The 57,671-nt window shown below is 46.0% G+C and carries 51 protein-coding genes (1 of these 51 cut by a window edge); 8 read left to right on the forward strand and 43 right to left on the reverse strand.

The annotated features are described in order from the left end of the window. Window positions 1-38: 38 nt before the first annotated feature. From hisG to thrS, 20 genes are all read right to left on the reverse strand, one after another. The gene (hisG, locus tag EHO57_RS12265; RefSeq protein WP_135643517.1) at window positions 39-668 is read right to left on the reverse strand and encodes an ATP phosphoribosyltransferase; all 630 of its coding nucleotides are present in this window, start codon (window positions 666-668) and stop codon (window positions 39-41) included. Then, a complete protein-coding gene (locus EHO57_RS12270; RefSeq protein WP_135643519.1) occupies window positions 668-1,405 on the reverse strand; it encodes a tetratricopeptide repeat protein in 738 nt (245 codons plus the stop codon). The genes hisG and EHO57_RS12270 overlap by 1 nt, the downstream gene beginning before the upstream one ends. Before the next feature lie 20 nt (window positions 1,406-1,425). Then, entirely contained in the window at window positions 1,426-3,108 is a 1,683-nt protein-coding gene (locus EHO57_RS12275; protein WP_135643521.1) for a 30S ribosomal protein S1, read from the reverse strand. Between the two features lie 32 nt (window positions 3,109-3,140). Beyond that, window positions 3,141-3,854, reverse strand: a complete 714-nt coding sequence (cmk, locus tag EHO57_RS12280; protein WP_135643523.1) for a (d)CMP kinase — start codon at window positions 3,852-3,854, stop codon at window positions 3,141-3,143. Beyond that, window positions 3,851-5,167 carry a 3-phosphoshikimate 1-carboxyvinyltransferase gene (aroA, locus tag EHO57_RS12285; protein WP_135643525.1) on the reverse strand — a complete coding sequence of 439 codons (1,317 nt, stop codon included), beginning with the start codon at window positions 5,165-5,167 and terminating at the stop codon, window positions 3,851-3,853. The genes cmk and aroA overlap by 4 nt, the downstream gene beginning before the upstream one ends. Further along, on the reverse strand, window positions 5,148-6,065 hold the full coding sequence (locus EHO57_RS12290) for a prephenate dehydrogenase (RefSeq protein ID WP_135643527.1): 918 nt from the start codon (window positions 6,063-6,065) through the stop codon (window positions 5,148-5,150). Before EHO57_RS12290 ends, aroA begins: the two co-directional genes overlap by 20 nt. Continuing rightward, on the reverse strand, window positions 6,062-7,153 hold the full coding sequence (gene pheA / locus EHO57_RS12295; RefSeq protein ID WP_135643529.1) for a prephenate dehydratase: 1,092 nt from the start codon (window positions 7,151-7,153) through the stop codon (window positions 6,062-6,064). Before pheA ends, EHO57_RS12290 begins: the two co-directional genes overlap by 4 nt. Further along, window positions 7,140-7,679 (reverse strand): SMC-Scp complex subunit ScpB, encoded by a 540-nt coding sequence (gene scpB / locus EHO57_RS12300; RefSeq protein WP_425460790.1) that lies wholly within the window; start codon window positions 7,677-7,679, stop codon window positions 7,140-7,142. Before scpB ends, pheA begins: the two co-directional genes overlap by 14 nt. Window positions 7,680-7,684: 5 nt before the next feature. Beyond that, a complete protein-coding gene (locus EHO57_RS12305; RefSeq protein WP_135643533.1) occupies window positions 7,685-8,461 on the reverse strand; it encodes a segregation and condensation protein A in 777 nt (258 codons plus the stop codon). Window positions 8,462-8,471: 10 nt separating this feature from the next. Continuing rightward, a complete protein-coding gene (locus EHO57_RS12310; protein WP_135586755.1) occupies window positions 8,472-8,834 on the reverse strand; it encodes a response regulator in 363 nt (120 codons plus the stop codon). Between the two features lie 2 nt (window positions 8,835-8,836). Further along, window positions 8,837-9,892, reverse strand: coding sequence for a protein-glutamate methylesterase/protein-glutamine glutaminase (locus EHO57_RS12315; RefSeq protein WP_425460791.1), 1,056 nt, complete (start codon window positions 9,890-9,892; stop codon window positions 8,837-8,839). 45 nt (window positions 9,893-9,937) lie between these two features. Beyond that, window positions 9,938-13,087: a chemotaxis protein CheW gene (locus EHO57_RS12320; protein WP_135643538.1), complete on the reverse strand. Its 3,150-nt coding sequence runs from the start codon at window positions 13,085-13,087 to the stop codon at window positions 9,938-9,940. Next, complete coding sequence (locus EHO57_RS12325; RefSeq protein ID WP_425460792.1) at window positions 13,088-13,573, reverse strand: chemotaxis protein CheW; 486 nt, start codon at window positions 13,571-13,573, stop codon at window positions 13,088-13,090. Between the two features lie 112 nt (window positions 13,574-13,685). Beyond that, window positions 13,686-14,270, reverse strand: a complete 585-nt coding sequence (locus EHO57_RS12330) for a 5-formyltetrahydrofolate cyclo-ligase (protein ID WP_135643542.1) — start codon at window positions 14,268-14,270, stop codon at window positions 13,686-13,688. Next, window positions 14,271-14,570: a cell division protein ZapA gene (locus tag EHO57_RS12335; RefSeq protein ID WP_135643544.1), complete on the reverse strand. Its 300-nt coding sequence runs from the start codon at window positions 14,568-14,570 to the stop codon at window positions 14,271-14,273. Window positions 14,571-14,575: 5 nt separating this feature from the next. Further along, window positions 14,576-15,259, reverse strand: coding sequence for a hypothetical protein (locus EHO57_RS12340; RefSeq protein WP_135643546.1), 684 nt, complete (start codon window positions 15,257-15,259; stop codon window positions 14,576-14,578). A gap of 232 nt (window positions 15,260-15,491) precedes the next feature. Next, complete coding sequence (gene rplT, locus EHO57_RS12345; protein ID WP_135643548.1) at window positions 15,492-15,845, reverse strand: 50S ribosomal protein L20; 354 nt, start codon at window positions 15,843-15,845, stop codon at window positions 15,492-15,494. Beyond that, complete coding sequence (gene rpmI, locus EHO57_RS12350) at window positions 15,845-16,048, reverse strand: 50S ribosomal protein L35 (RefSeq protein ID WP_135586772.1); 204 nt, start codon at window positions 16,046-16,048, stop codon at window positions 15,845-15,847. Before rpmI ends, rplT begins: the two co-directional genes overlap by 1 nt. Window positions 16,049-16,085: 37 nt before the next feature. Beyond that, window positions 16,086-16,631: a translation initiation factor IF-3 gene (infC, locus tag EHO57_RS12355; RefSeq protein WP_135643550.1), complete on the reverse strand. Its 546-nt coding sequence runs from the start codon at window positions 16,629-16,631 to the stop codon at window positions 16,086-16,088. A 197-nt stretch (window positions 16,632-16,828) separates the two neighbouring features. Then, the gene (gene thrS / locus EHO57_RS12360; RefSeq protein ID WP_135643737.1) at window positions 16,829-18,802 is read right to left on the reverse strand and encodes a threonine--tRNA ligase; all 1,974 of its coding nucleotides are present in this window, start codon (window positions 18,800-18,802) and stop codon (window positions 16,829-16,831) included. A gap of 72 nt (window positions 18,803-18,874) precedes the next feature. Here thrS and carA point away from each other — a divergent pair, with 72 nt between their 5' ends. Further along, on the forward strand, window positions 18,875-19,966 hold the full coding sequence (gene carA, locus EHO57_RS12365; RefSeq protein WP_135643552.1) for a glutamine-hydrolyzing carbamoyl-phosphate synthase small subunit: 1,092 nt from the start codon (window positions 18,875-18,877) through the stop codon (window positions 19,964-19,966). A gap of 136 nt (window positions 19,967-20,102) precedes the next feature. On the opposite strand, the gene EHO57_RS12370 is transcribed toward carA, so the two are convergent. The 15 genes from EHO57_RS12370 to lepB all read right to left on the reverse strand — a co-directional run bounded on the left by EHO57_RS12370 (window position 20,103) and on the right by lepB (window position 36,058). Next, window positions 20,103-20,597 (reverse strand): SRPBCC family protein, encoded by a 495-nt coding sequence (locus EHO57_RS12370; RefSeq protein ID WP_135643554.1) that lies wholly within the window; start codon window positions 20,595-20,597, stop codon window positions 20,103-20,105. Further along, window positions 20,584-20,913, reverse strand: coding sequence for an ArsR/SmtB family transcription factor (locus EHO57_RS12375; RefSeq protein ID WP_135643556.1), 330 nt, complete (start codon window positions 20,911-20,913; stop codon window positions 20,584-20,586). Before EHO57_RS12375 ends, EHO57_RS12370 begins: the two co-directional genes overlap by 14 nt. A gap of 108 nt (window positions 20,914-21,021) precedes the next feature. Beyond that, entirely contained in the window at window positions 21,022-22,236 is a 1,215-nt protein-coding gene (locus EHO57_RS12380) for a serine hydrolase domain-containing protein (RefSeq protein WP_135643558.1), read from the reverse strand. A gap of 122 nt (window positions 22,237-22,358) precedes the next feature. Further along, window positions 22,359-24,719 (reverse strand): GAF domain-containing protein, encoded by a 2,361-nt coding sequence (locus tag EHO57_RS12385; protein ID WP_135643560.1) that lies wholly within the window; start codon window positions 24,717-24,719, stop codon window positions 22,359-22,361. Between the two features lie 2 nt (window positions 24,720-24,721). Further along, a complete protein-coding gene (locus EHO57_RS12390; RefSeq protein WP_135643562.1) occupies window positions 24,722-27,445 on the reverse strand; it encodes a midas domain-containing protein in 2,724 nt (907 codons plus the stop codon). Between the two features lie 193 nt (window positions 27,446-27,638). After that, on the reverse strand, window positions 27,639-28,022 hold the full coding sequence (atpC, locus tag EHO57_RS12395) for an ATP synthase F1 subunit epsilon (protein ID WP_135586788.1): 384 nt from the start codon (window positions 28,020-28,022) through the stop codon (window positions 27,639-27,641). A 3-nt stretch (window positions 28,023-28,025) separates the two neighbouring features. Next, entirely contained in the window at window positions 28,026-29,429 is a 1,404-nt protein-coding gene (gene atpD / locus EHO57_RS12400; protein ID WP_135643564.1) for a F0F1 ATP synthase subunit beta, read from the reverse strand. 22 nt (window positions 29,430-29,451) lie between these two features. Next, window positions 29,452-30,315 (reverse strand): ATP synthase F1 subunit gamma, encoded by an 864-nt coding sequence (gene atpG / locus EHO57_RS12405; protein ID WP_135643566.1) that lies wholly within the window; start codon window positions 30,313-30,315, stop codon window positions 29,452-29,454. A 12-nt stretch (window positions 30,316-30,327) separates the two neighbouring features. Further along, window positions 30,328-31,842: a F0F1 ATP synthase subunit alpha gene (gene atpA / locus EHO57_RS12410; protein WP_135643568.1), complete on the reverse strand. Its 1,515-nt coding sequence runs from the start codon at window positions 31,840-31,842 to the stop codon at window positions 30,328-30,330. Continuing rightward, complete coding sequence (gene atpH / locus EHO57_RS12415) at window positions 31,832-32,392, reverse strand: ATP synthase F1 subunit delta (RefSeq protein ID WP_135643570.1); 561 nt, start codon at window positions 32,390-32,392, stop codon at window positions 31,832-31,834. The genes atpA and atpH overlap by 11 nt, the downstream gene beginning before the upstream one ends. A 1-nt stretch (window position 32,393) precedes the next feature. Next, entirely contained in the window at window positions 32,394-32,921 is a 528-nt protein-coding gene (locus tag EHO57_RS12420) for a F0F1 ATP synthase subunit B (RefSeq protein ID WP_135643573.1), read from the reverse strand. Window positions 32,922-32,923: 2 nt separating this feature from the next. Further along, window positions 32,924-33,214 (reverse strand): ATP synthase F0 subunit C, encoded by a 291-nt coding sequence (gene atpE / locus EHO57_RS12425; protein ID WP_135586802.1) that lies wholly within the window; start codon window positions 33,212-33,214, stop codon window positions 32,924-32,926. A 44-nt stretch (window positions 33,215-33,258) separates the two neighbouring features. Continuing rightward, the gene (gene atpB, locus EHO57_RS12430) at window positions 33,259-34,308 is read right to left on the reverse strand and encodes a F0F1 ATP synthase subunit A (RefSeq protein ID WP_135643575.1); all 1,050 of its coding nucleotides are present in this window, start codon (window positions 34,306-34,308) and stop codon (window positions 33,259-33,261) included. A 480-nt stretch (window positions 34,309-34,788) separates the two neighbouring features. Next, window positions 34,789-35,022, reverse strand: coding sequence for an AtpZ/AtpI family protein (locus tag EHO57_RS12440; RefSeq protein WP_135643579.1), 234 nt, complete (start codon window positions 35,020-35,022; stop codon window positions 34,789-34,791). Between the two features lies 1 nt (window position 35,023). Further along, a complete protein-coding gene (gene lepB, locus EHO57_RS12445) occupies window positions 35,024-36,058 on the reverse strand; it encodes a signal peptidase I (protein WP_135643581.1) in 1,035 nt (344 codons plus the stop codon). A 137-nt stretch (window positions 36,059-36,195) separates the two neighbouring features. Between lepB and EHO57_RS12450 the strand changes: the two genes are divergently transcribed. The 4 genes from EHO57_RS12450 to EHO57_RS12465 are packed head-to-tail and all read left to right on the forward strand — an operon-like array spanning window position 36,196 to window position 39,278. Continuing rightward, window positions 36,196-36,999, forward strand: coding sequence for an aldolase/citrate lyase family protein (locus EHO57_RS12450; RefSeq protein ID WP_135643583.1), 804 nt, complete (start codon window positions 36,196-36,198; stop codon window positions 36,997-36,999). A gap of 3 nt (window positions 37,000-37,002) precedes the next feature. After that, window positions 37,003-37,554 carry a TetR/AcrR family transcriptional regulator gene (locus EHO57_RS12455; protein WP_135643585.1) on the forward strand — a complete coding sequence of 184 codons (552 nt, stop codon included), beginning with the start codon at window positions 37,003-37,005 and terminating at the stop codon, window positions 37,552-37,554. A 13-nt stretch (window positions 37,555-37,567) separates the two neighbouring features. Then, a complete protein-coding gene (gene corA, locus EHO57_RS12460) occupies window positions 37,568-38,569 on the forward strand; it encodes a magnesium/cobalt transporter CorA (protein ID WP_135643587.1) in 1,002 nt (333 codons plus the stop codon). A gap of 10 nt (window positions 38,570-38,579) precedes the next feature. Next, window positions 38,580-39,278: an SDR family NAD(P)-dependent oxidoreductase gene (locus EHO57_RS12465; RefSeq protein WP_135643589.1), complete on the forward strand. Its 699-nt coding sequence runs from the start codon at window positions 38,580-38,582 to the stop codon at window positions 39,276-39,278. 143 nt (window positions 39,279-39,421) lie between these two features. Here EHO57_RS12465 and EHO57_RS12470 read toward each other — a convergent pair whose 3' ends face one another. After that, on the reverse strand, window positions 39,422-40,165 hold the full coding sequence (locus EHO57_RS12470; protein ID WP_135643592.1) for a LytR/AlgR family response regulator transcription factor: 744 nt from the start codon (window positions 40,163-40,165) through the stop codon (window positions 39,422-39,424). Continuing rightward, window positions 40,162-41,127 (reverse strand): sensor histidine kinase, encoded by a 966-nt coding sequence (locus EHO57_RS12475; protein WP_135643739.1) that lies wholly within the window; start codon window positions 41,125-41,127, stop codon window positions 40,162-40,164. Before EHO57_RS12475 ends, EHO57_RS12470 begins: the two co-directional genes overlap by 4 nt. 376 nt (window positions 41,128-41,503) lie before the next feature. On the opposite strand from EHO57_RS12475, the gene EHO57_RS12480 reads away from it, so the two are divergent. After that, complete coding sequence (locus tag EHO57_RS12480; RefSeq protein WP_210410015.1) at window positions 41,504-42,904, forward strand: hypothetical protein; 1,401 nt, start codon at window positions 41,504-41,506, stop codon at window positions 42,902-42,904. A gap of 5 nt (window positions 42,905-42,909) precedes the next feature. After that, on the forward strand, window positions 42,910-43,653 hold the full coding sequence (locus tag EHO57_RS12485) for a FecR family protein (RefSeq protein WP_210410016.1): 744 nt from the start codon (window positions 42,910-42,912) through the stop codon (window positions 43,651-43,653). On the opposite strand, the gene EHO57_RS12490 is transcribed toward EHO57_RS12485, so the two are convergent. From EHO57_RS12490 to EHO57_RS12515, 6 genes are all read right to left on the reverse strand, one after another. Beyond that, the gene (locus EHO57_RS12490) at window positions 43,650-46,745 is read right to left on the reverse strand and encodes an Ig-like domain-containing domain (RefSeq protein WP_135643598.1); all 3,096 of its coding nucleotides are present in this window, start codon (window positions 46,743-46,745) and stop codon (window positions 43,650-43,652) included. The two genes, EHO57_RS12485 and EHO57_RS12490, sit on opposite strands and share 4 nt — an antisense overlap. A 249-nt stretch (window positions 46,746-46,994) precedes the next feature. Then, on the reverse strand, window positions 46,995-50,126 hold the full coding sequence (locus EHO57_RS12495; protein ID WP_135643600.1) for an Ig-like domain-containing domain: 3,132 nt from the start codon (window positions 50,124-50,126) through the stop codon (window positions 46,995-46,997). A 46-nt stretch (window positions 50,127-50,172) separates the two neighbouring features. Continuing rightward, window positions 50,173-53,934, reverse strand: a complete 3,762-nt coding sequence (locus EHO57_RS12500) for a hypothetical protein (protein WP_210410013.1) — start codon at window positions 53,932-53,934, stop codon at window positions 50,173-50,175. Between the two features lie 538 nt (window positions 53,935-54,472). Further along, window positions 54,473-55,543: a TMEM43 family protein gene (locus tag EHO57_RS12505; RefSeq protein ID WP_135643602.1), complete on the reverse strand. Its 1,071-nt coding sequence runs from the start codon at window positions 55,541-55,543 to the stop codon at window positions 54,473-54,475. A 242-nt stretch (window positions 55,544-55,785) separates the two neighbouring features. Next, window positions 55,786-56,535, reverse strand: a complete 750-nt coding sequence (locus EHO57_RS12510; RefSeq protein WP_135643604.1) for a beta/alpha barrel domain-containing protein — start codon at window positions 56,533-56,535, stop codon at window positions 55,786-55,788. A 3-nt stretch (window positions 56,536-56,538) separates the two neighbouring features. Further along, the gene (locus tag EHO57_RS12515) at window positions 56,539-56,877 is read right to left on the reverse strand and encodes an STAS domain-containing protein (protein ID WP_135586835.1); all 339 of its coding nucleotides are present in this window, start codon (window positions 56,875-56,877) and stop codon (window positions 56,539-56,541) included. A 74-nt stretch (window positions 56,878-56,951) separates the two neighbouring features. On the opposite strand from EHO57_RS12515, the gene murD reads away from it, so the two are divergent. Further along, window positions 56,952-57,671: the 5' portion of a UDP-N-acetylmuramoyl-L-alanine--D-glutamate ligase gene (gene murD, locus EHO57_RS12520; RefSeq protein WP_135643606.1), read on the forward strand. The gene runs 630 nt beyond the window's last position; 720 of the gene's 1,350 nt are visible here — the first part of the coding sequence; it begins with the start codon at window positions 56,952-56,954; its stop codon lies beyond the right edge, outside the window.

The raw sequence follows: 57,671 nt of genomic DNA on the forward strand, positions 1-57,671 counted from the left end.
AGGTCGATTTACGACTATGTTTTTTTTATAAGCGGAATTCACAACTGTTTTTCAAGTGCAGAAAAGGAATCCAGAAATTCCCCGATTTCTGCTCTCTTGGTATATAAGGAAGAACGGTTAAAGATCAATCTGGCCGTGGATTCCATGATAATCTCGATCTCTTCCAGATTATTTGCCTTTAAAGTGGCCCCTGTTGAGACCAAATCCACGATGCAATCCGACAGGCCGACCAAGGGAGCGAGTTCTATACTTCCGTACAGCTTGATTACCTCGCAATTGATCCCCTTTTTCAGGAAGAATTCCTTGGCTATATTCGGATATTTTGTCGCTACGCGGACCTTTCTTTCTCCGGAACTCAGGCTCCAACCCTTGGGCGCAGCCACAGAAAGTCTGCATTTACCGATCCCCAGATCCAAAGGAAGAAGAAGGTCATAGCCTCCTTCCAATAATACGTCCCATCCCACGATGCCTGCATCCGCAGAATTCTGCTCCACGTAAGTCGCCACATCCTGAGAACGGACCAGTAGGATACGGACCTTGCCTTTAGCGTCTTTGAATATTAATTCTTTGGAATCCGGATCCGGACGACCGCTAAGCCAGCCTCTTTCCAGCATCAGTTCGATGCTTTCTTCGGCAAGCCGTCCTTTCGGAAGGGCCAGGGTTAGCATTAGTTACCCTGGCTATTTTTTAGGAGAAGATACGTAGAAAGTTCTTTGACCGACTTGAATTCTTCGGAAGGAGAAGAGATCTCTTGTTCCAGGACTTTCTTCAAGAGTTCTAAGGCCTCTGCCTTTTTTCCATTCTTGAGTTTCAGGCGTCCCGCTTGGTATAAACTCCAAGCATAGAATCCGGACACATTTCTGCGATTGCCTAAGAGAGAAGAAGCAGTGAAATAATCCGTTTCCGCTTCCGCAAATTGGTTAGCGCTCTCTCTATAATTTCCGGCCAAATAAAAGTAGTATGCCTTAGCTTCCGGAAGCTCATCAATTTTCTTACCGGCGTATTCTAATTTATCCGCAGCTTTTTGGAATTCTCCGTTACGAGCATACAGATCCCCAAGAGTCTTAGCAAGACGGAGATCCAAAGAAGGAGAACTATAAGTAGAAGCTACCGCTTCATATTTCTTGATCTTGTCGGTCAGTTCCATCATAGGGTTCTGAGCCAGTTCCTTTTCCAAGCGCTCGATTGCGATGGTTCCCTTACGGAACTGCTCTGCCCTATATTCGTTCCATCCTACGACGGAAACAACGGTTACGAATAAAACTGCGAGTCCGAAAAGGACTTCTTTCTTATGCTCTCCAATCTTGGAGAATAAGATCGCGAACGCTCTTTCGGCTCCGGTCAGATCTGCATATGGATCCAGATCCTTAATAGATGCTCCGGTTTTTGGTTCGAACCGCTTCATGGAAACTCCGAGTTTCTCCTTTATTTCAAGGAAGAATTGATAAAGCTGCCTAGACTTTCGCGAGAAGGAGTATCGGAAGTTTTCAGATACTTAGCCATCTCTTCTCTTTCTAAGGCTTTGTCGAAATCTTTAATGGATAAAGAGATCTTCTTGTTCTTGGAGTCGATCTTGACTACTGCGCACTTAACGATGTCGCCAGGTTTATAGGACTCCGCAAGATTCGTATCCTTTCCTCCGGGAATTTCGGAGATATGAACAAGACCTTCGAATCCAGGCTCGATCTCTACGAACATTCCGAAGTCAACGATGCTCTTGATCTTTCCTTGAACGACTGAACCTACAGGATAACGATTTCTAAGAGCCTCGTACGGATGCTCTTGCAATTGCTTGAGTCCGCAGGAAATTCTCTGAGCGTCAAAATTGATATCGAGGATAACATATTTTACCTCTTCTCCTTTTTTCAGAAGAGAAGTAGGGTTCTTTTGTTTTTCATCCCAGGTGATATCGCTGATATGGACCAGGCCTTCGATGCCGTTCTCCACTTCTACGAATGCGCCGTATTTGGTGATACCGGTGATCTTTCCGGTCAATACGTTACCTACTCTTACTTCCGGTCCGAGAGTGTCCCAAGGATTCGGTTGTAATTGCTTGAGTCCGAGAGAAAGCCTTCTGCTCTCGAAATCGATATCTAGGATCAATGCTTCTACTTCTTGTCCTTTTTTCAGGAGCTCTTTCGGATGAGGAGGTTTCTTTGCCCAAGTCAGTTCGGAAGTATGGATCAAACCTTCTAAGCCTTCTTTCAATTCTACGAAGGCTCCAAAGTTGGTGAGAGAAGTAACAGTTCCACGAATGACCATGTCTTTCTCTAAGGAACGTTTCGCCCAAACCCAAGGATCTTCATAAAGCTGTTTGAGTCCGAGAGCGAGTTTGTTATTCTCCTTGTCCATTTCCAGAACTTCGAGTTCCAGTTCCTGTCCAACGGTGAAGTATTGTTTGAATGGTGCGAATTTCTTATAAGAGATATCTCTTTGTCTCAGAAGTCCTACGACTCCTTCTAGATCGCAGAACACTCCGAAGCTGGCGATCTTAGAAACGACTGCTTTAACTCGGTCCCCTACTTTTACTTTCAGAGCGAGAGCATCCCATTTCTCGTTATTGACCTCGTCCAAAAGTTTCTTTCTGGAAACCACTCCGGAACGAGTGCGCTCGTTGATCTCGATCACTTTGAAATCGAGTTCTACGCCTTTGTAATTTTCTCCATCGGAGAATTTATAGCTGAGTTGAGATGCAGGAAGGAAGAGTTCGGAACCTTCGACGTTCACGATATAACCTTTTCCTTTGATCTCATTTACCAAACGTCCACTGACTTGGTAATTATTTTTGAAAGCGTCCTTAACTACTTCCCAACCTTTTCTTTGGTCGGCTTCTTTCTTAGAAAGAATGCATCCGGAATCAGTGGACTCTTTTCTTTTTACGAGTGCGGTTACTACACTTCCGATCTCCGGTTTTTCATCGAAATCGGAACGAGGGATCCTTCCCTCTTGTTTCAGTCCTTCGATCGCCACATAAACGTTATCGTTATCGACAGATACGACTTTACCTTCTACAATCTGATCCTTACGGATTTCGGCTTCATCGTTTTTCTTTTCTTCCCACTGTTTGAAAACTTCTGCAAAAGTGGACTTGTCTTGTTGGCTACTCATACGGACGGAATACTCGGTTAATTAGTTTGGGATTAGTGCGAATCGTTATAAATGCCAGGCTCTAGGCACCCAAGGATCTTACTAATTACACTATTTTTTGGCAGGTTATCCGTGTCAATGAGGATTGCGTCCGCCGATTTTCGCAACGGAGCGATTTCTCTTTCCATATCGGATTTATCCCGAATTATGATTTCATTCTCGATCTCATCTAAATTAGAACGAATTCCCTGTTCCAGCAATTGATTGTATCTTCTCTCGGCTCTCACCTTAGAAGAAGCGGTTAAGAAGAATTTGTAACGGGCGTCCGGAAATACATGCGTACCTATGTCTCTACCGTCCATGACTAGACGATGAGTAAGCGCCAGATTCCGTAATTGAGAATTTACGAAGTCACGGAACAATGCCTTATCGGCGATGTATTTGATCTCTCGAGTGATCTCTGGAGTGCGGATCTCCTGCGAAACATCCTGGCCGTTTAGAAAAATATGATTTTCCCCTGTTTTGGAAAACTCACATAAGATGATCACTCCCTGTGTAAGTGACGCAAAATCTTTGAGGGGAAGCCACTCGGAGAACGATATGGAACTGTTAGTTGCAGAGTAGATCCTATATATATGCAACGTAAGTGCTCTGTAGAAGGCGCCGGAATCTAAGTATTCGAATCCTAATTTCTTGGAAAGTTCCCGAGCAACAGTACTCTTTCCCGTTCCAGCAGGACCGTCGAGTGCGATCACATTTTCAGTCATGATATGAAACCCCCCAGCAAAGATTCGAAACCTGGAAAGGAAGTCTCTATCCAGGAAGTTTCGTCCGGAGTGAGATCCAAGCCGCTTACGGCTCTAAGAACAAGAAAGCTCATCGCGATCCTATGATCCATTTTAGTAAAGATCCTAGCTCCTTTTCCGGAAAGCCAAGCTTGTAACTCTGAAGAACTTGCAGAGGAATTTTGTTCCGGGATCTCGTAACCATCTTTGTATTCGTGTACAAGAATCCCGAGATTACGAAGATTCTCCACCATGGCGGTGATCCGATCCGATTCCTTGGCTCTTAATTCTTCTGCATGACGGATCGCAAATCCGCCTTTTGCAAATAGGCCGGCAATCGTCAGGATCGGGATCTCATCTATAAGAGAAGGGATCCATTCCTCAGGTATATCAGAAAAATGTAAATTAGAAGAAACTGCTTCCAGATCTCCCACGGGCTCCCCGCATTCAATCCTTTGGTTGTGGATGAGGATCTTTCCCCCCATCGCCTGAAGAGCCTTTAGGATGCCGATGCGAGAAGGGTTCAGTCCTACGTTCTTTACTAGAACGGAACCTTCTTTTAATAGAACACCGAGTACTAAGAAGAAAGCTGCCGAAGAAATATCTCCAGGCACCTTAAAGTCCCCCGCTTCGAATATATACGGGGGTTCCATCTTAAAATGAGTGGGAGAAGAATACTCCAGCGTATTCCCAAGAAAGCGGAACATATTCTCTGTATGATCCCTGGATAAGATCTCTTCTTCGTAATCCAAAGAAGTCTCGGAAGCCATGGCAGCGAGCATGAGACAGGATTTTACCTGAGCCGAAGCGATCGGACTTTTATATACGAAGGAGGAAAGTTTCCTCCCTTGGATCTCAAGGGGCGCTTTGTCTTCTTTTCCTTGGATAGAAGCTCCCATAGCACTTAAAGGTTTTATAATACGGGACATTGGTCTTTTTTGCAAGGAAGGATCTCCGGTCAGTCTCGCATGGATCCCTGGGATCCCGGAAATAAGCCCGGCAGACAATCGAATTCCAGTACCCGCATTCCCAAAATCCAATTCTTCCTTAGGAGAATGAAGAGAGCTCTTTCCCGGACTCGTAAAAAGATACGAACCGGGAGAGAGTTTTTCGATCTTCAGGCCCAGATGAGAGAATGCCTTCATGGTATTCAATGGATCTTCCGCTTCCAAGAATCCGGAAACCCGGGAAGTTCCCTTGGACAGAACGGAAAACAATACGGAACGATGAGAAAGGGATTTATCTCCGGGAACGAAAATTTCCCGGCCGGACGAACTAAGGACTCTTGGGATCATTTTGCTTCTTTAAAATCGAATCCCTATCTAATCGGGATTTTTCCATGAAGGACTCCCATTGCCCGGGGTCCAGCGGCTTTTCAGGATCTAACTCGGAAAGAAGGGAATCCAATCTGGATTTATAATCCAAGAGAGCCTTATAGATCTCCCCTTGGTTCGAGGAAAAGATAGCGGACCACATCTTAGGATTGGAACCAGCAATCCGAGTCATGTCCCTAAATCCCCCTCCTGTCAGAGGAAGAGGAGAACGATCCGTGAACTCTCTCACGCATTTATTTTCCCAGACCCAATTGGTCATAAGAGAAGAGATCAAATGAGGAGCGTGCGATACGTAGGAGAGAATATGATCATGATCTTCTGCGGGAATTTCAGTTGTGAACATTCCCAGCGATTTCCAAAAAGATTCGATCCTTTCGAAGGCATCTGCGGTGGCTCCTTTCGGTTTCGTCAAAATGCAAAGACGATTTTCATACAGATCCGCATTCCCAAACTCCAAACCGGACTCTTCGGAACCACACATAGGATGAGAAGAAATATAACGATGCTCTCCTTGTAGAACAGACTCGACTGCCCGAACAATCTCGAGCTTAGTGGAACCCATATCCGTCAAGAGCCCGGAAAAAGAAGAAGGTAAACTGCGGATCACATCCACTGTCGTATTGACCGGGACCCCGAATACGATCAGATCATAAGCGTCCCAGTTCGGCGATTTGGAAAATTCCTCCGCGGTGAACAGAAAATCCGCAGACTTGAGTTTTATCCCCTTCTCCTTACTGGAAGAAGATCCTACAACCCCAGTGATCTCAGCCTCGGAAGATCTCTTACGAAGGGCCAAAGAAAGAGAGGCCCCCATCATTCCCAAACCGTATATTAGAATTTTCTTAAATTCTGGTTTCACGGGTTAGCAGGAGAGATCGGATAAGATCCCAAGATCCTGAGATAGATTGTATTTTCTTTGAGAGTGTTTAGGACCTCTTCTATGATCGGGTCCTTTTTATGTCCGTGAAAATCGATAAAGAAATTATACTCCCAAGAAGTCCTGCGAGTCGGCCTGGATTCCACCTTGGTCAGATTGATCCCTTTATCGAAGAAAGGTTTCAATACCTTGTATAAGGATCCAGGTTTATCCGGAATAGAGAAGACTACGGAGGTCTTATCGTTTCCTGTAGGAGGACATTGATTCTTTCCGATGATCAAGAAGCGAGTCGTATTGTCCGACATGTCCTCGATGGATTCTCGGACTATATCCAAACCATAGATCTCTGCAGCGATAGAAGAAGCAACTGCCGCACATTCTCCCTTCTTCTCCGCAACGATACTAGCCGCTCTAGAAGTAGAAGGAGTTTCTGAAATTTGCACATGAGGAAGATTGGCCGCAATCCAATTCCTGCATTGGGAATTAGCGATCTTGATGCCATACAATGTCTTGATCTTAGAAAGATCGTGCTCGAATCCTAAAAGATTCAAAGTGATCTTGAGATAGATCTCCGAGTAAATATTCAGATCGGAGACCAGGAACTGATCCAATGTGGAGTTCACCAAACCCTCGGAAGAATTTTCCACAGGAACCACTCCGTAATCGGCCTTGTCCGTTTCCACGGCACGGAACACTTCCGGAATGGAAGGAAACTCGGTTGCCTCAACGGAAGTCCCGAACCTTGCACGGACCGCTTGGTGAGAGAAAGATCCTTCTGGTCCGAGATAACCTATGGCCAATCCTTTTTCGACAGAAAAAGAACCGGACATGATCTCTTTATAAATAGCGACTAAGACCTTATCGGGAAGAGGTCCTCCGTTCAGGTTGAGGATCTTTTCGTAAACGTCCTTTTCTCTATCGGGACGATAGATGGGCTCGTTATTCTCCCGTTTGATCTCGCCGATCTCGGACGCAATCTCCGCCCTGGCCTGGATGGCCTTGACGATCTCCTTATCCAAGGCATCTATCTTGTCCCTGAATTCCTTTAGCTTGTCGTTATTCTTGGCCATTCTCTATTAAGTCGTCCAGGTTTTCGAATTTCAACTCCTTCACTTCTACAGGAGCAGGTAAATCGGTCAGTTTATTTAAACCGAAATGGATTAAAAAATCTTTGGTAGTCCCATACAATGCCGGTCTTCCGGGAACTTCTTTATTCCCCACAGGCTTTACTAATTTCTTAGAAATGAGAGAAGTCACCATCGCTCTGGAGGAGACTCCTCGGATATCGTCTATCTCGGATAAGGTGATAGGCTGCTTGTATGCTATGATTGCGAGAGTATCTAGGCTAGAGCGAGAAAGTTGCTCTCTCTTCTTCTCCTTGAATAGCTTAAGAAGGATCTCCGAATACTTTTCGTTGGTGGAAAATTGATACGCACCTGCGATCTCTCTAAGAACGAAGCCACCATCTTTTTCTTGGTAGTCTAAGATCAGCTCGTCCAGGATCTCTCTGGCTTCCTGTTTTTCACACTCTATGGATTTAGCGATGCTAGCGAGTTTGAGCGGCTCCCCGGAAAGGAAAAGCAGCGCCTCGATCAGACCCTTTAAACCGGCTTTGTCGCGTTCCACGGTTCTCCCACCAAGAATATACGGATTTCGCCAAACGTTTTATGCTGCCGGATCGACACGATTCTCTGTTTACAGAGCTCCAGCATGGCAAGAAAGACGGCTACAATCTCTGCTTTCTCGGGCTTGACCGTAGAAAACAATTCTTCGAAAGAGATATCCGAACGTTCGGCGAGGAGTTCGGAGATGGAGACCATCTTTTCCTCGACAGAATATCGGTGGGGCGCGGTAAGTAAAGCGGGAATCTCCCCTTCCTCTCCGCCTTTTTCCAGGATCTCGTTAAAGGCGGAGATCAAATCCAAAAGACTGAGGTCCAGCCAAGATTCGGATTCGTCTATGACCTGGTTGGTCTCTCTCTGGAAAACCCCGGCTTGGGTTTTATCGATATCGGATAATTTCTGAGCGGTTAATTGGAATTTCTTATGTTCTAAAAGTTTTTCGACCAATTCAGGGGGAAGAGGAGGATCGTAATCCTCTTCTTCAAAGCCGGGATCAGGAAGCAAGGCCTTGGATTTTAGATATACAAGGTTGGCGGCCATAAGAGCGTATTCCGCTCCTACATCTATATGGATACTTTCAGAAATCTTAATGAAGTTTAGAAAGTCGTTCGTAATTCGAGAAAGGGTAACTTCGAATATATCGACCTTATAACTTTCTATCAAAGACCAGAGAAGGCTCAAAGGCCCTTCCGTTATTCCACCTTCCGAGTTGTTCCACTGAACAACGAAGGAATTCCCGCCGTTCTCCCTCTCCATGATCTTTCTATTAGGAATTCAGAGCTTTATCGGCCGCTTGTTGCAATCTTTCCGGAGAGAAAGGTTTTACTACGAAATCCTTTACTCCCATCTTGATCGCTTTCGCAAGAAGTTCTTCCTGACCGAGTGCGGTCACCATAATAATGCGAGCCTTGGGATCCAATTTAAAGATCTCCTGAGCGGCTTCAATCCCGTCTTTTTCTCTCATGGTGATATCCATGGTGACTAGATCCGGTTTGATTGCCTTGTACTGGTCCACGGCAATATTTCCGTTTTCAGCTTCGCCGACGATCTCATGCCCTCCGGCGACGAGTGCGTCCTTCACCATAGTTCGCATGAATTTTGCATCGTCTACTACGAGAATTCTGGCCATAATTAGTTTCCCCTTTCTTTAAGAATGGAAAGTATCCTTGATGTTATTGCGCTTACAGGTTCCACGAATTGAACTCCACCCATTTCAATGGCTTGGCGATTCATTCCGAAGATTACCGAGCTTTCCTCGTCTTGAGCAACAGTAGAAGCTCCTGCTTCTCTCATTCTAAGAGTGGCAGCTGCTCCGTCCTTACCCATACCGGTCATTATTACACCGACCAAGGCGCTCCCGTATTCCCGGATTGCGCTGTCGAATAAAACTTCGACTGAGGGCCTGTGTCCATTTACAGGTGCTTCCCTGCCTAAGGCAATCCATTTCCGTCCTGCCCTAGATTCGATCTTCAAATGTGCGTCTCCCGGAGCAACATAACCGAAACCCGCACGAACTTCTTCGCCGTCCTCAGCTTCCTTAACGGTAATCTTTGAATGATCGTTTAGCCGAGAAGCAAAAGCTTTTGTAAAACCCACCGGCATGTGCTGTACGACGAAAATCGGAAGAGGAAAATTCTCCGGAAAATCAGAAAAAACAGTCTGTAATGCTTTTGGTCCGCCTGTAGAAGTCCCGATACATACCGCCTCTACGACTTTTTTTTCATCTTTGAAAATCTTATGACGAACCGCTTCCACAAATTTTCTCGCATCGAGAACGGGAGACGTATGACGTACACTTTCAAAGTAAGAAAGGATCCGATTTCTTAAAACGGTTCCAATCTCTTCCGGATTGAATTGATTCGAAGTGGAAGGCTTGGGAACGAAATCTATGGCTCCGTATTCCAATGCCTTGAAAGTCGCTTCCGCTCCATGCTGGGTCAAAACCGACAGCATCATTACCGGAATGCCCATTTTTCGTTTCTGAAGTTCCTGAAGTGCAGAGAGTCCGTCCAGAACAGGCATCTCCACGTCTAGCACTACGAGATCCGGACGGAGCTTGGTTGCAAGTTCTATGCAATCCACACCCGTCTTGCCTGTTGCTATGACCTGGATCCTTTCATCCTTCTGGATCTGATCCGAAATAATATTTCTAACTAAGAGAGAATCGTCAATGATTACGATCCTGATTGCCTGGTCCGTATGAGTACCTACCACGATTTACAAGCCTAACGATTAAAACTTCGGAAGCAAGCTCATGAGCTCGTCAAAATCCGGGAGGAATAAAAGGACTCCCAAGAGATTGTTTCCCTCATGATTGAATTCGGTAAGCATACTTAAGAATTTCGTTCTTTCCGGTTTCACCACATCCAAAACTTCGAGGAAGGTCCCTTCCACAAGCTCAGGAACGTCAGGCATCACAGCGACTTTGGCCTTGTTCGAGATAGAGTTCAATACGGAAGCACAGACGATATTGGAAACCTCCGAGAGAACGCTTTTCGTATCGTCGTCCAGAACGTCTCCATTGGTCACCGTATCTAGCAATTCTCTGGCAAGGTTCTTTGCGTTCTCTCGGGAGAACATCATAAGCATATTCCCGTTCAGATCCCCGTTCATACGGACCTTCATTCCATAGAATTTATCGTCGGAGAATCGGATCTCTGCTGCGAGGCCTTCCTTGTCGTTCATGATGATCTCAGGAATGAAAAGGTCCACGTTCCGATTCAGGATCTGAGAAAGCACCATTCCGGCATTCATCATTCCTGTATTCACCACGGATTCGATCTTCTTGATCTGCTCTTTCGTGAGATTGCCGGTGAAGTCCTTGGAATGCTGAACGGACATCATTCTCTGTTTCTTTTGCTCCAAGAAACCCTCGATGATATGGTCCGCTCTCTTCTTCTCTTCTGCAGTGATATCGTCGGAGATAAGTTCTCGGATATGGGATCTGTATTCTTCCTCCATTCCTTTCTTAGCGGCAGGTCTCTCTAAGACCGCAGTGTTCGAAGAGGATTCGGAAGAAGTTTCCGCTCCGGAGATAAGTTTGTCCTCGGAAGGTCGGATCTCCACAGTTGGTTGAACGATCGAAGGAGCGGCACTCTCTCTTTCCAATTCTTCCTTAGCGACCACGATCTTCTTGGCCGCCTCGGATTTCTTGCGCTCGCTTTTCTTGCGGCGTTCTCTTTCCTGAGTGGTGATCTCGTGCAATTTATGATTGTATACGTTCGTAGGATTCGAGGTCTTCTGGATGTACCGATCCTCTTCGGTCTCTATGGTACGGAGAGTGCTGATCCGTTTCATAGTCTCCAGATGGTAATTCACATATCTGGCTTTTTCTTCCAACTCCGCTGCGAATTCAACCAGTCCAGGAATGTCCAAGACCATGATAATAGTACCGTCTCCCATGATAGAAGCTCCGGTCAGACCCTTGATATTCTTGAAGTTCTTTTCCAAAGACTTGATCACAGTCTCGTGTTTTCCGACAAGCTCGTCCACCATGAAGCCTAACTTGCGGCCCTTGTATTGAACGATTACGACAGGAGATTCTTCTCTTTCCGTTTTGTCTTGCAGACCTAGGATCCGATTCAAGCGATAGATAGGAAGTACCTCTCCACGCAGATTGATGATCTCGTTCCCTTCCAAAGTAGTGATTTGTTCGTTGCTGACCTTGATCGTCTCGTTAACTTCGGAGAGCGGGAAGGCATACACCTCCTCTTCCATAACGATCAGGATAGAAGGAATGATCGCAAGTGCCTGCGGGAAGGACAGAACAAAGGAAGTTCCGGATCCTTTTTGGGATTGGATCAATATTTTCCCTTTGAATTCTTGGATGAGACTATTCACAACGCTCATCCCGACTCCTCGGCCGGAAATATCCGTGATCTTATCCGCTGTGGAGAATCCAGGTGCAAAGATGAACTGATAGATCTCGTTCTCTTCGAGAGCTGCCGCATCCGTCTCGGTTACCAGTCCTTTGTCGATTGCCTTCTTACGGATCTTATCCAAATCCAATCCGCGACCGTCGTCTCGGATCTCCACCATGATATTACTTCCGCCTTGGTAAGCGTTCAGTTCTACAATACCTGTTTCGGATTTGCCGAGCTTTCTTCTTTCTTCCGGAGATTCAATTCCATGATCCACAGAATTCCGAATGAGATGGAGAAGAGGTTCCCCCAATGCGTCTATGACCTTTTTGTCTAGCTCAGTGGACTCTCCGTTCAATACTAGCTCAACAGTTTTGCCGGTTTCCAGAGAAAGATCCCTGACCAAACGCGAGAAGCGTCTGAATACGGTAGAGATGGGGACCATCCGGATATTCATGATACCGGATTGCAATTCCTTGGAAATACGATTGATGAGATCTATACGACCCTTTAATTCATTGAATAGCTGATCGTCCCCGAAAGTACGGAGAAGATCGTCGTAAATTTTCTGAAAGCCGGAGTTCGTGATCACGAGCTCTCCGACGTTATTCATAAGTTGATCCAGTTTATCGGAAGATACTTTAATACTTTTTAATGTAACCTTGGCTTCGCTGGCACGCTCCTCTTCGTCAAGCTGATACCCGGGCCCGCCGGAGGCTGAAGAAGATTCGGCCATCATGTATTCCTGTATCATTACATTCTCTACCATGTCCACATTTGCGGCCTTGGTAAGTTCTTCTTGGGACTCGGAGCTCACAATCAGAATGGAAAGAAAAGGAGCTTCGGTCCCCTTCTCCAACTCCTCCGAGCTTGGATCCGTGCGGAATACATGTCCAATCCCTCTCAAATTCTGAAGAATAAGAGTATAACGTAGGCCCTTCATCGGAGAATCTTTCTTAAGGCCAACTTTCAAGAGCCACGCCTTCCCAGGATTAGATCGAAGCAGGTCTGCTAGATCCTTTTCTTCTTCGGCATCCAGATCCATTTTATGCACGGAATTAGCTTCCGACTTTGGAGCGGCCGGAACCGAATCGGAAACCGATCTTCCTTTCGGAGAAGAGACCGCCGTAGCCTCCGGGCTCTTTTCGTATGCTTCCAATCTTTGGATCATCTCCGTATAAGGAGTATCGACTTTCTTTCCAGCCGCCACATTCACGATCACATTCTTGATCAGATCGAAACACTGGAAGAGAAGATTCACCAAGGATAGATTGACTGCGAGTTTTCCGTCTCGAATGCTCTGCAAAAGATTTTCCATCTTGTGAGCGAGATCGGATAGATTATATAGACCGACAAAAGCAGCCGAACTCTTGAGAGAGTGAGCCGCTCTAAATATATCGTTGATGGTTTGAGGATCGGATTGATCCTTTTCTAATTTAAGAAGGTTCGAATTTAGTTCTTCGATCTGGTCTTCGGATTCTTCTAAAAAGAGTTCTGTGTATTCGCCTAATACTCCAGCCATTTACGCTTCCTCCCCTGCATAATCCATAAGCATGGAAAGATTCAAGTTCAGGATCAGGGATTCTTCGAATTGGCTAACCGATTCTATGAGTTCGCTATAATTCACACTTAGGTCTTCGTCTGCCTTACTGACCTTGTCCTTGTGGACCTTAATTACTTGCTTTACGGAGTCCACGAGAAGTCCTGCCCTCTTTTCTCCGTTAACCACCACTATGATCCGGGTAGATGGAAGAATATCACAAAAACCTAATCCGAATAATTCCTTCAGATCCATAATAGGAATGATCTCACCTCTAAGATTGATCACTCCCAAGATAAAGCCTTCCACGTTAGGAATTCTTGTAATCGGTACCGGTTTTAGGATCTCATGAATATAAAGTATATCGATCCCAAAGATCTCTTTATCTACCTCGAAAGTCAGGAATTCTTGGAGAGTCTCCAATTCCTTTCCATCTTGGTCATTTTCTGCGGGGCTGTTCTTATCTATGGTTTTCACCGGTTCTCCGCCATTTTCTCACTCTGATCGGAAACGTTTGGCAGCGGTTTCCGGCAGGTACAATTCACCAGGGGAGTCCAAAAAGAGAACTCCCTTTACCGAATTATCGGACTGATTTTTCTCCAATTTTATGGGGAAAGCAATGGTTTTTTTTCTCTGTTATCACCGTGCCTACTCGCAAGTCATGCGGCTCCGCAGAGAATTCGCAAGGGTATAGATCCTCAAAAGACAAGCCAATCATTTTTTGAGAAGGGACGTTTTGCATGCTCTTATCGTAAAAACCTTTTCCCCTTCCCAGTCTCGCTCCTTCCCGATTCCAACCCAAGGCCGGAACCAAGATCCAATCGGCATCCTTAGGGACCAAAGTTTTCTTTCCGGTAGGCTCCAGGATACCGAATGGCCCCTTGGAAAATTCGAGACCTTCTCTGAATTCCAAGCCCTCTTCGGTTATTTTAGGAAAGAATAAGTCAAAACGAAGATCCTGGAGTTGAATGAATGACGTGGGCGAAAAACAAGAGATCTCGAATTCGTCGGAGACATAGGAAATGATCCGTAAGACGTTACTGGAAGAGCTATGTCTCAAGAAGAGAATGAGATTCTCTTTGATCCTTTCTTCTTTTTCGTTGCGAGAAGGGACCGATCGGATACCGGCCTTTTGGATCTTTCTGGCTTCTTGCTTGGAAAGCAATTAGAGATCTCCGATCAACCCCTCTTCGATCAGAGTGATTAACTTTCTGGTTTTCTCTTCTGCTTCCGGAGAAGAAGCTCCCATGACGGGGGAGTCCGACTTGGACTGTTCCAACTCGTCGGCAAAATTGAGAGCGGCAAGTACTGCGAGTTTTAGTTTGGAAGCGCTCGGCATCCCGAGTTGCAATTCGCGGATCTTACGATCCACCAACTCGGCGAGTCGGTGGATGTATTCCGGATCCGTATCTCCTACGATCGTATAGTCGTCGCCCTGAATACGAGCTTTGACTTTTTCACTCATACAGATTACTTAGGATCGTCTTCGATGACTAGGAAGTCATCATCCTCATCCGCATCGAAAACGCTGATCGCATCATCATCGTCTTCGATAATGATATCGTCATCGTCCACGGAAACCGGACTAAAATCGTCTATCGGTTCGTCGGTGATGATGATCTCATCATCTCCTCCGGAAGAATCCGAAGATTCAGTCAGAACGGAAATATCGTCGTCCTCATCATCCAAAAGAATGATCTCGTCGTCTTCGTTGAAATCATCGTCGGAGGAATCACGAACCACAGAAGGGATCGCTGCCGCAGCGGCTGCCGCTCCGACTGCACCAGCAGCGGCGCCAGTCGCAAAAGAACTGCTAGATGGTTTAGAAGAAGTTGATGCAGAAGAGCTGGAAGATCCGCTACCGGAGGCAGGTAGACCATCCAAACGACCCAGAAGCTGATTGATCTTGGCTTCGAGTGCACGTTCTCTCTCTTTAATACCCTCCAACTCCTGATTTGCTTTTTGGAGTTGCTCGCGAAGAGAAGAAAGTTCTTTCTCTTTTTCTTCCATGGCCAGTTTCATCTGGTCATTTTCCGCGCGGAGGGATTCGTTTTCGGTCTCGAGGCGGCCATTTTCCGCTCGAAGGTCGCTAATGAGTTCGAGAGCTTTTAAAACCTTACTCTCGAGCTCTTCAATAGTCTCCATGGTTAACATAATGCGAACCTCGTTGTCCTTCCGAATTAGTTTGTAAGATTACACTTCGGACTCAAGCGCCGCTTAAGCCCTAATTTTTCGGACCCGCCAAATCGGCAAAATCCATCCCATTTTTCATATTTCTTAAAAAGTGAAAAACCTTTTTTTCTAAAAACAAAGAAAGCCCGTAGAATTACGGGCTTTTTATCCAGGCAAAAGGAAAGTCAAAAGACCTTCCGAAAGCTTTTGGTTCTTAGGCAGCTACCTTGATCTTTTCGACAAGAGCGTTGAAAGTCTCTTTGTCATTGAATGCAAGTTCAGCCAGGGCTTTTCTATCCAGAGAAATATTGGCTTTTTTCAAACCATGGATAAACTGAGAATAAGAAAGTCCAGCTTCACGAGCCGCTGCATTGATACGGACAATCCAAAGTTTACGGAAATCACGTTTCTTTGCTTTTCTATCTCTATAACCCCATTGTCCCGCTTTCATTACTGCGGATTTTGCAGTTCTATAAAGCTTGGAACGCGCTCCGCGGAAACCTTTTGCGGTCTTTAAGATTTTCTTACGACGATTCTTATGAATAGTTCCGTTTGTAGCTCTAGGCATTATCGTACTCCGTAAGGCATGAGTCTAACGATTGATTTCCAATCAGATCCGTTTACCAAAGTCATTCCTCTCAGACGACGACGTCTCTTAGGGCCTTTTTTGGTAAGAATGTGACGGGTGTTCATACTCTTCCGTTTAATTTTATTGTTTTTGGAAAACTTGAACCGTTTCGCTGCGGCTCTATTTGTTTTAAGCTTAGGCATTTCCTTACCTCGATAACTCCTGACTCTTCTCTCTTTCTTACTTTGCAGTAAGAGGAGAAATAACTACCACGATCTGACGCCCATCCAGAATTGGCTCTCTTTCGGGAGTCCCTACGGTCTTCAGATCTTCTACCATGCGGTTGACTACGTTCATTCCCAATTCGGAATGCATCATCTCACGTCCGCGAAAACGAAGGCTCACTTTTACTTTGTCTCCCTTTTGTAGGAATTCAACGGCGTGGCGCTTCTTGATATCGTAATCGTGTTGGTCGATCCTAGGTCGGATCTTCACTTCCTTCACGTTGATTACGTGTTGTTTCTTCTTCGCTTCCTTACTTTTTTTAAGTAGTTCAAACTTGTACTTACCGTAATCGATAAGTTTGCAAACATGAATCTCCTGATCCCCGGATACTTCCACAAGATCTAGGTTTTCTTCCTTTGCTCTCCGGAGAGCTTCATCAAACGCAACGATTAGGACTCCGTCGTCCGTTACCAATCTTACCTGAGATACTCCGGTAATTTTTTCGTTAATTCTGTGATTAAACAGCTTATCCGTGGACTTCGGTTGCGGCTTCCTCTGCATTCAATCTCCGGTTTTTTCCAATTTTTTGGCCATTAGGCCTGCTTACAAGCGATTTTCTATACTGATGGGCAAGCTCATCAAGTAGAATTTAGTATTCTCTAGTCGATCAGAGCTGCTTCTGTAAATTTACCGAAACGTCCCAAGAAAGCCGACGACTTCTTCCAAAAAAAGGGTCGGTCGGCTAAAATAGGATCCAATCAATTCCCTTCTCGGACTTCTTTCTCCAATTGAGCCTTAAATTCCGCAAAGGAAACTGTCACTGTCTCTTCGGAGCCTCGTTTTCGGACCGCTACAGAGCCAGTCTCCTTCTCCTTTTGCCCCAGAATGAGAAGATAATTTGCCTTTTTCAGAATGGAATCCCGGATCTTGGCTCCGATCTTCTCATTCCTAAAATCGCCTTCTGCTCGATAACCAAGATCGACCAGTTCTTTTAGGATCTCATTCCCGTAATCCTGAACAGTCTCCGTCACAGTAAGGACCCGGACCTGACTCGGAGAGAGCCAAAGTGGAAACTTGCCTTCAAAATGCTCGATCAGGATCCCGATGAATCTTTCCAAAGAACCATAAATGGCCCTGTGGACCATGACCGGTCTTTTTTTTGCCCCGTCCGAATCCGTATAATCCAACTCAAAACGATCCGGCATGGAGAAGTCGATTTGCACAGTCCCACATTGCCACATCCGACCGATCGAATCCTTGATATTGAATTCTATCTTGGGTCCGTAAAAAGCGCCTTCTCCTTCTTTGATCTCGTATGGAATTCCTTTCTTCTCGAGAGCTTGCTTGAGTGCGTTGGTTGCAAATTCCCAGTCTTCGTCCCTTCCTTGGGATTTCTCCGGACGAGTAGCGATATAGGTTTTGAACTCTTGGAAACCGAACTTCTTATATACATGGAAGGTAAAGTCTATGATATCCAGAACTTCTGCTTCTAAATACTCCAGTGGAGCATAGATATGCGCATCGTCCTGAGTAAAGGCTCTCACCCGGAAAAGTCCGTGCAAGACTCCATGAAGCTCATGTCTGTGAACGCTCCCCAGTTCCGCGAAACGAAGAGGTAGCTCTCTATACGAATGAAGATGATGCTTATAGATCAAACTGCAACCTGGGCAGTTCATCGGCTTGATCGCAAACTCTTCTTCGTCGATAGAAACGAAGTACATGTTCTCGTTGAAATTTTCCCAGTGACCGCTCCTTCTCCATAGCTCGGAGGAAAGAACTGCGGGAGTCTTGATCTCTTGGTAACCTCTCTTGGCACATTCCTTGCGGATATAATCGGCCAATGCATTCCAAAGAGAAGTTCCTTTCGGATGCCAAAAAGGAAAGCCAGGAGCCTCCGTTTGGAAGGAGAATAGATCCATTTCCTTTCCGATCTTGCGGTGATCCCTCTTCTTTGCCTCTTCCATTTGGAAAAGGTAGTCATCCAATTCCTTTTTGGATGGGAATGCGATCCCGTAGATACGAGTGAGCATTCGGTTATTCTTGTCCGCCTTCCAATATGCACCGGAAATGGCAGTCAGCTTAAACGCTTTCAAGAAACCGGAGCGGGGAATATGAGGTCCTCTACAAAGGTCGAACCATTCCCCCATTCCATAGATGGAAACGGATTCGTCCGGGATCTGACCGATAATCTCGATCTTATAATTCTCTCCCATCTTCTCGAAGGTGGAGATGGCCTCTTTCTTTTCCCAGACCTTGCGGAAAACTTCATGATCGGCATCCACGATCTTCTTCATCTCCGCTTCTATCTTAGGAAAGTCTTCCGGAGTGATAGTCGCTTCGGTAAAATCTATATCATAATAAAAGAAGCCGGGACCGTTCTCGATCACCGGTCCGACGGTGAGCTTTGCGTCCTTGTATAAATTTTGGACTGCCATTCCCAAAAGGTGGGCAGCGGAATGCTGGAAGGTTTCCCAACCTTCCTTATCCTGAAAGGTCAGAACCTCCAGCTTGGGAGATGCATCCGGGGTTGTGATCGTGTCCACGGTCCGGCTTAGATCCAAGACTTCTGTGCCGTTGATACGGACTGCTAATGCCTTGTTCTTTAAGAACGGAAGTTGGGATTCTATAAAATCCTTAAACGTGGATCCGGCCTGGACCTCTTTCGAGCTTCCGTCCGGTAAGATAAATTTGACTGATTGATTCTGAACTGCCACAGCTACCCCTACTTCCATTCCGTCGACGGGAGGGTTTTTTCGCAAGCGATTCCACTTGACCCTCGCCCCCCTTGCAAGAGCCTGTCCGTAATGAAAGCGTTCTTGGTTTTAGAAAACGGGGACGTATACGAAGGTGAATCCTTCGGCTACGAAACCCACTCCGTCGGGGAAATCGTTTTTAATACATCCATGGCGGGTTACCAGGAAATCCTCACCGATCCTTCCTACGCCAATCAGATCGTAACTCTCACCTATCCGATGATCGGGAATTACGGGATCCATCCGGACAATATGGAATCTTCTAAGATCCAAGCCTCCGGAATGATCGTGAAGGAATATGTGGATAGGCCTTCCAATTTCAAGGCCCAAAAGACCTTATCTCAATTTCTAAAAGAATATAAGATCCCTGGAATCCAAGGGATCGATACTAGAAAACTCACCCGTTTTATCCGAACGAATGGAGCTCCGAACGGAGGCATCTTCGTTGCGAACGAATACTCTGATTCCTTTCTGCAGGAAGTCAAAAAATTCCCAGGGATAGCAGATGCGGATCTGGCGAAAGTAGTCACCACTAGCAAGAAATACGAGTTCGGAACTTCTGCAGGAAAAAAATACAAACTGGCGGTCTACGATTACGGAGTGAAAACCAATATTCTCCGACTCTTAGACGCAGCAGGCTTCGCAGTAACCGTATATCCGGCCCAAACACCTGCTCCGGAGATCATGAAGGACGGAGTGGACGCATTCTTTTTGTCCAACGGACCGGGAGATCCTGCGGCCTGCACATACGCAATCGATTCTACGAGATCTATATTAGAGAAAAATTATCCTCTTTTCGGGATCTGTCTCGGACACCAGATCATCGGCCTGACCCTCGGAAAGAAGACCGAAAAGATGAAATTCGGCCATAGAGGTGGAAACCAACCGGTCAAGAGTATCGAGACAGGAAAGGTTGAGATCACTTCCCAGAACCATGGATTTGCAGTAGTCGCAGAGACCACGGAAAAGGAACCGATCTCCTTCATCAATTTGAACGATGATACTGTAGAAGGGATCTTGAAATCAGGATATCCACTTCTTTCCGTGCAGTATCACCCGGAAAGTTCTCCTGGTCCGAACGATAGCCGTTATCTCTTTCAAAAATTCTACGACTTAGTGGATTCTACCAAGAACGGAAAATAGTTTGGCCGCCCCCTTCGGGCCGGGCTGCTCCGAGTTCGCTTACGCTCATCCAAGCTTCGCTTGGACTACGCTCTTCGCATCCCTGGCGGTTTCTATTTTCCGTAAGATCGGACCAACTCTTCTAAACGAAAGAACTTCAGCCTCGTGAGTGTGCGAGCTTTTCCAGATATTTGGCAAGATTACCTATATGCTGTTTGGCGCCTTCGATCGCACCGAATTTCTCGTTGACTCGTATTAATTCTTCTTTGCTCGGGAAGATCTGCTCCATGATCAGATTGGTTCCTTCTCCTGCTTTTTCGAATACGATCCTGGATTGAAAATGCACGTCCGCTTCCCCTTCTCCATGTCCCAGATGTTGGTAACTGATAAAATCTGGTTCCCGGATCTCTGTGAAACGGATCTTGTTCTGATAATCATGTCCGTCCGGACCGTGCATGATAAATTCCCAAACCCCACCGTTTGAAAAATCCATGCTCTTGGTGGTCAAAGTAAATCCGTCCGGACCCCACCATTCCGCCAAATGCTCGGCCGAGGACCATACTTCAAAGAGAAGCTCTACAGATACATCAAAGTATCTCTTATACGTGACCTTATTATCTTCGATCGTTGTTTCTACATTATTTTTTACCACTGGATCTCTCCTTTTTGATCTTGAGTACGTACTTGTCCAATTTATCCATGCGCTTATGCCATAGATCTATAATGCTTGCTAACCATTCTTCCATTTCACCGATCCGGGTCCCATTTAGGGTATAAACGCGCCTTTGCGCGTCCTTCTTCATATGAAGCACCTTGGACTCTTTGAGAATTTTTAAATGATGGGAAATTGCCGGAGCACTGATCTTGAAATTCTGTCCGATCTCTGTGGAGGTCAGCTCCCCATTCTTGGCAACCAATCTCACAATCTCCATTCTGGTATCGTCCGCAAGGGCGGCAAATGCGTTCATAGGACCATTATTTAAACGATCTTTTAATTAAATCAACGTTTAAATAAGGAAAGAAAGAAAAAATCAGCTTAGTCGAATGACTGAATGAGGGTTAGGTAGTCTTCTTTTCTATTTTGGGATCCGATCCAAGATCGCCTTTGCGATAAACGGCCATTGGTATTTTGGCTTAGGCTCTTCGCCCAAGCGAACGATTACTGCATTCTTACTAGGAGAAACGAAAATGATCTGACCTAAATTTCCTCTGGCCATATAGTCATAGGTGCCGTCTGCATTCTTCATTCCCCACCAATGATATTTGTAATATCCTCCGGACTTTTTCCAGAACGAGAAGACTTTCCATTCCCTTTGGTCGTTCGGATCGGGAGAGGTAGCTTCCAATACCCAGTCCTTGGAAAGGATCTTTCGTTTATTCCAGACTCCTTGATTCAAGAACAATAATCCGATCCTGGCAAAATCCATGGCCCTCGCGTTCAAACCTACATGAGCTCTTTCGAGTCCGTCCTCTTCGCTATCCAAACTCCAGGAAGAATCCGCTTCCATTCCCATCGGTTTCCAAAGTTTTTCCTGAGTGTATTGAGAAATACTCATCTTGGTCGCTCTCTCCAAGACCATTCCCTCGATGAGCGGATAGAAATCGTTATAGTTGAAAAGTTTTCCGACTGCGTCCTTGCCCCCATGCAAAGAAAGCACCAATCTTCTCAGATGATTCCCGTAAAATGTGTTCACATCGTTCGAGAAAGGAATGAACAAGAAGAAAGTTTCTTCCATCCGAGTATAGTCTATCCCCGTGGACATCATCATAAGATCCCGGATCGTAAGAAGATCGATCCCTCTGTCTTTTAGTTCCGGTATGTATCGGATCACGGGATCATTCACACTTTGGATCTTTCCCTCTCCGATTGCGATCCCGATCAAAGTAGAAGCAATGGACTTTGCCATCGAAAAGGAAGTTTGGATGGTATCTCTCTTGAATCCATTCCAGTAATTCTCATAGAGAACTTTCCCGTCCTTGATCACGATGAGAGTATTTGTATTCGTTACCCTCAAGAGCTCGACACTCGAAAGAGTCTCCTCCCCTTTCATCGTCTGAAAGGTAAGTTTTTCGGGAAGGTCCCATCCTGTTTTCTTCTCCAAATTCGAAACTGGAGAAGAAGTCTCCACCTTTCTCTCAGGAAAGATCCGATTGGTTTCCAGGTTCGGATATAAATGTGTAATAGCCCGATAGTAAGTATGATTGCAAGTGACCAGTAAAAGCGGAATTAGGATCGGGACAAGTAGAAGGAAACTTTTGGCTGGAATGGATCTATAAGTTTCGAAAGCCATAGTCCTTGGACGGAATTGGGCATTGGACAGTTATAATATTTTTAGCGCAGATCGACTTGCAGACAGAAGGTTCAGAAACATCCGTCTCGATAAAGTGTGAAAGGCGGATCGAAATGTATCGATCAAGATTCTTCGATCAACTCCAGCATTCTCTCTTTCTCTCGAGTATCCGCAGGGTAACACAGGGTCTGGTTGGAAGTGGAGGTCTGGAAGTCCTTATTCTTACGATCCAGTTCTACGATCCGATTTCGGATCTTTCGGACTACGATCTGAGTCTCTTCTCGATCTTTTCCATCCAGGACCACGACGTATTTTCCCTGGCCCACTCGATAGCAATAATCCGTCTCTCCCAAATGTTCTTGGATAGAGGCCCGCAATTCTTCGCAATAATAGGAGAAGAAACCGGCTCCCTTTATGCGGACCATTCTACTTGCATTTTGGACCTTAAATACAGTCAGACTGAAAGGTGCTCCTATCTTTGCCGACCTGGCAATTGCTTCGTCTATCCTGGATTCTACAGGACTAAAAGGATCCCTAAATACTGCGTCCCTTTCCTCTAACATTAATAAATTCGAAAGTACCGGTGCGGCGATCTCGGAGATGCCCACAGCAGTCTCTCTATCCGTGTCCGTCCAAGGAACTTCCGTTTCGTGGATCACGAGCATTCCCACCAGCCAATTCAAATTCAAGAAAGGAAGGATGTCGAAATCCCTCATGAGACCTAGCTCGTCATTGGACAACTGGGAAAGAAGTTCGGGATTCTTTCTAAAATTAGAAATTCGGAATACACCCGGAACATTGGCGACGATCCCTACCAAATTGGAATCCAAGGCTAATCTGAATTTTCCTGCCGTATCCGGAGTCAGCAAATTCGTTCCGAATACCTTATATTCTTTTCGAGTCGTCCGATCCAAGAGAAGGAAACTCCATCGTCTGAGCCCTAGTTCCTTCTTAAATGTCTCTACTAGATAATCGTAAGCCTCGTCCATGTCCCTGACGGAAGCCAGATCCCTTGCGCTCGCAAGTATCCTCTCATTTCCCTTTAGGACCTGTCGAAGCTTCTCATTCTCTTGGTGAAGGTTCTCCAAGTCCATGATCCTACGGAGAACGGAACCTGCCATCTCTCCTACGATCTTCAGGAATTCTAAGTCTTCGATCGTATAATCTTCGCCAGCTATAGTCTTACTTAATATTATAATTCCATAAAATTCGTCGTAACTACGAATTGGGACGAGCATTTCTGCAGAGGTCTTCTCCAGGATCTCCTTTTCCTTTTTAGGGAGTACTGTCTTAAACAATTCCTTGGCATAGACCACGGAAGAAGTCTTCAATGCGGCGTGATACGTTTCATCTCCGGTTTCCAAGACCCAATCCGGATCGGCACCAATTCCTTGGGCCTCTACTACTCTCAGTAGATCGAACTCTCCGTTCGTAGAAGAGAAGATCACGATCGATTCCGCGCCTATTTGTCCCTGAATAGAATAGCTCAAATTCTCGAAGAAGGTAGTAAAATCGCGGGACGCGGAGATCTCTTTGGAGATCTCGAATACGGAGAGATAATTCTCCAACTTCTTACGAGATGCGATCTGCAAGTCGATCGGCATTGTGGAATAATCCGAATCGTCATCGAATAGGAAACCTGCGGACTCTCTTTCTTCCTGTTCTTTGTTTAAAGGACGCTTCGCCTCTTGGTTCGCCTGATTCTCTGCGTCTTTGACCCAATCCCCGAAAGGATCCTTTATATCATCCGATTTAGGAAGATCGGAATCAAAGATGGAATCCTCTTCTTTGGCCTCGCTTGCTTTGGAGAGAAGTCCTTTATGAGGAGTTTCTTCCTCTGTCGGTTCGTCCAAATTTCCAAAGTCCGAACCAAGATCCGTGTCCCCGAAATCCATTCCAAGATCAGGATCCGAATCGTCGCTCGCGAGAGTAAGATCTTCTGCTCCGGAAGAAAATGGATCCGCAAATTCGTCCCCGTTGGTGTCGGAATCGAATGTAGGAATTCCTTCCTCTTCGGAAGAAAGTAAATTACCTAGTTCATCTTCGGAGAGTGCGATCGGCTCCTGGTCTTCTTCCGAAGAAAGATCGAAGTCGCTTGTGCCTTGTGTATCGAAGGCAGAGTCAGGGAAAGAAATATCCGAGGCGTCCTCATCTTGTGAGAAAGAGCTTGGAGAAAGATCCGCACCTAGATCGAAATCGCCCAGATCGTCAGAGCTCGTATCGAATGAATACGATCCTTCCGGAGAAGAAACGCTTTCCGGTTCGAAATTTGTAGGATCCTCATAAACGGAAACCGGCTTGGATTCCTTTTTTCCTCCGAAGTCCATAGCCTTCTCTAATAGTCCTTTTGCACGAAGTGCCATGGATTTCTTTAAGAGAGAAGGCTTTTCTTCTCTAGGAATAGCTACTGAGGACGGGTCTAAATTTCCGGGGGAATTAGATCCCGAGCGGATTATACGCGTGACCTTATCCAACAGTCCCATCGTCAAACGCCGATTTGTTTCATTAATTTCTTATAAAGTTCGAAATAATCGGAACGAGAGAAGTCTCGGATCATATCGTCAGGAAGATTTCCTAAGAGCTCATCCAGATAAAGTAGAATTCTCTTCATCTCATCCTGAGTAGGAGCGCCCTCTTCCCCTTCGACGGTTTGGGTGAATCCACCTTGGCGGATCTCTTCCAAAGGAGAAAGTTCTTCGTCATCCGCATACTCGTCTAGGATAAAGTTAAGCTCTTCCTCTTGCGGGATCCTTTCTATCGTAGGAATGATCTCTCCGCCGTTATCTCCGGCAAAACTCATATCTGCGATCGGAAGATCTCCATCAAGCGAGCCTAACGCATCCAGATCCGATCCCTCAGGTGAAGAGGACAACAGAGCATCCAGCTCCCCTTCTTCCATTTCCGGAGTCGCATCGTCTGCGAGAAGATTGCCTAATTCGTCGTTAGAAAGAGTGATCGGTTCGTCCGCTTCTTCTCCCAAATCCCAATCGGAAGGAGCGGCAGGTTCGGAAGTGCTCAGATCGTTCAGATCTGCGACAGGACCATCCCAATCTATATCATAATCTCCCGCTACTTGTTCCGCTGCACTTGCAGTCTCTTCTAATTCACTGATAGGAAGAGAGATTGGTTCGTCGGAGTCGTCCTCTAGATCGAGCGAAGTATCTCCTTCGATCTCTTCGGCTTCGTCGGATAATAAATTGCCTAATTCGTCTTCGGAAAGCGCGATCGGTTCGTCCGCTTCCGAATCCAGACTAAAGTCCCCAAATTCGACGGCACTTTCCCTAGATGCATCTTCTTCCGGCTCGAAATTCATTCCGTCGAAAGAAGATTCTTCTTCTCCAGAAGAAAGCAGATCCCCCAATTCGTCGTTGGATAGAGCGATCGGTTCTTGCTCCTCTTCTTCGTCCAGAACGGAATCGAATGTAGGAACTCCTTCTTCTTCCTCGGAAGAAAGTAAATTGCCTAGCTCGTCGTCGGAAAGTGCGATCGGTTCGTTCTCTTCCGAATCCCCTTCTCCCAAGAAGTCGGAGTCTAAGGTCTCTATCTCGGAAGAAGCGTCCATAGGAGCTTCTTCTTCAGTGCCGGAAGAGAGCAAATTGCCGAGCTCGTCGTCGGAGAGTGCAATCGCCTCGTCAGCTTCTTCAGATAAGAAATCGTCATCGTCGGATCTTAATTCAGGAAGCTCAGTGATCTCTTCTTCATTAGAAGTTCCTAATAGATCCTCGTCACTGGCAGACGTGAAATCTCCGAGAGATTCAAGGGCGACATCTTCTTTTCCGAGGCTCGGTTCCTCGAAGTCTCCCAGATCCAATCCGCCGTCCAAAGGATTTGCGGATTCGGAGATCCCCATGTCTTCGAAATCGGAAATCGGAAGAGAAATGGACTCTTCCTCGTCGGCTATAAATTCGTCCGTATCGGCTTCTTCGGAATCGGGATCAAAATCGAAATCGGCGAGATCCAATTCGCCATCGTCGTCCGATTTTCCAAAATCGATCTCCGTAGCCTCTTCGAAAGGAGAATCGCTGACGCTTAGATCGTCCAGGTTAACGGAAGATGCTTCTTCTTCCGGACTAGAAGAAAGTAAATTGCCAAGTTCATCGTCGGAGAGTGCGATCGGTTCGTTCTCTTCTTCCAGATCGGAGAAAGTAGAAGGAGGAGTTTCCTCTCCGCTCACGCTGCCCAGATCCAGATCTCCAAAGTCTCCCATTTCAGTGAAAGAGTCTTTTGCTTCGGAAGCGTCTCCTTCTAAGAGATGATCCAATTCGTCTGTAGAAAGTGCGATGTCCTTCTCTTCTTCCTCGAAGTCCAGATCTCCTGTTACTTCTGAAGAAGGAGTAGCGAAATCGGTATCTTCTAATTCTCCCAAACCATCTTCGGAGATAGAAGGAGAGAAATCCTCTGCCATGATATCGTCTAACTCGTGTTCGGAGAGAGAGATCGGCCCCTCATCGTCGGAGATGATATCGTCTTCGTGAGTGGTGCGAGCAGAAGGTTCGTCCGTCGTGGATGTCTCTTCCTCATCCATGCTGAAATCGGCCAGGTCGGCAGCTATATCAATATTATGTAATTCGTCGTCGGAAAGGGAGATCGGAGATTCGTCCATTTCCATGTCTGCGAGTCCGACTACTTCGTCGTGCTCTTCTTCCCCGCCCCATTCGAAAGGTTTATCTTCGGAATGGAATGCAGAAGAAGGAACCTCTCCCGGTTGAGAGAAATCTCCCAGATCCAAAGCGCCTAGATCGCCGAATGCATCCTCGTGTTCGTCCAGGTCCTGAGATGCAGGAGCCTCTCCCTTCCAAGAAGGAGCTCCGGAGGAAGAAGGCGAACTTGGTGCGGTAATATCGTCGTCAATATCGAGTAATCTATCGATCTCTGCGTCGATCAAAGGATCTGTGAGATCGAAATCGAAATCTTCGTCCAGATGAACGGATTCGTCTAGTTGGCTTAGGTCGGAACCAAAGTCAGTTTCTTCCGGTTCAAAATTCGGAACATCTTCCGGATACGCATCTCCGGAAGAAGCGAGTAATTCCTCGAAACCGGCAGTATCCACCGAATCCTCGGGAAGTGATTCGAAATTAAAATCAGAGTCTCCACCCTCGGGGGACAAAAGGGAATCTATTTCATCCAAGCTCATTTCGCTCGGATCAAAATCGTCCCCACTTCCTGCAGGAAACCCTTCTCCTTCCTCTATCGTAAAATCGTCCGCCATGCTTCCTACAATGTACTAAAAATCCGTTCTTCCTCTATACCGAAGGATCTCCGATATAAGTGGGAAATACAATCCGAAAAATTCCGGGAAGAGAAACCTCTTCTATGGGAATTCTCCGGTAGGAACTCCTTCTAAGGCAAAGCCAAAAGAAGAGTTCCTCTTAGTAATTTTCGGATTTTAGTCCCCCGAAATATTAGCGGGAAGCCGCTAAAATTCGGGTTTTTGCTTTTTGAACGAGAGTATTTTTCTCAGTGGAAGGAGGAAGAGCTTCGGCCTCTTCTAACGCTTTTTGGGCGTCTGCCAGATCGATATCTTCTTTCAGGCTGCCGTGGTCGGTCAGGATCGTAACCTTATTGTCTCGGACCTCGAAAAATCCGCCTTCAATGGCTGCGATCTTGGTCTTATTCCCTTGTCGGACTTCCAACACACCGATCCCCAGAAGAGATACCAAGGAAGTATGTCCCGGATACACCCCGAAGAAACCATCACTTCCTGGCACGACGAGGCTATCAGCATCGCCGTGGAAGAGCAATTTCTCCGGAGAGATTACGGAAACGTCCAGTTTAGGAGAAGCCATGGATTATGCCCTCAGGTTTTTGGACTTCTCGACCACGTCTTCTATGGTTCCCACCATGTAGAAGGCTTGCTCAGGAAGATGGTCGCAATTTCCGGAAATCACTTCTTTGAAAGAGCGAACTGTATCCGCAAGTTTCACGTATTTACCAGGGGTTCCGGTGAATACTTCCGCAACGTGGAAAGGTTGAGAAAGGAATTTCTCGATCTTTCTGGCACGAGCCACGAGAACCTTATCATCCTCGGAAAGTTCGTCCATTCCCAAGATCGCGATAATATCTTGTAGGTCTTTATAGCGTTGCAGGATCCTTTGCACTTCTCGAGCGACAGAGTAATGCTCTTGTCCGAGGACCTCTGCGTTCATTACGCGAGAAGTAGAATCAAGCGGGTCCACCGCAGGATAGATCCCTTTATCGGAGATCGCACGAGAAAGAACCGTAGTCGCATCCAAGTGAGCGAACGCGTTCGCTGGAGCCGGGTCAGTCAAGTCGTCCGCAGGAACGTAGATGGCCTGGACCGAAGTAATGGATCCTTTACGAGTAGAAGTAATACGCTCTTGGAGAGCACCCATCTCTGTAGAAAGAGTCGGTTGGTATCCCACCGCAGAAGGCATACGTCCGAGAAGCGCAGATACTTCGGATCCCGCTTGGGAGAAACGGAAGATATTATCCACGAAGAGGAGTACGTCTGTTCCGATGGAATCACGGAAATGTTCCGCCATTGTTAGAGCAGAAAGAGCCACACGAAGACGAGCACCAGGAGGCTCGTTCATCTGACCATAGCAAAGTACGGTCTTGTTGATAACTCCGGATTCTTTCATCTCTCTCCAAAGGTCGTTTCCTTCGCGAGTTCTTTCTCCAACACCTGCGAATACCGAGAATCCACCGTGTTGTTTCGCGATGTTATTGATCAATTCTTGGATAAGAACCGTCTTACCTACTCCGGCTCCTCCGAAGAGTCCGGTCTTTCCACCTTTGATATATGGAGCGAGAAGGTCGATTACCTTGATCCCTGTTTCGAAGACTTCTGTCTTAGGAGAAAGATCCTCGTAACTTGGAGCCGCTCTGTGGATAGGCTTGCGCTCTTTCACTTGGATAGGAGCGCCCTCGTCGACTGGATCGCCAAGAACGTTGAAGATCCTGCCGAGAGTTACATCCCCAACAGGGACAGAGATAGGAGATCCTGTGTCGGAAACTTCCTGGCCTCTTACGAGTCCGTCAGTGGAAGAAAGTGCGATCGCTCTCACTGCGCTTCCGCCGATATGCTGTTGCACTTCTGCGACGATTTTTTCCTTTTTGCCTTCTACAATCGCTTCGATCTCGAGAGCGTTGAAAATTTCAGGAAGATGTCCGGATTCGAATTCGATATCCAAAACCGAACCGATGATTTGCTTTACTTTACCTTTGCTCATCCAAGTAACTCCAATACCAGAACTAGTTTAGCGAGTCCGCACCCGCTACGATCTCCGAGATCTCCTGAGTGATCTTTGCCTGACGGATACGGTTGTAACCACGAGTCAGTAGCTTGATCATTTCGGAGGCCGCGTCCGTTGCGGATTTCATGGCCACGCGCTTTGCGATCTGCTCGGAGCAATTCGCTTCCAGGATCGCCTTTAAAAATGCAGTCTTAACGACTAAGGGAAGAAGAGATTCTAAGATACTCTCCGGATTCGGCTCATACAATACGTTAGATCCGACGCTGGACTGTCCTTGTTGCGCCTCGAAAGGAAGCACCTTGGTCACTCCTGCCTCTTGGTTCGAAGAAGAATAATAGATGGTAGAAACGATCTCTACTGCATCCACTTCTTCTTTTGCGAACATGGATAAGAAGAAGTCCGCAAATTCCTCGGCCTCTTTGTATCCGGACTTATCGTCTATATGAGTGTAGGATTTCTCGATCTTCTCTTTTGCGAATTGGAAATAGGAGATTCCTTTTTTTCCTACCACGAAGAGTCGAACGTTTACGCCTTTATCTTTCCATTCTTGGATGCGATTTCGAGCGGCACGGATGGTCTTGGAGTTATATCCTCCGCAAAGACCTCTGTTCGCTGTGATCACAAGCAAGGCAACCGAACGAATCGCATTCGGTTTTCGTAAATAAGGACTCTTCACGACGGCAGCCAGAGAGGCTAAAGCTCCCACCAATTCCTTGATCTTATTCGAGAAAGGATGGGACGCGTTTACCCTATCACTCAGTTTCTTGGATTTGGCCGTAGCGACCATTTCCATTGTGCGAGTGATCTTCCGCGTGTTTTTAACGGAGCTGATCCGTTTCTTTATTTCCCGGGGTGTAGCCAAGATCTTTCCCTTTTACTTCAGGTTCTTAACGAAATCGGCAGCGATTGCGCCAACGACTTCGCCGAGTTTTCCCTCGTCGGAGATTTTCTTTTCCGTACGGATCGCATTCAGAACATCCGAATGTTGCGCTCTAAGAGTGTTCAACAAATGGGTTCCGAACTCGCGCACCTTGGATACAGGGACCTTGTCCATATGACCACGGGTTACTGCGAAGATCTCAACCACCTGCTCCTCGACCGGATACGGGCTGGAAACAGGCTGCTTCAACATCTCAACGATGCGATATCCTCTGTCCAACTGAGCCTGAGTAACTGGATCCAGATCCGTTCCGAGCTGAGCAAACGCTTCCAACTCACGGAACTGTGCTAATTCCAGTTTCATTTTTCCGGCAACCTGTTTCATCGCCTTGATCTGAGCGGCAGAACCGACTCGAGATACGGAGATACCCACATCCACTGCAGGACGAACCCCGGATGCGAACAGGTTGGATTGAAGATAGATCTGACCGTCAGTGATGGAAATCACGTTAGTCGGAATATATGCGGAAACCTCACCTTCTTGGGTCTCGATGATCGGAAGTGCGGTGAGTGATCCTGCACCGTATTTCTCGTCGAGTTTAGCTGCACGCTCTAACAAGCGAGAGTGAAGGTAGAAAACGTCTCCAGGATACGCTTCGCGGCCCGGAGGTCTACGAAGAAGGAGACACATTTGGCGATACGCAACCGCTTGCTTAGATAAATCATCATAAACAACCAGAGTCGCTTTCTTCTCATTATACATGAAGTATTCCGCGAAGGAGCAACCTGAGTAAGGAGCGATGTATTGCAGAGGAGCAGGATCCGCAGCAGTAGCGGAAACCACGATCGTATAATCGAGAGCGCCGACTGCTTTTAGTTTTTCCACGATGGTAGCAACGGTAGACGCTTTCTGTCCAATCGCTACGTAAACGCAGATCACTCCGGAACCTTTTTGGTTGATGATCGTATCCAGAGCGATGGAAGTCTTTCCGGTTCCACGGTCTCCGATGATCAACTCCCTTTGTCCGCGTCCGATCGGGATCATTGCGTCGATACTTTTGATCCCTGTTTGCAGAGGCTCTTCTACAGGTTGTCTTTTAGAGATACCAGGAGCAGGGCTTTCTACCGCACGAGAGTGCTTGGTATTGATCGGTCCTTTTCCGTCCAGAGGCTCACCCAGAGGGTTTACTACTCGTCCGAGCATTTCCGGTCCAACCGGAACCTCGAGGATCTTATTGGTTCTCTTAACTGAGAAACCTTCTTTAATATTTTTATAATCCCCGTAAATAATAACACCCACGGAGTTGTCTTCGAGGTTGAATGCTTGTCCTCGAACTCCGTTTTGGAATTCGACAAGTTCTCCGGCCATAACGTTTCTAAGACCGAATACTCTCGCGATACCGTCCCCTACTTCTAGAACGGTCCCAACTTCCTCAACACCCAGGTCTTTTTTATAATTTAAAATTTCCTGTTTGAGGACCGACGTAATTTCGTCCGTTTTAATTTTCATAAACAACTCCGACCGGTAGTTTGCTTTCCAGCAAGGTCTGCCTTACTTTCTTAAGCTGGTTCTTCATTGAACCGTCGATTGACAAGTCTTGGAAGCGGACCACGAACCCACCGATAAGGCTTGGGTCTTCGCTTGATTCCAAGATAAACTCTGATTTGAATCTTTCTTTTAGTTCGTTGCGCAGTTTGGAGAGCGTGCCTTCGTCTAACGCAGGATAGCTTCTCACTTTTGCACGAATTCTTCCCGCTTTGCGATCCAGTTCTTCTTTCAAAGCATCATGGATCTCGGAGAGGAAAGAGAATCTTCCCCTACGGAGAAGTACCAGCAAAAAGTTCAGAGTGGTCTCCGAAATTTTGCCTTGGAAGGTTTTGAGTAAAACAGCTTCCTTATCTTCTCTCTTCACGGAAGGAGTATCGAAGAAATTACGAAACTGGGATTCTACTCGAAAGATATTTACGATAGAATCCAGTTCCTGTTCCGATTCCTCCGGAGAAGAACTTGCTTCGGCTAATGCCGCAGCGTATGTTTTAGGGATCGCAGAATAGCTCATTTTATGCGCTCAGTTTCCTGATCTTGCCTAGCTCGCTTTCGATAAATGATTTGTAATCGTCCGCTTTTAACTGTTTCTCCAGAACCAATCCGGCGACCTGAATGGTCATGTCCACGATCTGTCCTTGGAGTTCAGCCAACGCTTTGGATTTTGCGAGTTCTATATCTTTCAAAGCTCCGTCTTTTAGGGACTTCACTTCTTTAGCAGCATCATCCAACAGTTTGTTTCTGAGATTAGTAGCGTCCGATTTTGCTTCTGCTACGATTCCACTCGCTTGATCCCTTGCTGCTGCGATTTTTGTTTCATAATCTTTGAGCAGGGCTTCCGCTTCGGAACGTACGTCAGCAGCTTTTCGAATATCGTTTTGGATCGTCTCAGCTCTTTCATCCAGAGCTTTGAGAATTACATCCCAAGCGAAAACTTTAAGGATAACTACGACGATTAGAAAAGTAATCAGGGTCCATATTAATAGACCCGGATTCACATCTAATAATCCGCCTAGCCCCTTCCCAGCTGCTAAGAGAAACAAGATTATTTACCTTCTGCGGGAGCGGAAACTGCTGCAGGGTTTGCAGCTTTAGCTTTTACTGCTTCGTTCAAAGTTCCGCCAGCAAGGAACGCAATTACGATTGCGAACAGAGCGGCACCTTCGATAAGTGCTGCAGAAATGATCATCGCAGTTTGAATTTTTCCAGCTGCGTCAGGTTGACGGCTGATTCCTTCAGCTGCAGAACCACCGATTCTTCCGATTCCTAAACCTGCGCCTAAAATAGCGAGGCCAGCTGCGATTCCCACTCCGATGTATCCAAGTCCGAATTCCATTTTACTATTTTCTCCTATTTGAAATCAAAACGCTTATAATAAAATTAGTGCCTGTGCATGCTCGATCCGATAAAGAGCGAGGTTAATAACGCGAATACGTAAGCTTGGAGGAATGCAACAAACAACTCCAAGAAGTAGATCGCAGTAGCTCCCGGAACGGAAGCGAAGGCTCCTACCGCGTAGGATTGGAATTGGAAAACAAATCCAAGTAGAGCCAGAATGATCACGTGCCCTGCAGTCATATTCGCCAAGAGACGCACTGTAAGTGCGAATGCTTTCGCAAGAGGGGAAATGATGAATTCCAAAGGCCACATGAGTATATATAAAGGCCAAGGAACCCCATTCGGCACGGAATGAAGAATGAATTTAGGTCCTTGGTATACAAAGCCTGTTCCGTAGATCAAAAGCAATGTGATCAGAGCCAAGCTGACAGTAACCGAGATATCTCCAGTGACAGTGATCCCGTTCCAAACCTTCGCGATCCAGATCGACTCATGATGACCGGAAGCTAATGCCGCAGCAGCCTCTGCCTCTTCTCCGCTATTGATATAATCCACTCCGAGTTGGATCACTTCTCCCACAGGAGGAAACAGACCCATCAGGTTGGAGAATAGAATGAAGAAGAATAATGTGAAGATATAATGATAATAAGAATGCCCATGACCATCCATGTTCGCATCGACTACGTCTTTCTTGAGGAAGCTTACAAATGCTTCGACAGCATTTGCAAATTTGCTTTGGATCTTGAGAGGATTTCGAGCAATGAGTCGAGCTGCAGGAATGAAAACAAGGAAGAGCAACAAGGAAACGATCCACATCATGGTCACTCGACGAGTGATATGAAGATCAAGACCACCTACAAAATGGAATCTATGACCGGTCTGATGATCCAAAAAGATATTCTCATTGTGTGAATCGAAACCTTCGTGTCCTTCATACACTCTGGTTCCCCCGATATTAAAAGGAAACTCCACATGGTCCATCAAGTGATGCACCAACACTTCGTTCAGATCGAAGGACTTGTCTCCACTCTCGGATGCGAACAATGGTAATGAGAAAACGATCAATATTGCGGCGAAGATTTGTTTCAACATACTTATAAAAGATCCCTATACATCAGGGAGGAAAGATATTTCGGGAGAGCACCTTCCCAGGAGTCTTGTTCCTACAAGATTTCAAGTAAAACGCCTGTATCTATGCGTTTATACCCTTCACCTTGCGAATACCAATATTAAAATGTTCGCGAAATGAGCAATAAAAAAACCGAGAATAAAACCTTCACGTTCGCCCATCCATATAAACAATAACAAACCGGCTGTTTGTGTTAATAAAGATAGAACAGTCGTTCCAAGTTGGGCAGAAAAGTCTTCTTTTGGGAGTTTAGAAAGTATATAAAATCGGAGTGAATAAAAACCAAAAGAAAGTAGAAGAGAGAGAAACATCCCCTTCCAAAATCCGGAAATTGGCTCCGGTAGCGATCCATAACAGATCCAGCATACCAGAAGAAGGAAAAAGGCCCCGATATAATATTTTTTCGGCTTAAGAAGGCCCTCTCCTTCCTCCCCCATTGGAGATTACTTATCTCCCTTCTCGAATTGTCCCACTCTGTACAAGATGTAATAGATCCCGTAACTGAATCCGAAGACTAAACCACCTAGGATCCCGAAAGGAGACCAACTAAATTTGGAATCCAAGTATCTTCCTATAAAGAAGGAAGCGCCTATGATAAAGCAAAACTCCATTCCGAGACTAGCAAGTCCCCAAGGAGATTGATTTTTATCAGAAGAAGGCTTAGGAGAGTCTTCCATTTTATTCTAAGATGGTCCCGATCCTGGACCAACGTATTTCCATACGAGGAATTCTATACAAGATGGTGCTCTTTAGCCAGCCCATTTGGTCCCTGTCCAGATAACTAGAATGCATTTTGGGCATTGAATTGTAATACCCTGTGTCCTTGCACTTGGATTCCAATTCTTCTCCTTCGTATCTAGGCGCATCGCTTTGCCCTAGGTCCGCCAGGTCCTTTCCACTCTTGTATTGGCAGACATGATCCTTCCAATTGATGGAGAAATAGATCATGAGTGCCTTTCCGAGCACATCTTCTCTTGGCACGAATCCCCAGTCCCTGGAATCGAAGGAGTTCGGACGATTGTCTCCTTGCATCATGTAATAATTCTCGGGGATCAAACAACCGGTAGGCTTATAGCAATCCGTTCCCTTTTCGATATGTGGGCCTTCGATCACATAATGTTGAAAGCCTGGCTTCTGCTCTTGGAATACATAATTCTCTACCGCACCCGGATCATCTAGATCGTAGAGTAGGCTCCCCGGATCCGTCTCGTGGAATTCGTACGGTTTGAATTCCTGGCTCCCCTTCTCCATGTATTCTATGGCTCCGTAATAGATCTGCTTTCCATCTCGAAGAATAGGTTTCGGAGTAATTCGGATCCTATCTCCAGGAATCCCGATCACTCTCTTTACGAAGCGTTTCGGGAACCAACCTTCTCTGGATTCACCTGGTTCGCGTAACGCACCCTCGGGTGGAACAAAGGTCACGATGTCTCCTCTCTTGGGATCGTCGTAACGGATCAGTTCCTTCTCCGTGAAAGGCAAGCGAAGGGAATATCTCATCTTATTCACAAATAGAAAATCCCCGATCTTCAAGGTGGGGATCATAGAACCGGAAGGAATATTATTCGCGTCCAAGACGGAGGATTTAAAAGCCAACACTAATAAAACGATGAAAAGAAATGAGAATGTGGAATCTACAGATTCTTCCCCGATGATTGCTTGGACCCAGGATGGGAGTTGTTTGACGAAGGTACTGCCCTTAGGCTTATTCATAGGTCTATTGGTACGGAAAGTGGATTTCCCGTCAATAACACGCTGGTCTTGCCTGAGGATCCTTCTCTCCGCTTTCGCAATTTCAGTAAAAAACCAAAAATCCTTACTCTTTTTGGGAAAAAGACGATACTAGGATTGTGAAAGAGCAGATAGACCGCAAAATCATCGAACTCAGACGCTACCTCATCTCCTTGATGCGTAGCTATCCGATCGTCGGCCTGAAAGGCGGAACGGAGACAGAAGACATGGACGCAGACGAGATCCGTGTCTTGCATATGATTGCCAAGGACTTGGTCCCGGTCACAGTTAAGATCGGGGGTCCGGAGGCCAGGACCGATATCCGAATGCTCGTTAAGGAAGAAATCGAAGGGATTTCCGCTCCTATGATCGAGTCCTCTTACGCTCTTAAGAATTTTATCTCTACTCTCAAAAGTATGCTTACTCCTGTCACTTTTGCAAAAGTGAATAAGGCGATCAATTTGGAGACGATCACCGGTTATAAGAACCTGCTGGAAATTGCCGATTCCAAGGCATTCGAGGACCTAGACCAAGTGACCGCCGCGAGATCGGATCTTTCCGCATCCATGGGCCTGATCCCGGACGACGAAGAAGTCATGAAGGTGACCCGCACGATTGTAGCCATCGCCAAGGATAGAGGAAAGAAGACCTCTGTCGGAGGAACGATCACAAAGCAAAATTTCAGGAAGATCGCCGAGGAAATCCGCCCCGACAAGATCAACTCTCGTCATGTTTGCGTAGACGCTCTTCAATCCGCCGATAAGGTTTCGGAAGAGGTGGCGGAGGCAATGCTACAATTCGAGATTGAATTGTACGATCTGTTCTCCGTTTTAAAACCGGAAAAGGCCTACGGATATAAGAATCGTATGGAAACAAACCGGGAAAGGATCGGATCCAGAAAGGTCCTCTACTCTATCCGGTAAAAAATGGCCAAAGATACCAGAGATCTTATTCTAAAGACTTCTTTAAAACTCTTCTCCGAGCAAGGGTATCACGGCTCCACTATGCGGCAGATCGCGCAGAGAGCCGGGCTGTCCCTCGGGCTCGCCTACCGCTATTTCGAATCCAAGGAATCCATTCTGGAAGGGATCATAGAATCCCACGATACGATACTGAAGAAGTATTTGCCGGAGAAACTGAATTCTTCCGAGAACAAAAGCGAGCTGATCCAATTTTTGGGCGGACAGATCGTTAAACTTGTAAAAGAAAACGAAGAGTATCTTCGTTTGTATTGGAGCCTGATGCTCCAACCCAAGATCCATAGATTAAAAAAAAGAAATATACATCTTGTGAATCTCATCTTCTATGAGAATTCTAAGAAGATCATCTTGGCATTGAAGCCTAATTATTCAGAATTCGAAGTAAAGAACCTTACTTCGGCCATCATCGGTTATATGGTCAATCATCTCACAAATAAAAGAGAATTTACTTTAGAAGACTTCCGAGCGTATATCATTTACGCATTGGAGAACACCTAAGGGCCTTGCAACGATGATCCGTGTTCTCTCCTTTCCCCTCAATCACGGAAAAATTTCGAATTCCAAAGCCGTCCCGAAAGAAGTAGACTTTTCCTTTCGCAATAACTTCTCCTTAAGTAAGACCCTAAAAAAGGAAAAAGTCTGGATCGACCTGGAAAATCCCAGCGAGGAAGATCTGCTTTTTCTCTCTAATAATTGCGGATTTCACGATTTAGCGATAGAGGATTGCACCAACCAAAACCAAAGACCTAAGTTCGAGGACTACGAGGATCATGCCTTTATGGTCTTACATAGTTTCAAATCGGAAGGAAAACAATCCTATGCCGCAAATGAAACCCATGTATTCTTTAACCAGAGGTTCATCGTTTCGGTTCACCAGCATAAAGAACCCTTAATCGATTTCCTTTGGCATAGATGCGCCTCCGAACCGAATATTTCCGCAAAGGGAACGGATCACGTTCTCTATCTTCTATTCGATCTTTTAGTCGATTCTAATTTCCCGATCCTAGATCAGATCTCGGACGATATCACTGATCTGGAAAACCAGATATTAATGAATGATGTTCGACCAGATTTCATTACAAATATATTATATATTAAGAGGAATCTGGTCCGAATGAGAAGGGTCCTTTCGCCTCAGAGAGAGGTTTTGAACCTGATCATGAGGCATGAGGACAAATTCCTCTCAGAGAAGATCCGTTTCTATTTTAGGGATGTTTACGATCATTTAAGTAGGCTTGTAGAAACCATAGATATGGACCGAGATCTGATTGGGAACTCTATGGATGCGTATTTTTCCCTTCTATCCCAAAGAACGAACGATATTATCAAGAGACTGACCTTGGTTTCCATGATCTTCATGCCCCTCACCTTTTTGACAGGGTTCTTCGGGATGAATTTTACGGATCTTCCGTATGCGAGTAGGACCATTTTGGCCGTGTCTCTTACTACAATCTTAATGATCCCTGGGGCAATGATCCTGTATTTTAAATACAAAAACTGGTTCAAAGATTAGTCCAATCTCCATGGACAAAAAAATTGCAATCGTCACAGGTGCCAGTAGAGGGATCGGACAAGAGGTCTCTAAGGAACTCGCCAAAGCGGGAGTTCATGTAGTCTGCGTTTCTCGCAAGAAAGAAGATTCTCAGAAGACCGTGGACTTCATTCAAAAGAGCGGAGGTTCTGCCGAAGCATTTGCTTTGGATGTTTCCGATCCTTCCGACATTCAGGATTTTCTTTCTACCATTCTCTCAAAATTCCCCAAGATTGATATTCTCGTGAATAATGCCGGGATCTACATGGACAAAGGCTCTATTGAAAATACAACTCTGGAAATGTTGCAGGGTACTTTGAACGTAAATCTGATCGGCCCTTTTCTTCTTTCCCAAAAGATCCTCGGAAAGATGAAACAAAACGGCTACGGAAGAATTGTGAATGTAAGCTCCGGAATGGGCCAGCTCTATGATATGGGGTCCGGCTATGCCGCCTATCGTATCTCCAAGACTGCGTTAAGCGCTCTAACTCGCATCCTTAATGCGGAAGCAGGCAGTCCAAACATCAAAATAAATTCTGTTTGTCCTGGATGGGTCCGAACCGATATGGGAGGTCCGGGAGCGAGTCGTTCCGTAGAAAAAGGTGCGGAGACAATCGTTTGGGCTGCACTTTTGAATGAAGACGGGCCCTCCGGAATTTTTCTTAGGGATAAGAAAGAGATCCCCTGGTAACAGTTCCCACACGAAAATCCGAAAGATTTTGAGTTAGACGAAAGGATGCATTTGTGATATAGCGACAGGCGATGCCCACGGGCCACTCCCCCCACCCAATGCAGGGTGGGGGCCGCATCGGAATTTCTAAAACAGTTCCTACATTAACCTTTTCCAAAAAGGCTTTTGACTCCATCCACAAATTCTCTTCCCACCGGAAGATTTGTCTCATCCTCATCTTTCAAGTAAACGGTATACGCTCCTCCTGCCTGGGACTTCGCAGCGGACACAATATGGCGATTGACCATATGCTTTCTATGGATCCGTAAAAAATCAGTCTTAGGCAGTTCTTTTTCCAAGTCACCCAGAAGTCTTGCCGTCTCAAAATCCCCGTCCTTGGTATGCAATACGGAACGCTTTCCATTCGCAGTCAGATAGTACAGATCCGAGAACAAGACTCTATGGATCAATCCGCCATCCCGAAACACGAATACCGGATCCGGTTCTCCTGCGCCTTTTGAACTAGAGATCGATTTCAATTGCAAATGACGTAATGCCCTTTCCATACAAGCAGCGAATCTATCTTTTGTATAAGGCTTTAAAAGATAGTCACATGCGCCCACTTCAAACGCCTTTAGAGTATGTTCCCTATATGCAGTCGTAAAAACGATAACTGGAGACTTGTCCCCCATTTCTTCTAAGACCTGCAATCCCGTCTTTTCGGGAAGATTGATATCCAAGAACAAAAGATCGAAATTCTCCTTATGCAAAAGATCTAGGGCCTGAGATCCGGTCCTTGCGATCCCTGCAACTTCGAACTGCTTCCAGTCCTCCAAGAATTTTCGGAGAAGATCCCTTGCAGGGACCTCATCTTCTATTACTAAAACCTTATATATTGATTCTTTCATCTTGTGGCAAATTCCAGTTTTAAAACGGTGATACCCAGTTTATTCTTCTCTAATTTCAAGTCTGTTTCCCCGAAATTATACTCCAGCCTGGACTTGATATTATCCAAGGTCCGAGTAAATTCGGATTTCTTTTTCTCGGGCAAGAACCCGTTTTCCGATTTTTCGTTACCATTATTCCGGATCTCGATCCGGATCCTTCCCTCATCCTCAGTTGCACTGATCTCTAGGATCCCGGACTCGGAACGATTCTCCAAACCGTGTTTAAAACTATTTTCCACTAATGGTTGTAAGGTGAGAGGAGGGATCCTAAGCCTCGAAAAGTCCCCCGACTTTTGGATCCGGATCGTGAGACTATCCGAGAATCGAATCCTTTGCAGTTCTAAGTAATTCACGGTAAAATTCCATTCCTCCGCGAAAGAAATGGTCTTCTCAAAGATGCGATCGGAAAGAAAACGATATGTTTCCGAGAGAAGGATAAGCGCATGATCAGCCTTCTGCGGATCCGTTACTAAAAGAGAATGGACCGTATTCAGCGTATTGAACAGATAATGTGGATCCATCCGATTCTGAAAGGTCCGATATTGGATCTCCTTCAACTCGCTTTCCGTCTTTCTTCTTCTTTCGATCAGGATCTGCATGGATTTTTCCAAAAAGGAAATGAAGAGAGCCAGGATCAAACTGCTGAGAAGGATATTATAGGAGCCGCCATGAGGCCTTTCGACCCCTTCCCCCACCAAAAGAAGTACATGAATGATCCCTCCCGCTGCAACGCCTAATACGGATGCTACGGCGGAAGCGAGTACGAGAAAGGCTCCCGTGAAGAAAGCACCAAACTTTCTACGATTCAAGAACTCGACTGCAAATTCCACAATGGAGCATACGGCGTGAGTGGTGACCTGAGTCGCCAAAAAGACCTTCCAAAAAGGAACTGTGGAATTATGTGCCACCAATAAGGAGTTCATCGTCCCGATAACCGTATTGATGGTGAACCAAAACAACATTTTAAAAGTGCGCATATAAGTCGATGCTCAAGATCCTAAAGAAGAAATTGCATTATTACAATCCATTTACCGAATTCCATTGGGTACTAGTTCCCGAACTACGTCGATCCGGTTTTTCCCGAGCCGTTCCAGCCAACGTATTGTTCGTTCCGCCTAGAATGAAAACTACGGAAATCGGATGGACTTGCTTATGAAAATGAAAGTCTAGTAGACAGCGGAGAAGAGATCGGATTAGCTAAACGAAATTTTTTCTTTCCTCCGTTAGGAGAAAGGGTCAGGGGGACTTTCCTTGAAAATCCGAACCTTACGTAAGCTGATCGCGACCGTTTGCTTTATTATGGGATCCGCTAATTTGTCTTCCGAAGAGATCGTAACGACAAAGAAGGACGAGCCCGACGGTTTTTATGGCTTAAGGATCGGGGGCATTCTCTCTCCTTCTTATAACCAAAGGCTCCAGGACGGAGCCTCCGGTCTTAGCAATCCATATCCAAATCATGAGCCGGGATTCTCCACTCCTTGGACCCTACTTACCGTAAGCAAAGAATGGAAGGAAACCGGAGTCACCGCAGAACTTTGGGGGGAACTCATCCGAGCTAGCCAATTTTCTTCGAGCACTCCAGTGGACGGTGGGACCAAATTGAATCCTTTTACTATGGGAATTCGTAGAGCGCTCATCAGAAAGACCTGGGAAACGAATTTAGGGGAATATTCTCTTACCTTTGGAATGCAGGAACTCCCGCACACATACACCCAATGGAAGAATTATTGGCGTTGGCGATATGTGGACAAAGGCCCCTTGGAGAGCTTGGGCTTTGCGCCTGCTCCCGCCGATACCGGGTTAGGCGGAAATGCCAGATGGGAGGCCTTCTCCGCACAAGTTGTCTTATCAAATGGAGAAGGGTACAGACAGATCCAAGGCACGGATTCCTACGGCTTCGACCTTTCTTCCAGAGTTTCTTATGAACCGAAATTAGGAGATGAGAACCGTTTCGGACTCCACTTCTTTTATCGCAGCGCTAACTTTTCGGGTTCCGCTTATAATGATTGTAGAGAAGGTACTTCATGCCTTCCTTCGGATAATAATCCTAAAACCAACCTGATCAAGGATGTTCGTTCCTTAGAAAGTGATTCCTATGCTTTCGAAACTAATTTTGATCGTAAAAAAATTCTGAACTTTGGACTAGGATATATGTTCAGAAAGCAGAAAGGTGGAGCGATTCGAGACATGTCCAGTCAATCGATCAATCCTGTTTCTCCAGGTCTGGATTCAACCGGGCATGCCGCATACGCGTGGCTTTCTCTCGGTTGGGAAAATTTTAGAGCAGTGGGAAGAATGGAAGGCGGAACTGGTCAGGATGGAGTGCTTGCCGCAAATCAAGCTCAGATCAACCAGATCTTTCCTGGAGCGCCCACCTCTGAATATTGGAATGTTAAAAGTTATACGATCGGCCCATTGGTAAATTCTTCCGGCTATTCCGTCCATACTTCCTTCAGAAGAGGATCCATCTTCTTCGAATGGACCGTTTTGGAAAATGTGCGTGTCTCCTTAGGTTATACCGAATTAAGGAACAGGGACGCGGACGGAGGAAGACAAAAATCCTATGTAGACCAATCTGGGTTTGAAAGAACGAAAGCTGAATATTTGCAACAATTCCAAGGCACTCAAGTGAACCAAGGCATCGTTGCTTACGGACGTTTATCGAAAGAGTTAACACTCTGGACAACAATAGAATTTTAACGGAGATAAGTATGAAATTAAGAATATGGATGATCTTAACTCTGGTTTTATCCCTGGGTTCCTTGGTATTGATCAGCCAAGAATCCTCCGAAAAAGACGCAAGGGTTTCCTTTCTGACCGGTAAGGTACAGATCCAAAAAGCGGGCAAGGGCCCTTGGACTACTTTACAAAAAGGAGATACGGCTTCTGCAGGAGATTTGATCTCCACTGGAAACGCCTCTAAGACTACTCTCTTATACAGAGGTTCCGAGTTTAAAGTATTACCAAATACTAAATTAAGGATCTCTAGTCTTTATAATGAGAACCAGAACGGAAAACTGGAAGTCCTTAGCGGATTTGCTTGGTTCCAACTCGTAAACCTGAAAGGCAAGAAATTCGAGGTAAGCACTCCTACGACGACTGCCGGGGTAAGAGGCACTGCCTTCTCCGCGTTCCATGATACGAAAAGCAAGGACTCTTCCTTTTGCACTTGCGAAGGAAAAGTACTCATGACCGGATCAGGAGATCCTAAGGAAGGAACTCTCCAAGAGAAAGGGAACGGCGGTTACTATCCAGGAGAAGGTGGAGAACCTAAGAGAAGTACCTACGAAGGTATTATCGTAAAATTCAAATCCCTTCCCCCTTTTAAGGATCTAATGAAGAAGAATATTTCCTTGAAGAACTGTCTTTCCTGCCACACTCCGCAAGGCTGGACACCGGAAGATTCCGTTCCGAGCGACGAGACTTACGGAGGCAGCAAGGTCCCTTAAGGACAGACGATGGTGGTCACCGGATCGGCCGCCCAGGTTCCTTGGAATTGTAATCCACCAAAGAGATACGGATAAGGTTCCGTATTCGGGATCGGAACTGTGATCAGTTTCAACTTATCCGTCGTCGACGGAAGATTACAGACCGTTCCCTTGGTAGGATGAGTGAGAGCCGCCAAATTCAAGGATTGTGGAAGAGGAACCTGACGTAATACGTTATTCACCAGCGGTATGATCAAAGATCGGATCAATGGATCCACAACTTGGAAGATCCCCTTAGGATCCAGACCGAACGGATTATATTGCAATCCTTCCATGATATCCAAGAAATACGACATGCTTGCCTCATCCTTATTAATCACAAGGCTCATTGCGTTCAGGTTATTGTACTGAGGAAGATTCGTAGGATCCGGATTCACAAACGAGACGAAATTGAAATTTCCATTTCCCTTGATACTTACTCGGACTGTGTTCAAAAGATAACGGCAGGAGTTAGATGCACTGTCCGCTGCCGCAGAAGAACAAGTGGCCACACCGTTATTCGTTCCGTTCGGTCTTCTTCCGTAGATCCTTAATTCCAGATCCGTAAAGTTCACTACTAAAGTGGGGATCGCATTCGTTCCCGCGAACTTAAACTCCCCGTTCGGAGCATGGATCGCATATACATCTATGTCCACATCATCGGTTGCGCTTACGTTCTGGACCAACAGGCTCTGGTTAGATGGATTCAATCCGACCAAAGTGGACCTACCCGGAGCAAGGATATTCAACAGAGTCCCTACCTTCACCAACTGTTGGGTCAATTGGAAGAGAGGATCGGTTCCCGCATATGCGACTATCGTATCTATAAAGGTCTTATTGATCCGAAGATTCAAGGCACCATTCTGCCAAAGACTATAAGCAGCCTGGGTCACAGTATCAGCGGTTAACGTGAGAAGTAGCCCAGGATTCGCAGCACTCTTCGAGAATGCGAACGAACTCGTCAACGGATCAGTAGAAGGAATGGGACGAGTGCTTACGAATCCGGTCGAAAGCAAATGCCCGTGATAATTCGGATCGGAACTTGCGAGCGGACTCTTAGCGACAAGGCCCACATCCGCAGAGGAGACCACACCCTTATTCGAACCGCTTACCTTAACCGCAGCGTCCGTTTGCGCCTTTAACTTCAGACTAAGAGGGAAATTGCTCAAAGGAGCAGGAAGATAATTCGGCAGGACCACATCCAAACCAGGATTGTTCAAAGAGAGAACGACAGCATTCAAAGTACTCGGAAGAATATTTTGGAATACGTCTCTCAGCATGACCTGGGTGATCTTAGGAGTCAAGGAAGCGGTCATCTGATTCGCGATCCCTGTTCCTATAGAGCTGATCAGATCCGCAAGCCAGTCTGTGGAAGAGACCTGGTTCATATTGTAAACGGTCAGATTTCCGGACCATTCTGAAGTATAGAAATTCCCGGTAATCGGATCGGTAGGAGTAAACGGTGTTTTGATCTGGATCACAAAACTACCGGTGGAGTCCACGCTTGAATTCGTCTTCGCCTGAGTTAGACGAGAAGGTTTGGTGCTAAGATTGTAGTTCAACTCAGCAGTTGCAGTGAAATAGAAATAATTCCCTGCGGACACAGTAGCCAAGGAACTTCTATTACGAGCAACCATGGCAAGATTAATGATCGCTGTCTTACCGTTTAACTGAGCGGTAAGCTCGTTATTTGCGGTGGCCTTTAATCCTCCGTTCAAGTTATTCGAGCTTCCGGAAGTAGCTGGCATGTTCACACTAGTAATATAAACGTCTATATCGAAGTCCGAGCAGAAAGAGAAGATGAAGGTAAAACATCCATTCTGTACGAACGCTCCCGGATTTGCTCCGGATGCCCCGCAGTATCCGTCCCCGTATGTAGCGGAAGAATCGAAGTCGGTAGCATCCCCGTAACTGCGAATATAGGTTATATTTGCGTCGCTATAATTGATACAATAGGAACTTCTCTTGGTTCCTAAAGTCGGAGAATTAGAATAATCGAATAAAGTCTTTCCCCCAATCTTGAAATCGTTGTGGGCAAGTCTTTCCAGAAGGCCGCTGAATAACTTCAATGTCTGAGCCTCGTCAAAAACGGTGGCCGCACCTTTCGGGATCAAGGCGTAAGGAGTCGAGTTTATTTTTCCGTAATTGAAGCCAAAGCTTCGACGGAACGTTTTTCCATCCGCAGTACTGATCAGGAATTCATATGCATTTCCGCCTTGGTATGGCTTCAATCCTGCGTTCGCACCGCTAAATGCATTCAAGTTCATGGAAGCAGCAAGAGGCGCGGTCATATCGCAAGGGGCACTGCAAATCGTATATACCGTACTAGAGTTTAAGTGTTGTAGTTTTACGGATTGGATCTGGTTCGGATTCACCGGGTTTGAGAAACTAGCATTCAGGTTCAATACAATGGTGCCTGGAGTTGCATCCGCAAATGTAAGATCCTTTACGCTATTTCCGGGACCGACAGCGGTTCCGTTCAAGGTCATGCTAATGAGATAATCCGGCTCCGTAGTGAAGGTTATCGTATAAGGTTGGAGATTTCCTCCTTCCAAACCTTTGGAAGCGCTAGTAAGAGTTAGCTTATAAGTAGTATTCGGTTTTAGTTCCCGATACGGATCGAAGATCAATCTACCGCCTGATTTCCAATAAAAGACTCCTCCCTTATTTCCGGAAGGCCCAGGCAAGGCGGTGCCGCTATTCTCTGTCAGGACAAAATCAGTCTGCACAGTGGAGGTAACCATCGGTTCCGAGAAAACTATCTCCAAACTCTTATAACGATCTACCTGAGCCAGATTGGCCAGATTGAGGATTGCCTGAGGCCCTGCAGTTCCGAAGTCCACAGGAAGTTGGACGGGAGTATCCGTTTCTGTATAAGTTACTTGGTTGGAAGAGCCGGGGACCTTTCCACCGGAATCGATTGGGATCCCTATAGATGAGAAGAAGGAGTCGAGCATGCTGCCGCCCTTCTGGGTTCCGCCGCATCCAGAAAATATAAGTAGAGCGATCAGACCTGCTGTTACAACAGTCCATTTACGCGCAAAACGATTTAAAATACCCACACCGATCTTCATCTTTTCTCTCCAGTTCTATATGTATCATATCGTATGCAGTTCGGTTAAGGCAGACAATCCCGTCGGATCGCCCTCTTTAACCTCAGGCCTTTTCCTTCCCTTAAGTAGAAGGTCAGGCCTTTAAAGGGTCATTTTCAATTTCAGGAGAAAATTGATACAGATCGTTTCTATCTAGTTCCTTCTTCCTTCTATAAACTCATCCTCATTCTAATACTTCACTACTCTATAATTTATATTTTCATCATACTATTAAGGACAAGAGATCGCAGACCCCGGATTGGAAGCTGCCGCTCCTTGGAATTGTAACCCGCCGAACAAATAAGGGTACGGCTGAGAAGTCGGAACAGGGATCGTGATCAGTTTCAACTTATCGGTGGTGGACGAAAGAACGCAAGGAGTCCCATTCGTCGGGTGAGTGATCGCCGCCAAAGGTAGATTCTGGGGTAGAGGGACTTGACGCAATACGTTGTTCACCAAAGGAATGATAAGAGAACGGATCAGAGGATCCACTACTTGGAAGATACCATTCGGATCCAAACCGAAAGGATTATATTGGCTTCCTTCTAAGATGTCTAAGGTATAAGACATACTCGCCTCATCCTTCTTGATCACCAGACTTAAAGCGTTCAAGTTATTGTATTGAGGCTTGTTCGTAGGATCCGGGTTCACGAAAGGAATAAAGTTGAAGGAACCGTCCCCCTTGATGCTTACTCTCACAGTATTCAAAAGATAACGACAGGAGTTCGCAGCACTATCCGCAGCCGCAGAGGAACAAGTAAGAGAACTAAGCACTGGATATCCGATCTGAGTTCCGTTCGGCCTTCTTCCGTAGATCCTTAATTCCAGATCCGTAAAGTTCACAACAAGAGTCGGCAATTGGGCCGCACTTCCCACAAACTTGAACTCGCCGTTCGGTGCATGGATCGCATATACGTCTATGTCCACTTCGTCAGTAGAACTCACGTTAGTCACAAGCTTAGTAGGATCACTTGGGTTCAAACCAACCAATGTGGATCTGCCCGGAGCAAGGATATTCAAAAGAGTTCCCACTTGAACTAACTGTTGGGTCAACTGGAAGAGAGGATCACTTCCCGCATAAGCTTCTATCGTATTGATAAATGCCTTGTTGATCCGCAGATTCAAGGCACCGTTCTGCCAGAGACTATAGGCAGCCTGGGTCACGGTGTCCGCATTCAAAGTAAGAAGGAGTCCAGGATTCGCATTACTATTTGCGAATGCGTAGCTCTTAGGCGGAGTAGCTGCGGCAGCCGGCTTAGTGCTTACGAATCCGGTCGCTAATTGATGCCCATGGTAGTTCGGATCGCTTGATGCCAGAGGGGTCTTAGCCACCAATGATACGCTCGCAGAGGTCAGGATCCCTTTATTGGTTCCATCCGATTTCACCACGGCGTCGTTTTGCGCCATTAAACGAAGGGAAAGCGGAAAGCTACTTAAAGGAGCAGGGAGATAATCCGGCAGAGTGATATCCAGACCCGGATTGTTCAAAGACACGAGCACAGCATTCATCGCTGCAACGGAGATCCTTTGGATAAAGTCTCTGAGCATACTCTGGGTGATATAAGGAGTAGCCTGAGGAACTGCGTTATTCGCAACGCTTTCAGTAATCGGAGAGAGCCATGACCCAAGAGTATCCGTCGCAGCGAGAAGAGTTACTCCTGCAACAGTCAGGTTATTTGTCCACTCAGAGACGTAGAAATTCCCAGTGATACTATCCGAAGGAGTATACGGAGTATTGATATTGATCGCGATATTCCCGGAAGAATCAAAAGTAGCCGTGGATTTTGCACGAGCTAGTCTGGAAGTGTAAGGCGCGCTATTATTCAGGGTTGCAGTAGTAGAGAATGCGTATGTATCACCATTTCCTAATAAACAAGCAAGTCCCGTACAATCATGAGAATAACCTACAGGTACGAGACCTACAACCGCCCTCTTTCCGTTTAAGTCGATCCCTAAAACCCCGTCCGCCTGCACATAGATGGAGTCGGTAATATTCGAAGTACTGTCCGGCGCAAGAGAAGGAACACTTACACTAGTAAGATATGTATCCAAATACATGGGAAGATCCCCAGCAAAACTTGCAACAATCGAAAACGCGCCTGGATTACCTGCGGCTCCACAATAACCGTTTCCATATTGGCCAGTCATATCGCCGTACGATTGAATATAGTTTACGGTGATTGGAAAATCGTTCGCAGTGATAGACCAGAAATCGATGCATCTGCGGTCAGAAGTATTTCCATCCCCGTTCGGGTCGTTAAGAGGGGTCACACTGCTAGTGGTAGGAGTTCCTGCATAATCGTTGAAAGTCTTGGAGTTGATCTTATAGTCCGCATGTACGAACTTCTCCAGGATCTTAGCGAATAAGTTCAGAGTTTGGGCCTGATCGAAAACCGCTGCGGCAGCACTCGTTACCAGTCCGTATGGGTTCGTATTTACTTTTCCATAATTGAAACCGAAGCTGCGAGTGAATACTTTTCCGTTCGCTGTCTTGATCTCAAACCAATAGGCATTCCCTCCTTGGTATGGCTTCAATCCGGCAGTCGTTCCACTAAAAGAGTTCAGATTCAAACTGGAAGCAAGAGGTGCAGTCATATCACAAGGAGAAGCTGCGCAGATCACATATTCTTGGGTAGAATTCAAATGCTTTAATTTAATGCTCTGGATCTGATTCGCACCGCTAACCGGATTGGCAAAACTTGCAGTCAAATTCATTGCAATCGTTCCAGGAGTCGCGTCGGAGTATGTTAGATCCTTAGTGCCGTTCGCAGGGCCGATCGCAGTTCCATTCAAACTAGCGGAAACCAGATAGTCCGGCTCCGTGGTAAACTGCACCGTATAAGGTTGCAAATTCCCACCCTCTAAGGCTTGCGATGCTCCGGTTAAGGTTAATTGATAAGTAGTATTCGGTTTCAGTTCTCTATACGGATCGAAAACCAATCTACCACCCGATTTCCAATAGAATACTCCACCCTTTTGAGAGGCAGGTCCCGGAAGAGAAGCAAACGTACTAGGGCCCGTTTGCTCTTGCAAAACAAAATCCGAATTCACGGTGGATTGGGTCATAGGTTCGGAGAAAACGATCTCCAGACTTTTATAACGATCCACTTGAGTTAAAGAAGCCAGGTTAAGAAGAGCTTGAGGACCTGCGGTACCAAAATCAACAGGAAGGACTGCAGGCTGATCCGTGTCTTGGTAAGGAGCGATAGAACCGCTAGTAGGCATGGTTCCTCCCCCACCTACAGCAATCCCCAAAGATGCAAAGATCGAATCGGTTAGACTTCCGCCCTTTGTGCCGCCGCAACCGATCAAGGTAGCAAACATAACAAAAATTGCAAGTAAGGATCTCAGCAGATTTTTCATAATAAACATTTCTATCAGATCTTCCTGTTTCTTATTTCTATCTTTTTCATCTTAAAGAGAATATTGCGTTCAAATCGTCCCAATAGGTGGACGTAGGCTGATTATCATTCCAGTTGTCATAGAAGAAGGCATCCTCGCCGGAGAAGCGACGGCCTTTCTCATAAATATCGCCGAACAACCCGATGAGGGTCCCAGCAGAATACAGGAAGGCTCGATTGTCCATAAATGGGGTCTGGATCATATTAGATCTTAAGAGGACCTTCGTATTTTGGAATAGATCCGCCACGGTGTAATGAGGCGCCATATAGGCGTGATTTTCCATATAGGTGAAGAAACTTCCCGGTTTGCCCATTTGATAACCGGTAGCATACAAGCTCTTTCCATAAGGAGCCATAGCATCCAGAACAGGAGGAAGACTCGTGGAAAGGATATCGGAAATCGTATACGTCCGAATATATCCCGGAGGAGCCGGATCATCCTTATACAAGAGAGAAGAGAGAAGATCCAGAGTATTGGTTACATCAGTAGCAGTGATCTGGATATCCAACAAGAGATCCAGTAAGAAGTCCAAGGAGCGCACCAAGGACCAACCGGAAGTCTTGGAAACATAGTCCCTCATTCTTCTCACGAGATCGTCTATCTTGCTCCAAGAAGAGTCATAGAGATTATTGCGAGGCATCGCATCGTAATTATCCGCAATCCGAACAGTCAACCAATCGAAGGCCACATCGACGGAGAATTGATTCGGACAGTTCGTGTCGAAGTTCGCCTTTCCACCGCAATCGGACCATAGCTTGGTCTCTCCCAAAATGAGTTGAAGGCCACTCATGATCTGGTCCCTAGCATCCGTCTTATTCGGATCCCCCAGATTCGTGGTGAAAGTAATGAGTCCGGAAAGAATATCAGTTTTACTTAATAGATCTAAGGGACCGTCTGTCATCCGGTTCCGATCGTTTGTTTCGTTACCGCTTCCATCCAAAGCGTTTCCTTCGATCAGAACGCTCAAAAGACTTCTATAATTCTTGGAAGGCTTATATTCTACAGGAGTAGCTGCTCCGTTTCGGATCCCGGAACCGATCCCCACTGTGCGGATCTGATTGAAAGAAGGAGTCGCAGGTAGATTATTCCCCGTTACCGCAGTGGTATCCGGTCCGTAAAACAAATACGGTCTGGAGAAAATCTCCGCCAGATTTGTGAAGACTTTGTACGGATTGTTTCCGGCAGCACGGTTAGCAGGGATCTTAGCATCATCTCCCAATGCCTTCGCCAGTGCCACGATGAACGGAGTCAGACGATTTCGGTTAGTCCAGTTCGGATCAGAAGGGGTCGCAGATGTAGAAGGAACATCCGCAGTTCCTAAGAAACCGAGTTGCTTGATCACGCCTGCGTTCTGAGAGATCGTAGGAGGGATCATTCCGTAAGCGGTAGTAGGATCCGGGATCAAAAGAGGGAATAACGCTGAATACACCGCAGTTACTTGGAAAACATCATCCCCAGCCAATCCGTATCCCCAACCTTCCATGAAGAAGACTGAGTCCGCCGGAATATTGGAGATATCCTGTAAATCGGTTCCCATCACTTCCCATGGACCGTTCTGGCTTCCGGAGAAGGATTTAATCGGAGTTCCCTTCTTCTGCCAATAGCCATTATAGTTTGTGCAATTGTCTTTGGTAGGAGCACAATTCGGAGAAAGATTCATCATTCCCAGGATCCCGTTCCCGATCGCTGTAATGAACAAGGCCTCTTCATATGTAACTGTTGCTGCCAATTTAGCTCTCACAGGCAAGACTGCTACAAAGCGTTTCTCATAGAGAAGCCATTGCAAATTCCGATAAAAAGCCTCTTCTGCAGTGGCAACTTGGATCGGAGCAGAAATAGTCTCCGGAATACTGTAAATTCCCTTGGTGGCTCCCGGATTTGCAGTGGCAGGATTCGTAGCACCTTCTTGGGAACCTCCCATATAGATCCTACATTCTGTCTCGATTGCAGTAGCTGCATTAGTGACAGCCGTGCCATTCGGATTCGGATCGCAGGCCAAGCGAGTGGATGAGGTCATTCCTGTACGAGGAATTACTTGGATATAATACTGAGAAGTCTTCCAGGTTGGCTGGTATTGAAGGAGATTACCATTAGGCGCAATCGGATTTCCGCCAGAATCTGTTTGGCTATAATAAGGACCATAGCCTTCCAGAGTGACTTTTACGATCCAATCCAGCATCCAAGGAACTGTCTTATTGTACACCTTATCGAATTGGGATTCATTTAAAGCTGCAGTTCCGGTAGAAGTATCCGTGATCGGAAGAGTTACTCCTCTAGACGGGGCCTCTAAAATAGAAAGTACCCTTGTATTGAATCCGATACGGTAAACATCCGCGCTAGCAGGGCCGGTATCAGGTGTCTCGTCCCGGAACACTTTCGTATTTCCAGTCGCTCCTCCGGTCCTACTATTTTCTGTAATATTCTTAAAATTGAAATTATCAGAAGAACCGATGATGGAGCCCAGGCTGAACATTGCGTCGCCCAGAGTCAACTCTCCGCCAGTAGTCACAGAACCTGTGTCGGTCAATGCGTTATTCTGGGTTTGGGTGCCTGTTGGGTTCCATCTAAAACCGTAATTATTTGCGAGAGTTAAGACGATGAACAAGCTCTCCAAAGAAGAAAGTGGACGACTGTCCACATCGGTTTGACGGTTTCGCCCATCTCCATCGAATTGAAGAAGATCGCGGAATGTCTGGCTGGAGCCGGTGGAATTTCTCATGAAATCCAAAGTATATGCGTTTTTAGCAGTCTCCTTAAGAACGTTAACCGTCACGTCACCTGCAGGAAAGATGAGAGCTTTGATCACGCCAAAAAGATCTCTCAACATGGTCTCCAGTTCTGCCGGATGCAAAGTGCCCCCAGGAGAATTATATGCCGCATTCGTAGAGTATTCGTTCGGAGTAGGCTCTCCGGCAGAATTTACTGTGAAGAAATTCTCAGCATGTACAATGAATTGTTTAAAGGAAGTCTGAGGAGTAAGCTCGTCGGCAAAACCAGCCGCCTTATACATCATCTCTCCCAAGTCATAGACTATGGAAATAAATCCATTTTTCAGAGAGCGATCCGTAAGAAGAGAAGGAGCAAAGAAACCGCCTAATAGGTTTTCCATTCCCGTACGGAAGTTCGCGTTTAATTTTAAGGACTTAAATAAGAAATCTTCAATATTATGCAGGTTATCTAATGTATCCGGATCAGTAAGGATATCCGCAGTATCATGAATAGAGGTCGTGATCTGGTCAGCGGTATGTGTATTATATTCTACTAATAGCTGATTCGCGCTCAAAGGGATCAGGTTTCTCATCACAGGATGATCGTAATGACGTATCTTCTCCAAAACCGGTTGCATATCGGAATACGCAGTAGGATTCGAAGTTTGCAGCTTATCGATTAGGTCTGCAAGACCCAAGGAAAGCGTTTGGATCGCCGTACGGCTTTGCAGAAGGGCCGCTTCCATCGCCCGAATTGTCCCTAAATTGTCCAATCTAGGCGCTTCCGAGAGGGCATCTCCCAAGGCAGAATTAAAAGAAATAGGGTCCAAACCGGTGAAAAAGCTCTTCACCACAGGATAGGGATTTAAGAAAGTAAAGAGGGAAACCCCTGTATATGTATCCGTATTATCGGAAAATTGCGCTACACCGCTATTGTCAGTACCGGCATGAGAACAAGAGCCGAATAATGACAATATAAGAGAAATGAAAATTATAAATTTCTTAAAATCTCGAAGGCACGTAGTTCCCCGAGCTTTTTCTCCTATTGGCAGCATCTTCATCCCTAAAACCTCGCTGGGCTTTGATTCGCTTTTTAGAACGAACGTTATGTTTTTCTACCCAGCCGGCCTTTCTTTATACACCAGTCTGAAAAAACATCAATCTTTTTTTATATCAATCGTTCTAACGTTGTATCATTCGCTATACTGGTACATATTATAACGGACTACACAAGGCTTTTTTTCACTATAATTATCCAAAATTGAGATAACGGCCGTTATTTTTAAACCTCTTATACGTCCCTTATTTTCGATAAAATTGCCGATTTTTAGCTGATCTTGACCGTTTTTAATAAGAAGAGGAAGGGTGAGAAAGGAATCAATTTGTCAAATATTTATTGACAATGGGCTTTCGACCCCCTGTAAACCAAATGTAAAGTATTCCTTAGGAAATAATTTAAGAACAGGCGGGAATTCGACTCTCAGAACGAGTTCTAATCTGTGTTCCATAATATTCTAATTCCATAATATAAAACCAACGAATAAAAAAGGCCGGGAAAAGCTTCCCGACCTTTTGGAAATTCAGATTTTCGATCTAAAATTAAGCGCTTGCAGCGGCTCTCCTCTTATAGATCGCAAAGCCGATCGCAGCAAGTCCTAAGATCAGCCAAATATACCAGAATTTCACGAGTAGAATTGTGACTGCAGTGATCAGTAAGGCAATGATCCCAAGTACGATCGAAAGAGCTGCCTTGCCAAATTCTCCTACGAAAGGGATAAAACTGAGCAGGGACATGAGTGGTCCGAGGAGAAGGATGAAACTTACCCACATAACTGCAAAGCAAAGGCCTCTCATAATCCATTTCTGAGTATTGTCGTCGCTTTGAATGTCCTTCATAGTGGTAAGATAATCACCGATAGATGCATTTAAAAATTTATTCCCTTCCTTGCTCGTGAATTTTCCCACAGTGGTCCCGCTTACCGAACCCACAAAGGTCATATTCTCCTCAGGGATTGGGACTACACTTACACTGATACGCTCGCATCCTTCTACAGTGTCCCGAGCGCATTTTTCGGATAAATAGAGGTGCCCTTCTTCCAAAATCCCTCTGCTCAACTGTCCCCCCTCCGGAACGACGGAACTTACTTCTGAAGTGAGATCCACATCGCCAAGAGAGACCGTATAGGTCTTACCGTCTTCTCCCTTGATCCTTGCGTCGAACGCATAGGAGTTCCTGTCGACAATAGTGCTTTTATGATACGGTTTCGATTTACATGTGGAAGATTTGAAATCCCGAGGATTTGTGGGAGAAGAGACCCAGTCCAATTTGCAATCATAGGTCTTCTTCTTGTTTGAATCTTCTTTGCTTGTTTCTTCCCAAGCATAAACTTCCGAAGATTGACTATAAGAAATGTATTTGCCCGGTTTTACGAATTCTCCTCCGAGAGGACTCGCGGATAATTTTCCGGTTACGTAAGAGGCGACCCCCGAATGCGCTTGCGAAGCGGGAACGGCCCCCTTCAATGCGGCGCCTGCTTGTTCGCAGGTCTCCACTTGGTAGATCAAAAATAAAGAGGCGGGGAATAGCACTACCCCAGCCAAGATCCCTTTGATGGATTCTCCAATAGAGCCGAGTATTCCTCCGCCCTCTCCCGAATCTTCGAATGCCATATAATCTTCCCTCCACGCCTGAAAAGACGAAAGGGCATTCTACAGGCCGAGTGACGGAAGGAGCAATAATTTTTTTCCAAATCAGAAATGGAGGAGTTCCCACAAGAAAGTTAGGGGTTTTTTAGAGTTGTAAGAGAATTGAGTTTGTGGTAGAGGTTTTCGTGTACCACCGCACCGGCCCCCACCCAAATAAGGGCGGGGCCCTTATCGCCCATCACGCGGAATTCAAATTCCGACGAAGGCTAAAACAACTCCAGCCAAGCCTTACGGATATCTTCCTTCTCCATAAAATAGGTTCCCACAAGAGCCGCATCCACATGAGGACGAAATTCGTCCAGATCGGACTTACTCTTCACTCCGGACTCCCCTACTTTCACGATATTCGGAGAAAGTTTATTTGCTACCTTGGGAACCAGATCCTTGTGAATGGAGAAATCGTCCAGATCCCTGGTATTCACTCCTACAATATTGGCCCCTGCCTTACTTGCGATCTCGGCCTCTTCTTCCGTATGGATCTCGGTCAAAACATCCATATTCAGGTTTCTAGCCTCACGGATCAGTTCGGAGAGTTTTTCGGGAGTAAGGATCCGGACGATCAGAAGAATTGCCGCCGCTCCGAATTCTCTCGCCTCCAGGACTTGTTTCCGATCTATAATAAAATCTTTTCTTAATATTGGGATCTGAAGAGAAGAGGAGATTTCCCGAAGATGCGATAGATCCCCGCCGAAGTATTGCTTGTCGGTAAGAACAGAGATCGCAGAAGCACCACATTCCGAATAAGTCTTTGCGATCGCAAGAGGATCGTATTCTTTCCGGATCACTCCGGAAGAAGGACTCATTTTTTTACATTCGGCGATAATGGAAAATTTTCTGGAACGAAGAGACTGCCATAATCCGGTCCCTTTAAACGGAGACGGATTATAGACCGGTATAGACTCGATCTCTTTCTTTTTTGTCTCTACGATCTCCTGTAGAACCCGATGTAAAGCCATCGGTCAGGAACGGAAGGTTTTCAGGGCTTCTTCTTCCGTTTCGCGAATATCGAATAGAGAGGTGAGCTCGATCACGTCGAAAATCCTTTTTACGGCAGGTTTGATCCCGCAGATTTTCAACCCGCCTTCTTTTGCGTTTAATTTCCTCAACGTGGAAATACAGGCTCTAAAACCGGAGGAAGACATATAGTCCACATCCTGCATATTCAGGATAACCTTGGTATGCCCTTGGTTATCGATTAGATCGTTCAGATTTTCTTCGACCTCGTTAGCGATGGAGACGTCTAGACGTCCCTTGAGGTAAACTATTAGAACTCCGTCCTGTACCTTGTGATCCAGCAAAGGAACCTACCCTTAGAGATAAATTAGAGACAATTCTTGGTCCAAAAAATAGCCTGTCAACCAAGTTCCCCGCCATGAAGAATTTTCCGACTTCCCTATTGGGCCAAAAGGTCCTGGTTCTTGGAGGAGGAGTTTCCGGTAAGGCAGCTCTTCGACTCTTGAAAGAAAGACAGGCCATTCCAGTTCTATGCAACTCGGAACCGATCCCTGATTCTTCGGTAGAGTATGTTCAAGAGAACATTTCACTTTCCGATCTTCTTCCTCTTGCGCTTATAGTGAAGAGTCCTGGTGTCTCTCCTTCCCATTCTATTTTATTACAAGCTGCTGCACTTGCGATCCCTGTCGTTTCCGAAGTGGAATTGGCGAGAGCGTTCTATTCAGGAAAGCTAATAGGCGTCACCGGTACAGATGGAAAATCCACCACCACTTCTCTCACCTGCCATTTGGTTTCGAACGATTTTCCGGGAGCGACCGCAGGCGGGAATATAGGGCTCGCCTTCAGTGATTTTTGCATGAAGCCGATCCCGCTTACCGTCCTAGAGCTTTCCAGCTACCAATTAGAAGACTCCGGTCCATTAGAACTTAATGTATCTGTAATATTAAATCTGGCCTCGGATCATTTAGAAAGGCATAAGTCCTTGGACAAATATTTTGAGGCTAAGACTCGCATCGTAGACTCCCAGAATCCGAAGCATACCTTAGTAACTAGTTCAAAATTATTTAAAGAAAGGATCCAAAAACTAGACTGGTCCTGCAATATCTTGGTCTTCGGAAGAGAAGCCGGGAATCATGCT

It is taken from the genome of Leptospira langatensis (assembly GCF_004770615.1).
GTDB lineage: Bacteria > Spirochaetota > Leptospiria > Leptospirales > Leptospiraceae > Leptospira_B > Leptospira_B langatensis.

Bases quoted from the DNA above. Each gene is read 5' to 3' on its own strand.
- hisG (WP_135643517.1), bottom strand. From the start codon at position 668: ATGCTAACCCTGGCCCTTCCGAAAGGACGGCTTGCCGAAGAAAGCATC.
- EHO57_RS12270 (WP_135643519.1), bottom strand. From the start codon at position 1,405: ATGAAGCGGTTCGAACCAAAAACCGGAGCATCTATTAAGGATCTGGAT.
- EHO57_RS12275 (WP_135643521.1), bottom strand. From the start codon at position 3,108: ATGAGTAGCCAACAAGACAAGTCCACTTTTGCAGAAGTTTTCAAACAG.
- cmk (WP_135643523.1), bottom strand. From the start codon at position 3,854: ATGACTGAAAATGTGATCGCACTCGACGGTCCTGCTGGAACGGGAAAG.
- aroA (WP_135643525.1), bottom strand. From the start codon at position 5,167: ATGATCCCAAGAGTCCTTAGTTCGTCCGGCCGGGAAATTTTCGTTCCC.
- pheA (WP_135643529.1), bottom strand. From the start codon at position 7,153: ATGGCCAAGAATAACGACAAGCTAAAGGAATTCAGGGACAAGATAGAT.
- EHO57_RS12305 (WP_135643533.1), bottom strand. From the start codon at position 8,461: ATGGAGAGGGAGAACGGCGGGAATTCCTTCGTTGTTCAGTGGAACAAC.
- EHO57_RS12310 (WP_135586755.1), bottom strand. From the start codon at position 8,834: ATGGCCAGAATTCTCGTAGTAGACGATGCAAAATTCATGCGAACTATG.
- EHO57_RS12320 (WP_135643538.1), bottom strand. From the start codon at position 13,087: ATGGCTGGAGTATTAGGCGAATACACAGAACTCTTTTTAGAAGAATCC.
- EHO57_RS12335 (WP_135643544.1), bottom strand. From the start codon at position 14,570: ATGAGTGAAAAAGTCAAAGCTCGTATTCAGGGCGACGACTATACGATC.
- EHO57_RS12340 (WP_135643546.1), bottom strand. From the start codon at position 15,259: ATGTTAACCATGGAGACTATTGAAGAGCTCGAGAGTAAGGTTTTAAAA.
- rplT (WP_135643548.1), bottom strand. From the start codon at position 15,845: ATGCCTAGAGCTACAAACGGAACTATTCATAAGAATCGTCGTAAGAAA.
- rpmI (WP_135586772.1), bottom strand. From the start codon at position 16,048: ATGCCTAAGCTTAAAACAAATAGAGCCGCAGCGAAACGGTTCAAGTTT.
- infC (WP_135643550.1), bottom strand. From the start codon at position 16,631: ATGCAGAGGAAGCCGCAACCGAAGTCCACGGATAAGCTGTTTAATCAC.
- thrS (WP_135643737.1), bottom strand. From the start codon at position 18,802: ATGGAAGTAGGGGTAGCTGTGGCAGTTCAGAATCAATCAGTCAAATTT.
- carA (WP_135643552.1), top strand. From the start codon at position 18,875: ATGAAAGCGTTCTTGGTTTTAGAAAACGGGGACGTATACGAAGGTGAA.
- EHO57_RS12375 (WP_135643556.1), bottom strand. From the start codon at position 20,913: ATGAACGCATTTGCCGCCCTTGCGGACGATACCAGAATGGAGATTGTG.
- EHO57_RS12380 (WP_135643558.1), bottom strand. From the start codon at position 22,236: ATGGCTTTCGAAACTTATAGATCCATTCCAGCCAAAAGTTTCCTTCTA.
- EHO57_RS12385 (WP_135643560.1), bottom strand. From the start codon at position 24,719: ATGGGACTGTTGGATAAGGTCACGCGTATAATCCGCTCGGGATCTAAT.
- EHO57_RS12390 (WP_135643562.1), bottom strand. From the start codon at position 27,445: ATGGCGGACGATTTTACGATAGAGGAAGGAGAAGGGTTTCCTGCAGGA.
- atpC (WP_135586788.1), bottom strand. From the start codon at position 28,022: ATGGCTTCTCCTAAACTGGACGTTTCCGTAATCTCTCCGGAGAAATTG.
- atpD (WP_135643564.1), bottom strand. From the start codon at position 29,429: ATGAGCAAAGGTAAAGTAAAGCAAATCATCGGTTCGGTTTTGGATATC.
- atpA (WP_135643568.1), bottom strand. From the start codon at position 31,842: ATGAAAATTAAAACGGACGAAATTACGTCGGTCCTCAAACAGGAAATT.
- atpH (WP_135643570.1), bottom strand. From the start codon at position 32,392: ATGAGCTATTCTGCGATCCCTAAAACATACGCTGCGGCATTAGCCGAA.
- atpE (WP_135586802.1), bottom strand. From the start codon at position 33,214: ATGGAATTCGGACTTGGATACATCGGAGTGGGAATCGCAGCTGGCCTC.
- atpB (WP_135643575.1), bottom strand. From the start codon at position 34,308: ATGTTGAAACAAATCTTCGCCGCAATATTGATCGTTTTCTCATTACCA.
- EHO57_RS12440 (WP_135643579.1), bottom strand. From the start codon at position 35,022: ATGGAAGACTCTCCTAAGCCTTCTTCTGATAAAAATCAATCTCCTTGG.
- lepB (WP_135643581.1), bottom strand. From the start codon at position 36,058: ATGAATAAGCCTAAGGGCAGTACCTTCGTCAAACAACTCCCATCCTGG.
- EHO57_RS12455 (WP_135643585.1), top strand. From the start codon at position 37,003: ATGGCCAAAGATACCAGAGATCTTATTCTAAAGACTTCTTTAAAACTC.
- corA (WP_135643587.1), top strand. From the start codon at position 37,568: ATGATCCGTGTTCTCTCCTTTCCCCTCAATCACGGAAAAATTTCGAAT.
- EHO57_RS12465 (WP_135643589.1), top strand. From the start codon at position 38,580: ATGGACAAAAAAATTGCAATCGTCACAGGTGCCAGTAGAGGGATCGGA.
- EHO57_RS12470 (WP_135643592.1), bottom strand. From the start codon at position 40,165: ATGAAAGAATCAATATATAAGGTTTTAGTAATAGAAGATGAGGTCCCT.
- EHO57_RS12475 (WP_135643739.1), bottom strand. From the start codon at position 41,127: ATGAACTCCTTATTGGTGGCACATAATTCCACAGTTCCTTTTTGGAAG.
- EHO57_RS12480 (WP_210410015.1), top strand. From the start codon at position 41,504: ATGGGATCCGCTAATTTGTCTTCCGAAGAGATCGTAACGACAAAGAAG.
- EHO57_RS12490 (WP_135643598.1), bottom strand. From the start codon at position 46,745: ATGAAGATCGGTGTGGGTATTTTAAATCGTTTTGCGCGTAAATGGACT.
- EHO57_RS12495 (WP_135643600.1), bottom strand. From the start codon at position 50,126: ATGAAAAATCTGCTGAGATCCTTACTTGCAATTTTTGTTATGTTTGCT.
- EHO57_RS12500 (WP_210410013.1), bottom strand. From the start codon at position 53,934: ATGAAGATGCTGCCAATAGGAGAAAAAGCTCGGGGAACTACGTGCCTT.
- EHO57_RS12505 (WP_135643602.1), bottom strand. From the start codon at position 55,543: ATGGCATTCGAAGATTCGGGAGAGGGCGGAGGAATACTCGGCTCTATT.
- EHO57_RS12510 (WP_135643604.1), bottom strand. From the start codon at position 56,535: ATGGCTTTACATCGGGTTCTACAGGAGATCGTAGAGACAAAAAAGAAA.